General features: G+C 69.2%; 38 protein-coding genes and 1 pseudogene (2 of these 39 only partly in view). 24 read left to right on the forward strand and 15 right to left on the reverse strand.

Annotated features, from left to right (window positions below):
* The 5 genes and pseudogenes from ACSMXV_RS04675 to ACSMXV_RS04695 all read left to right on the forward strand — a co-directional run.
* Nucleotides 1-598, forward strand: a pseudogene (locus ACSMXV_RS04675) (IS1182 family transposase); it begins 822 nt to the left of the window's first position.
* Between the two features lie 811 nt (nt 599-1,409).
* Nucleotides 1,410-1,832 (forward strand): hypothetical protein, encoded by a 423-nt coding sequence (locus tag ACSMXV_RS04680; RefSeq protein WP_473176432.1) that lies wholly within the window; start codon nt 1,410-1,412, stop codon nt 1,830-1,832.
* Nucleotides 1,829-2,452: a hypothetical protein gene (locus ACSMXV_RS04685; RefSeq protein WP_473176433.1), complete on the forward strand. Its 624-nt coding sequence runs from the start codon at nt 1,829-1,831 to the stop codon at nt 2,450-2,452. The genes ACSMXV_RS04680 and ACSMXV_RS04685 overlap by 4 nt, the downstream gene beginning before the upstream one ends.
* A 3-nt stretch (nt 2,453-2,455) precedes the next feature.
* On the forward strand, nt 2,456-7,126 hold the full coding sequence (locus ACSMXV_RS04690) for a putative T7SS-secreted protein (protein ID WP_473176434.1): 4,671 nt from the start codon (nt 2,456-2,458) through the stop codon (nt 7,124-7,126).
* The gene (locus ACSMXV_RS04695) at nt 7,126-7,623 is read left to right on the forward strand and encodes a hypothetical protein (protein WP_473176435.1); all 498 of its coding nucleotides are present in this window, start codon (nt 7,126-7,128) and stop codon (nt 7,621-7,623) included. Before ACSMXV_RS04690 ends, ACSMXV_RS04695 begins: the two co-directional genes overlap by 1 nt.
* A gap of 1,235 nt (nt 7,624-8,858) precedes the next feature.
* Here ACSMXV_RS04695 and ACSMXV_RS04700 read toward each other — a convergent pair.
* On the reverse strand, nt 8,859-11,852 hold the full coding sequence (locus ACSMXV_RS04700) for a DEAD/DEAH box helicase (RefSeq protein ID WP_473176436.1): 2,994 nt from the start codon (nt 11,850-11,852) through the stop codon (nt 8,859-8,861).
* Between the two features lie 339 nt (nt 11,853-12,191).
* Here ACSMXV_RS04700 and ACSMXV_RS04705 point away from each other — a divergent pair, with 339 nt between their 5' ends.
* Complete coding sequence (locus ACSMXV_RS04705; RefSeq protein ID WP_473176437.1) at nt 12,192-14,600, forward strand: DEAD/DEAH box helicase; 2,409 nt, start codon at nt 12,192-12,194, stop codon at nt 14,598-14,600.
* A gap of 442 nt (nt 14,601-15,042) precedes the next feature.
* Here ACSMXV_RS04705 and ACSMXV_RS04710 read toward each other — a convergent pair whose 3' ends face one another.
* From ACSMXV_RS04710 to ACSMXV_RS04725, 4 genes are all read right to left on the reverse strand, one after another.
* Nucleotides 15,043-15,456, reverse strand: a complete 414-nt coding sequence (locus ACSMXV_RS04710; RefSeq protein ID WP_473176438.1) for an effector-associated constant component EACC1 — start codon at nt 15,454-15,456, stop codon at nt 15,043-15,045.
* A 149-nt stretch (nt 15,457-15,605) separates the two neighbouring features.
* The gene (locus ACSMXV_RS04715; RefSeq protein ID WP_473176439.1) at nt 15,606-16,928 is read right to left on the reverse strand and encodes a 7-cyano-7-deazaguanine synthase; all 1,323 of its coding nucleotides are present in this window, start codon (nt 16,926-16,928) and stop codon (nt 15,606-15,608) included.
* Nucleotides 16,925-17,536 (reverse strand): hypothetical protein, encoded by a 612-nt coding sequence (locus tag ACSMXV_RS04720; RefSeq protein ID WP_473176440.1) that lies wholly within the window; start codon nt 17,534-17,536, stop codon nt 16,925-16,927. The genes ACSMXV_RS04715 and ACSMXV_RS04720 overlap by 4 nt, the downstream gene beginning before the upstream one ends.
* Nucleotides 17,537-18,352: 816 nt before the next feature.
* Nucleotides 18,353-18,775: a secondary thiamine-phosphate synthase enzyme YjbQ gene (locus ACSMXV_RS04725; protein ID WP_473176441.1), complete on the reverse strand. Its 423-nt coding sequence runs from the start codon at nt 18,773-18,775 to the stop codon at nt 18,353-18,355.
* A gap of 188 nt (nt 18,776-18,963) precedes the next feature.
* Between ACSMXV_RS04725 and ACSMXV_RS04730 the strand changes: the two genes are divergently transcribed.
* Nucleotides 18,964-20,028: an NAD(P)-binding domain-containing protein gene (locus tag ACSMXV_RS04730; protein WP_473179236.1), complete on the forward strand. Its 1,065-nt coding sequence runs from the start codon at nt 18,964-18,966 to the stop codon at nt 20,026-20,028.
* 224 nt (nt 20,029-20,252) lie between these two features.
* Here ACSMXV_RS04730 and mltG read toward each other — a convergent pair whose 3' ends face one another.
* Both mltG and ACSMXV_RS04740 read right to left on the reverse strand, forming a co-directional pair.
* Nucleotides 20,253-21,098 (reverse strand): endolytic transglycosylase MltG, encoded by an 846-nt coding sequence (gene mltG, locus ACSMXV_RS04735; protein ID WP_473176442.1) that lies wholly within the window; start codon nt 21,096-21,098, stop codon nt 20,253-20,255.
* A gap of 43 nt (nt 21,099-21,141) precedes the next feature.
* Nucleotides 21,142-22,941 carry an ABC transporter ATP-binding protein gene (locus ACSMXV_RS04740; protein WP_473176443.1) on the reverse strand — a complete coding sequence of 600 codons (1,800 nt, stop codon included), beginning with the start codon at nt 22,939-22,941 and terminating at the stop codon, nt 21,142-21,144.
* 199 nt (nt 22,942-23,140) lie between these two features.
* On the opposite strand from ACSMXV_RS04740, the gene ACSMXV_RS04745 reads away from it, so the two are divergent.
* Nucleotides 23,141-23,599, forward strand: coding sequence for a MarR family winged helix-turn-helix transcriptional regulator (locus ACSMXV_RS04745; RefSeq protein WP_473176444.1), 459 nt, complete (start codon nt 23,141-23,143; stop codon nt 23,597-23,599).
* Nucleotides 23,600-23,806: 207 nt separating this feature from the next.
* Here ACSMXV_RS04745 and ACSMXV_RS04750 read toward each other — a convergent pair whose 3' ends face one another.
* A complete protein-coding gene (locus tag ACSMXV_RS04750; protein WP_473176445.1) occupies nt 23,807-25,261 on the reverse strand; it encodes a cation:dicarboxylate symporter family transporter in 1,455 nt (484 codons plus the stop codon).
* 305 nt (nt 25,262-25,566) lie between these two features.
* On the opposite strand from ACSMXV_RS04750, the gene ACSMXV_RS04755 reads away from it, so the two are divergent.
* Entirely contained in the window at nt 25,567-27,102 is a 1,536-nt protein-coding gene (locus tag ACSMXV_RS04755; protein WP_473176446.1) for an ArnT family glycosyltransferase, read from the forward strand.
* A 34-nt stretch (nt 27,103-27,136) separates the two neighbouring features.
* Here the strand turns inward: ACSMXV_RS04755 and ACSMXV_RS04760 are convergent, their stop codons facing one another.
* Complete coding sequence (locus ACSMXV_RS04760; RefSeq protein WP_473176447.1) at nt 27,137-27,880, reverse strand: hypothetical protein; 744 nt, start codon at nt 27,878-27,880, stop codon at nt 27,137-27,139.
* Nucleotides 27,881-28,089: 209 nt separating this feature from the next.
* On the opposite strand from ACSMXV_RS04760, the gene ACSMXV_RS04765 reads away from it, so the two are divergent.
* Both ACSMXV_RS04765 and ACSMXV_RS04770 read left to right on the forward strand, forming a co-directional pair.
* Complete coding sequence (locus tag ACSMXV_RS04765; RefSeq protein WP_473176448.1) at nt 28,090-29,991, forward strand: ABC transporter transmembrane domain-containing protein; 1,902 nt, start codon at nt 28,090-28,092, stop codon at nt 29,989-29,991.
* On the forward strand, nt 29,988-31,769 hold the full coding sequence (locus ACSMXV_RS04770) for an ABC transporter ATP-binding protein (RefSeq protein WP_473176449.1): 1,782 nt from the start codon (nt 29,988-29,990) through the stop codon (nt 31,767-31,769). Before ACSMXV_RS04765 ends, ACSMXV_RS04770 begins: the two co-directional genes overlap by 4 nt.
* A 106-nt stretch (nt 31,770-31,875) precedes the next feature.
* Here the strand turns inward: ACSMXV_RS04770 and ACSMXV_RS04775 are convergent, their stop codons facing one another.
* A complete protein-coding gene (locus ACSMXV_RS04775) occupies nt 31,876-32,670 on the reverse strand; it encodes a metal-dependent hydrolase (protein ID WP_181656805.1) in 795 nt (264 codons plus the stop codon).
* A gap of 145 nt (nt 32,671-32,815) precedes the next feature.
* Here ACSMXV_RS04775 and ACSMXV_RS04780 point away from each other — a divergent pair, with 145 nt between their 5' ends.
* Together ACSMXV_RS04780 and ACSMXV_RS04785 are read left to right on the forward strand one after the other, a co-directional pair.
* Complete coding sequence (locus ACSMXV_RS04780) at nt 32,816-35,329, forward strand: DEAD/DEAH box helicase (RefSeq protein ID WP_473176450.1); 2,514 nt, start codon at nt 32,816-32,818, stop codon at nt 35,327-35,329.
* A 62-nt stretch (nt 35,330-35,391) separates the two neighbouring features.
* Nucleotides 35,392-36,261 carry an acyl-CoA thioesterase gene (locus tag ACSMXV_RS04785; protein WP_473176451.1) on the forward strand — a complete coding sequence of 290 codons (870 nt, stop codon included), beginning with the start codon at nt 35,392-35,394 and terminating at the stop codon, nt 36,259-36,261.
* A 142-nt stretch (nt 36,262-36,403) separates the two neighbouring features.
* On the opposite strand, the gene ACSMXV_RS04790 is transcribed toward ACSMXV_RS04785, so the two are convergent.
* Nucleotides 36,404-37,291, reverse strand: coding sequence for a LysR family transcriptional regulator (locus tag ACSMXV_RS04790; protein WP_473176452.1), 888 nt, complete (start codon nt 37,289-37,291; stop codon nt 36,404-36,406).
* Nucleotides 37,292-37,374: 83 nt separating this feature from the next.
* On the opposite strand from ACSMXV_RS04790, the gene ACSMXV_RS04795 reads away from it, so the two are divergent.
* The 3 genes from ACSMXV_RS04795 to ACSMXV_RS04805 are packed head-to-tail and all read left to right on the forward strand — an operon-like array spanning nt 37,375 to nt 39,961.
* Complete coding sequence (locus tag ACSMXV_RS04795; RefSeq protein ID WP_473176453.1) at nt 37,375-38,577, forward strand: thiolase family protein; 1,203 nt, start codon at nt 37,375-37,377, stop codon at nt 38,575-38,577.
* Nucleotides 38,574-39,245, forward strand: a complete 672-nt coding sequence (locus tag ACSMXV_RS04800; protein ID WP_473176454.1) for a 3-oxoacid CoA-transferase subunit A — start codon at nt 38,574-38,576, stop codon at nt 39,243-39,245. Before ACSMXV_RS04795 ends, ACSMXV_RS04800 begins: the two co-directional genes overlap by 4 nt.
* Complete coding sequence (locus ACSMXV_RS04805; RefSeq protein WP_473176455.1) at nt 39,242-39,961, forward strand: 3-oxoacid CoA-transferase subunit B; 720 nt, start codon at nt 39,242-39,244, stop codon at nt 39,959-39,961. Before ACSMXV_RS04800 ends, ACSMXV_RS04805 begins: the two co-directional genes overlap by 4 nt.
* Before the next feature lie 93 nt (nt 39,962-40,054).
* On the opposite strand, the gene ACSMXV_RS04810 is transcribed toward ACSMXV_RS04805, so the two are convergent.
* Nucleotides 40,055-40,819: a sugar isomerase domain-containing protein gene (locus ACSMXV_RS04810; RefSeq protein WP_473176456.1), complete on the reverse strand. Its 765-nt coding sequence runs from the start codon at nt 40,817-40,819 to the stop codon at nt 40,055-40,057.
* A gap of 171 nt (nt 40,820-40,990) precedes the next feature.
* Between ACSMXV_RS04810 and ACSMXV_RS04815 the strand changes: the two genes are divergently transcribed.
* The 6 genes from ACSMXV_RS04815 to ACSMXV_RS04840 all read left to right on the forward strand — a co-directional run bounded on the left by ACSMXV_RS04815 (nt 40,991) and on the right by ACSMXV_RS04840 (nt 50,811).
* Entirely contained in the window at nt 40,991-41,875 is an 885-nt protein-coding gene (locus ACSMXV_RS04815; RefSeq protein WP_473176457.1) for a MurR/RpiR family transcriptional regulator, read from the forward strand.
* Between the two features lie 258 nt (nt 41,876-42,133).
* Nucleotides 42,134-46,474 (forward strand): glycoside hydrolase family 38 N-terminal domain-containing protein, encoded by a 4,341-nt coding sequence (locus tag ACSMXV_RS04820; protein ID WP_473176458.1) that lies wholly within the window; start codon nt 42,134-42,136, stop codon nt 46,472-46,474.
* The gene (locus ACSMXV_RS04825; RefSeq protein WP_473176459.1) at nt 46,471-47,142 is read left to right on the forward strand and encodes a peptidyl-prolyl cis-trans isomerase; all 672 of its coding nucleotides are present in this window, start codon (nt 46,471-46,473) and stop codon (nt 47,140-47,142) included. The genes ACSMXV_RS04820 and ACSMXV_RS04825 overlap by 4 nt, the downstream gene beginning before the upstream one ends.
* 350 nt (nt 47,143-47,492) lie before the next feature.
* Complete coding sequence (locus ACSMXV_RS04830; RefSeq protein ID WP_473176460.1) at nt 47,493-48,872, forward strand: extracellular solute-binding protein; 1,380 nt, start codon at nt 47,493-47,495, stop codon at nt 48,870-48,872.
* 2 nt (nt 48,873-48,874) lie between these two features.
* Nucleotides 48,875-49,891: a carbohydrate ABC transporter permease gene (locus ACSMXV_RS04835; protein WP_473176461.1), complete on the forward strand. Its 1,017-nt coding sequence runs from the start codon at nt 48,875-48,877 to the stop codon at nt 49,889-49,891.
* Nucleotides 49,888-50,811, forward strand: coding sequence for a carbohydrate ABC transporter permease (locus tag ACSMXV_RS04840; RefSeq protein WP_473176462.1), 924 nt, complete (start codon nt 49,888-49,890; stop codon nt 50,809-50,811). The genes ACSMXV_RS04835 and ACSMXV_RS04840 overlap by 4 nt, the downstream gene beginning before the upstream one ends.
* Before the next feature lie 39 nt (nt 50,812-50,850).
* Here ACSMXV_RS04840 and ACSMXV_RS04845 read toward each other — a convergent pair whose 3' ends face one another.
* The gene (locus tag ACSMXV_RS04845; RefSeq protein WP_473179237.1) at nt 50,851-53,091 is read right to left on the reverse strand and encodes a glycoside hydrolase family 3 N-terminal domain-containing protein; all 2,241 of its coding nucleotides are present in this window, start codon (nt 53,089-53,091) and stop codon (nt 50,851-50,853) included.
* A gap of 250 nt (nt 53,092-53,341) precedes the next feature.
* A complete protein-coding gene (locus ACSMXV_RS04850) occupies nt 53,342-54,415 on the reverse strand; it encodes an N-acetylglucosamine kinase (RefSeq protein ID WP_473176463.1) in 1,074 nt (357 codons plus the stop codon).
* Between the two features lie 8 nt (nt 54,416-54,423).
* Here ACSMXV_RS04850 and ACSMXV_RS04855 point away from each other — a divergent pair, with 8 nt between their 5' ends.
* A complete protein-coding gene (locus ACSMXV_RS04855) occupies nt 54,424-55,818 on the forward strand; it encodes a glycoside hydrolase 5 family protein (protein WP_473176464.1) in 1,395 nt (464 codons plus the stop codon).
* A 55-nt stretch (nt 55,819-55,873) separates the two neighbouring features.
* On the opposite strand, the gene ACSMXV_RS04860 is transcribed toward ACSMXV_RS04855, so the two are convergent.
* Nucleotides 55,874-57,373, reverse strand: coding sequence for a glycoside hydrolase family 3 N-terminal domain-containing protein (locus tag ACSMXV_RS04860; protein ID WP_473176465.1), 1,500 nt, complete (start codon nt 57,371-57,373; stop codon nt 55,874-55,876).
* Between the two features lie 185 nt (nt 57,374-57,558).
* Here ACSMXV_RS04860 and ACSMXV_RS04865 point away from each other — a divergent pair, with 185 nt between their 5' ends.
* Nucleotides 57,559-57,671: the 5' portion of an NAD(P)/FAD-dependent oxidoreductase gene (locus ACSMXV_RS04865; protein WP_473176466.1), read on the forward strand. 1,564 nt of this gene lie beyond the right edge of the window; 113 of the gene's 1,677 nt are visible here — the first part of the coding sequence; its start codon is at nt 57,559-57,561; its stop codon lies beyond the right edge, outside the window.

Raw genomic sequence — 57,671 nt, forward strand, 5'->3', positions numbered from 1 at the left:
CAACTTCACCGACCCCGACTCACGGATCATGAAGAACAGCGACGGCGCCTACATCCAGGCATACAACGCCCAGGCCGTCGTCAATGAGAAACACCAGGTCATCACCGCCGCCGACGTCACGACCAACCCCTCGGACGCGCTGAACTACACCCGCATGCTCGACCAGTCCGCAACCAACACCGGCCACCGTCCCAAGCAGGCCCTCGTCGACGCCGGATACTGCTCCGAAGCCAACCTCGAAGCCGCGAAGGACCGCCAACTTTCCTGCGGCACCGACACGTTCATGGCCACCGGCCGCCTTGCCCATGACGAACAGGTCCCGCCCGCACCACGCGGACGCATACCAGCGAACGCCACGCTCAAGGAACGCATGGCCCGCAAGCTGCGGACCAAGCCCAGCCGGAGGGCCTACAGCCGCCGAATAGCCATCGTCGAACCCGTCTTCGGCCAGATCATGACCTGCCAGAACGGCCGCCAGGTCCGGCTCCGCGGCGAGGACGGGGCCCGAGGAGAAGGGACGCTACTGGCCTCCTGCCACAAGCTCCGCAAGATCTTCCGACACATCGGGACCACCCGACTCACTGCGGCGATCGGCTGACCGTCCCCGGCCGTCGGCCCCTCCGGGCCAACTCCCGGGCCGCCAAAACCTCCGACCCGCCCCGGAGAGCACGGACCGGGCGCACACGACCGATCCCAGCGATCACGACCGCCCGGCCGCTCGCCCGCTACTGACCCACGCCCCTGGGCCCTGCGGAACGAGTAGACCTTCGGGATCACGGCATGGGCGAGCATCTTGCCCTCATCACCCGGTCCACCTGGGCTTGAGATCCGGGCACCACCTCGAACCGGCAGCGCAGGTCGGCGAGTTCGCTCGGACTGATGCCCATGGGCAGCCTCGCGCTTGGTGCGGCCGGACATCGGACCCCCAGTAGTGGCCAGACCAGGACTACCCGAGGAACGACAGCCGCACTTGACGGTTGGGATTATCCGTATTCGTATCCGCCAAACTCCGTTAGGGCAACCCCAACCTACCTATGTACTTGCCGCAGCTCCAGCTGAACTATCCCTGGCCATACGAGGCTTCGCTCCCGGGTCATGTCTCAACGGAGCCCCTAGCCAGGTGCCGGCGGCTGTGGCATCACCCAACTGCCCCCTTGATCCAGCGCACGATGCCCTATTGTCCGCGAAGGCAGCCTCGACGTGGCGGTCGGTAGCTGGAGGGCTTGAGGGCGCGGGGACACGAACGGCAGTTGGTTCTTCCAGGCCCGGGACGGTCGGCCCACCCGTGATCCGGCGGCGCAGCCGAGACCCGAACTCGCTGCCCCCGGGGATGACTCGGCCGAACGCTGTGTACCAGTCCAGCGTCGACGGAACCTGTTGCGGGGTGTGCGGCGTCAGCTACGGTCAGAGTGCCTGTTCGAACGGGGATGCAGGGGGCGCTTGTGCTGTCGGAGGACATCGAGGACGCAGACGGGGCGCTGGCCCAGGCACAGGCCGCCCTGGGTGAGTTCCGCAGATCTCTGGTGCTGGTGCCGATCCGGGACGGCGGGATCCTCACAGGTGACCAGGGCGGTCTGCGCTGGGTCTTCGCGTTCACGGATACGGATACGCTGACGGCGTTCGCGCAGGCGCGTGGTGAGGGCGGTCAGTGGGAGTTCCGCCGTGTCTACGGTGCTCGTCTCCTGGACGAGACCCTCGCGGAGATCAGCGTGCCCTGCGGCGTCGCCGTCGATGTCGGGAGCGAGGGAGCCTTCCTCCTGCCGCCGGTGAAGGGGATCGTGCCCGATCACGTGGCGGTGACCGGGGACTCTGACGAGGGGGCGTCGGCGTGAGTGGCTACAAGTTCGACCCAGAGTCGGCGAAGCGGGTCGAGCAAGGGTTGACCGCGGCGATCCGCGAGCTGGAGGAGACGGGCTACTTCTCGATCACTGCGCAGCAGGGACACGGCTTCCAGTTCATGATCATGTCCGGGATGGAGATGGGATCCGGCGAACTGGCGGACGTGTTCGGCCAGTTCTGCGGGCGGTGGGCCCTCGCAATTCATTCGAAGATGCAGGACGCGAACGACATCGCGGGGAAGCTGGGCCTGTCGGCGGGGCTGTACCACGAGCAGGAGGAGTACGTGCTCGGCTCGCTTAAGGAGGTCGCCGTCACCGCCGGGTCGTACAACCCGCAGCAGGGCTTGGCGGACGGGGAGAAGGCCGCCGACATGTCGTGGGGCGAGATCGGGGACCGGGTCAAGCCCACATTCGAGGCGGACCCGTCGCAGCCGGACTGGGGCGCGATGGGGGACCAGTGGAAGCAGGTCGGGGAGGACTTCACCACCTCGCCGTGGCAGGACGTGGCCGGCCCGACCTGGCAGGACCGCAGTGTCTGGCAGTGGGACGGACCACCCCCCGAGAACGACCAGCAGGGCGGCCAGGGGAATCAGAAGGACAACGGGGGGAAGTAGGCCGTGGGACTGGGGGATTTTATCAACGACGCCGCCGGCGCGGCGAAGGACGGCCTCGAGGCCGTGGGCGACGGTGTCGAATGGGCCGGCGACAAGACCGCCGACGGTCTCGACGCCGTAGGACTCGACGGCGCAGCCGAGGGGGTACGGGACGCATCCGAGTGGACAGCGGACAAGCTCGGCGCGGACGTCGCCGAACGGCAGCTCGGCGAGACCGAGGATCCGAAGGAGATCATCCACGGTGACGTGGAGAAGCTGACGGACCGGGCGGAGCATCTGCGGGACTTCTTCAAGGCGTTCGACCGGCTGGGCACTGGGATGAAGGGCCTGGACGTCCACGGCTGGGAAGGGCAGGCCGGGGACTCGTTCCGCGCGGAGTTCGAGCCGCAGCCGAAGTTCTGGCTGTCCGCCGCCGACGCCTGCGAGGAGGCCTCGAAGGCCCTCGTCCAGTACGCGTCGACCGTGCAGTGGGCCCAGGGTGAGGCCAAGGAAGCGATTGCGGCGTACAAACAGGCCAAGGAACTGGCCGACAAGGCCGTCGCGGAGTACAACGCGAAGGCGGACGAGTGGAACCGGAAGAACGAGTCCGGCCAGGACCCCGGCCCGAGGCCGGCGCCGTTCAAGGACCCGGGACGAGCCGCCATGGAGCAGGCTCAGCACATGGTGACGGAGGCCCGGCATCAGCGCGATGACGCCGCCCGCCGTGCCAAGGACACCATCATGGGCCTCGTCCGGCTCACCCCGGAGCCGCCCGGTGCGATGCAGCTGGCCGCCTCGATGGGCCGTGACATGGTCGAGGGCACAGTCCTCAACAGCATGCACCTCACCGGCGGCGCCCTCAAAGCCGTCGGCGAGACGGTCGGCCTGGTACGGATGCTCAACCCCACCGACCCGTACAACCTGACCCACCCCGGCCAGTACCTCCAGAACGTCAACGGCGTCCTTACCGGCCTTGCCTCCACCGTCGCCCACCCCGAACGCCTCGTCGGCATCATCAAGAACCAGAACTGGCGCGACCCTGCGGAAGCCCTCGGCGGCATCGCCATCGAACTCGTCGGTGGCAAAGGCGCAGGCGGCGCCGTCAAAGGCGGCTTGAAAGCCGGCTTGAAGGGCGCGGGCAAGGAAGCGATCGAACAGGGCGCGAAGGAAGCCGCCCGCAAATCCGTACGCGAGCGCCTCGACGACCTCGCCCGCGACTTGAACTGCAAGGTCCTGCGAAACGAACCCGTCGACATGGCCACCGGCCGGATGGTCCTCCTTCAGACCGATGTGTCCCTGCAGGGGACGTTCCCGCTGGAGTTCACGCGCACCTTCGAATCCGCCTACCGCAACGGTGGCTGGTTCGGCCCGGCGTGGGCGTCCACGATCGACGAACGCCTCGAGATCGATGCCGAGGGCGTCGTCCACGTCGCCGCCGACGGCGGCGTGCGCGCCTACCCCCACCCGGCACCAGGCCTCCCAGTCACCCCGGTCCAGGGCATCCCCTGGACGCTGGAGCGGCACCCCGACGGCAGCTACGAGCTCACCGACCCCGTCGCCAGGGTCACCCGCACGTTCGAAGCCCCCACTGGTGTCGCCCCCGGCGGCGACGGCATCGCGAAGCTGGCCTCCATATCCGACCGGCTCGGCAACTGGATCTCCGTCGAATGGAACCTCGGCCAACCCCACTCGATGACCCACTCCGGCGGCTACGAGGTCCTCTTCACCCTCGCCCACGGCCGCATCACCAGCCTTGCGCTGGCCACCCCCGACGGGCCGGTGCGGCTGCGCACGTACGCGTACTCCGGCCGCGGTTTCCTCACCTCTGTCGCCGACTCCGAAAACCGCGCCACCCGCTTCGAGGTGGACGAGCTGGGCCGGATCGTCACCTGGACCGACAGCAACAACCGGTCGTTCTCGTACACGTACGACGACGAAGACCGGTGTGTCCATCACGAGGGCGAGGCGGGGCATCTACGGGCCCGTTTCGAGTACGGACTGGACAGCCGTGAGCCTGGTTGCACGACCACCCGTGTCACCGATTCCTTCGGCCACACCTCCCTCTTCACCATCGATGCGAAACTCCGGATCGTCGCCGAAACGGACCGGGCCGGGCGGACCACTCGCACCGCCTACGACGACCAGCACCGGCCCGTAAGAGAGACTGACCCCGTCGGCGCAACCGTCGTCTCCGAGTACGACGATCACGGCCGTCCGGTGCGCATACGTCACGCAGACGGAACGACCTCTTCGGCGACCTACGACGCGGCTGGGAATCCGATCGAGCAGACAGCTCCGGACGGTCGCGTTACACGACACAGCTTCGACAGCTCAGGACGCCTCACCCGTGTCAAATCAGCGGATGGCGCCACGACCGCGCTGGCGTATGACGAGCGGGGGCACCTCGCGGCGGTCACCGACCCGCTTGGCCAGGTCATGCGCGTCGAGAGCAACCCCACCGGCCTGCCGGTGCGTACCACAGACTCTCTCGGCGCCTCCACCACGTACGTACGCGACGCTTTCGGACGCCCCACAGCCGTAACCGATCCTCTCGGCAACACCACGCACTTTTCCTGGACGCCCGAAGGGAAGCTTGCCCAGCGGACCAGTCCGGACGGCTCCGTCGAGATGTGGGAGTGGGACGGCGAAGGCAATCTTCTCCGCCACACCGACCCCATGGGCGGGGTGACGGAGTACGCCTACACGCACTTCGACCTTCTCGAGACCCGGGTGGACCCGGACGGCGCCCGCCACCAGTTCGCCTACGACACCGAGCTCCGGCTCCGCCAGGTCACCAACCCGCAGGGGCTGACCTGGGACTACGAGTGCGACCCAACCGGTCTCGTCACCGCCGAGACCGACTTCGACGGCCGTCGGCTCTTCTACGCCCACGACGACGCCGGCCGCCTGCGGCATCGCGCCAACGCTCTGGGCCAGTCCGTCAGCTACAAACGCGACCTCCTCGGCCGGATAACCACCAAGAACGCAGACGGGGACGAAATTCACTACACCTACGACCCCGCCGGACGACTCGTCTCCGCCGAAACGCTGGAGTCCGAGTTGGTCTTGCAACGCGACCGCATGGGCCGCCTCCGTACCGAAATGCACGAAGGTCGGATCCTCACCTACAACCGTGACGCGCTCGGGCGAATCGTGCGTAGAACCACCCCTGCCGGAGTAGTGACTGCCTACGCGTACGACGCCGTCGGCAACCGCGTGAGCGTCGATCTGGACGGGCACACCCTCGACTCACAGTTCGACGCCGCGGGCCGGGAAACCCACCGCACCGTTGACACCGCCCTGTGCTGGGCCAACACCTGGGACCCCGCCGGACGCCTCCTTGGCCAGACCGTGACGGCAGACGCTGTCACCAACGGTCCCCGCCCGGCGGACCGGGCCGGAGTGCTGCAGGAACGGACGTACGAGTACCGCCCGGACGGCTTTCTCACCGCCCTCACCGACCACCTCAACGGCGTCCGCCGCTTCCGCCTCGACGGCGCCGGCCGTGTCACCCACGTCACCGGCCAAGGCTGGACCGAAACGTACGCATACGACACCGCGGGCAACCTCACCCAGGCCGCATGGCCCGAATCCCACGGCGAATCGGCCCTCGGTACACGTGAGTTCACCGGCACCCGGATCACCAAGGCGGGGCGGTGGACGTACGTCCACGATGAGGCCGGCCGTGTCATCGAACGCCGGAAGACGCGCCTGTCCCACAAGCCGGATGTATGGCGCTACACGTGGGACGCCGAAGACCGCCTCACCACCTGCACCACCCCCGACGGCACTACCTGGGCCTACCGCTACGACCCCCTCGGACGCCGCACAGCAAAGCAACGCGTTGACGGCGACAACCAAGTCGTCGAGGAAGTCGTCTTCACCTGGGACGGCACCCAGCTCATCGAACAGACCACCACGGGTCCGGGCGTCCGCCCGGTCTCCATGACCTGGGAATACAGCGGCCTCGCGCCTGTCGCTCAAGCCGAGCGCGCCCTGACCTCAGACACGCAGCAAGCTGTCGACACCCGCTTCTTCGCCATCATCACCGACCTCGTCGGCACCCCCACCGAACTCGTCACCCCCGACGGCGACTTTGCCTGGCGCACCCGCAGGACATTGTGGGGAACCACCGCCGTTGCCCGCGACGCCACCGCCCACACCCCACTTCGCCACCCCGGCCAGTACGCTGACATCGAAACTGGTCTCCACTACAACCACCATCGCCACTACGACCCCGCCACCGCCCGTTACACCAGCCCTGACCCCCTGGGCCTCGGGCCCGCACCCAACCCAGTGGCGTGGGTGACCAATCCGCACACGTGGACCGACCCCCTCGGTCTCTTCACCTGCAAGGTGGAGAATGCACTCAAGGACTGGCAAAGCAACCGCTATCAGTTCGGTAATAACCCGTATCAGCTGGACAAGTCTGGAATGGCGCACATCCTCGAGCGCCACCACCCGGAGTACTGGGACGGCTCAGTAAAGGCCAATCAATCCTTCTTCGACCGGAAAATGACAGTCGAGGAGGTGGAACACGCCATCCACGATACCCTGAAGCAGAACAGGGAGAAACTGACCCAACCGGGCAACCCTCAGATGTTCCAAATCCAAGGAAAAGTGAATGGCGTGGACTACGTCCTCGGCATCAACCGGGGACGCGTCGGCCAGTTTTACCCAGGGACCCTCGAATAATGAGCAGCTACGCAGCCGTCAGTATCGCCTCCTACCTCGGGAACCCGAGCAAAGGCTTCACTCTCGTCACCGAGGCCACGGCGCCGCGCGACCCGGACTACATCGACGGTGCCATCGACCTGTCCGTGCACGGAGTCCCCATCCTCGACCGAGAGCTGTGGGACTACGTCGACCAACTCTGGGCGTATATCTGCAACATGGTCGAGGAGCTCCGCACGCAGGACGAGGCGTATACCTATTTTCCAGATCAGCCGATCAAACTGACCTTCAAGCGGATTGGAGGTGGACAAGTCCTCGTCTCGCTGAACTGGCCAACCGAGGGGCGTCAGGCAGCGGTTGAAGAAGACCTCTTCCTCGAGCAGCTCAAGGAGAGCGGCCGTGAATTCTTCGAGCAGATGAAGGATCTCGTCCCCAGCAACGCTGATGCATACGACGAAGCCCTGGCGCGACTGACGCCGGCTGGCCCGGGAGGTACGCGTTCCTCATCATCAGGATGAGGTGGCCTAATGCAGCCGGACTATGGCCTAGCGCGCTTGTTTGCTCAGGGCCGGGTCTGGTTCCGCCGGGCCCCGGGGAACCTATGGTCGGGCGACTTCACTTATGCGCTGGTGACCTTCCCCGGTCTGCAGAAGCAACTGGAGATCCACCTTGGCGTGTGCGTCCTCGGCAGCTCTCGGGTCGCACACGGATGCGATGTAGCCGTCATCGACCGTGCGGTCCATCCTCGGCACAGCAGGGGACTGGTCGCTTCGATCGAGGCGAAGAACGGCAGCACTTCGCCCGTTCTCGGGATCGGCGGCGCATTCCTGGGGTTGTCCACGGAACTGGGCCAGAAGCGCTGCTCTCACGGGCTGATCACGCACGAGCCAAGGGTATTCGGCGCGGCCGGAATTCGACGCTACAGTCCCGCACATGCGTCAGCCAAGGAAGCTCAGCCGCACCTGACGTTGGGATTGTCCCTGTTCGTGACCAACCTCGCGAAGACAACCCGCAGCATAGCTAGGGGTCTCCAGGCCCCAGTCCTGGTGGGCGACTCTGTACAGCGGTACGTGGGAACCGGTGATGAGGTTGTTATGTGCGGGCTGCTGTACCGACCCGAACGAGCTGCTGGCGCAGCAGAGGCAGTGCCGGCGGGCTGGCGCCTGCCGTAAGCTGCCACCCACTGTCCCTCGGTTCTACAGGCCCGGCGCACGAGGGCATCGAGGTCCTCGCTCCGCTCGCGCCCACCCTGCCCGAGGCTCGCGGCCTCGGGCGCAGAGCGCCGCCTGTTGCTGGACGGCACCCTGATCCCAACCTGGCGCTGCGCCGGCCTGGCCACGCAGGCCACCGCGACCCCGTCTACAGCGGCAAGCACCACGACCATGGCGTAAATGCCCAAGCTCTGACAGCGGCGAACTGCTCCTTCTCGGCGCCGCGCGCCCGAGATCGACCCACGACCTGATGGCGGCCCATGCCGGCGGCATCGCCCAGGACCGTCACCGACGCCGACGTGGAGACCACCGCAGACTCCGGCTCCGCCCGGCACTGTGTGCACTCCCATCAACGCCCGAAGGGCCAGGGACACAACGGCTGGGAGAAGTAGGCCAACTCCGCCCTCGCCGGCTCCGCGCCCCTGCCGAGCGCGTCTTCGCCGAACTCGGGCGCTGGCGGCGGGTGCTCGACTGTTGAGGATCAGCCCGAACCGTATTACCGCCGCGCTTCACGCCCTCCTCGTGATCACACAAAAGCGTTCTTACTCGCAAGAGGGTAGGTCGGAAACGCTCAGCACAAGCGCCGCGGTGAGGATCTGCGGTGGCTTCGTCGACATCAGCTGCTGCTGGTCGAGCAGTGCGAGACGTTTCCGAAGCCGTACATCGAGCTCGACAGCCTTGCGGTGGAGGCTCTCGGAGGACTTGGGCTTCTCGCCCCTCCGTTCCTTCTCGGAGGCCGCCGCAGCATCGAGGAGCAGCCGCTCGCTCTCCGAGGTCAGGCGCTTGGTCACCAGTGCCCGGGTCTTGATCAACTCTGCCAGGCGACGGGGCTGGACCTCGGCCAGGTATTCGGGAAGCTGGTTGGCGATGATCCAGCTGGTTGCCTTGTCTTCGGCGTCTGCGAGCCAGGGGAGTCCGCGTGCGATGTCGGTCGCTGCGCCGTTGGGCGCCGCGGCGCAGTCGAGGTACGGCGCGGGGCCGGCCGGGTGCACGGTGCCGTGGCTGTCGACGAAGGCGTAGGCGAAACGTCGGGCCACCGACTCACCGGTGGCGTCCGCGACCTCTTCGACAACCCCGACGAGGAGGTGCGGTTCTTCGAGGGTGGCCGAGACGAGGACGGTGCCCTGGTTAAGGGCGCCCCCGAAGTTCCGGATGGTTTCGTTCATGACGGCGTCGTGCAGCGGGTGGCCGGGGGCGAGCAGGTCGGCGCGGGCGCGGTCATCAGGCTGGACGTGGCTGAGGTCGAAGGTGACGCGGTCGTACTTGGTGGCAATCGGTCCGTTGCCTGCTGAGCGGATGTGCTGGGGCACGTTGGCTATCTCGTAACGCCCCTGTTCGCGCTTGACGATCCGGCCGCCGAGCCGGGTGAAGGCGTCCTTGAAAGTCGATTCGATGTAGCGCGACTGAAGACGTCGGGCGCGGGCTTCGTCCATCGCAGCGCGCAGGGCGCGAAGATCGGCATCCGAGAGGTACTCCGAAGCGAGTGCACGCTCGTCTATGAGGCCCTTGAGGCCGTCTCCGACGGTGCTGTCGATGACCTCGTACATCCTAGCCTTGACATTTGGCTGCTCACCGTACTGGATGGCATCGAGCAGCAAGTCTCGCAGCGGGGTCTCGGCGAACGCCTCCCCCAGGACATCGAAGACCTTCCCGCCGTACGTCTCGCGCATCTGGTCGAGCTTCTCCAACAGGCGCGTGAAAACCTCGCCCTCGCGGGTGTTGGAGGCGACGAGGTTCCAGAGCCGGCAGACCTCCTCCTGGCCGATGCGGTGGATGCGGCCGAAGCGCTGCTCGATGCGGTTGGGGTTCCAGGGCAGGTCGTAGTTGACCATCAGGTGTGCGGCCTGCAGGTTGAGTCCCTCGCCGGCGGCGTCGGTGGCCAGCAGGATCTGAACGTCGCGGTTCTTGGTGAACTCCTCGGTGATCTGCCGCCGCTCGGCCCGGCGTACGCCGCCGTGAATAGCCTTGACGGCATCGGGCTTGCCCAGAAGCGACCCGATCTTGCCCTGCAGATACTGGAGGGTGTCGCGGTGCTCGGTGAAGATGATGAGTTTCCGAGGCCGCCCATTGGCGTCTGTCACCAGCGCGTGGTCTCGGAGGAGGGCGGACAGCTCGGTCCACTTGCGGTCCGTACCTGCCTCTCGAACCCGCTGCGCCGTCTTCACCAACGCCCTCAGCTCGATGAGCTCGACGTTGAGCTCATCGACCGTCTGCGCCGCCGTCGCGGCATCGAGCAGTTCCTCCTCAGTCTCCTCGATCTCTTCGGCATTGAGGTCGCCATTGTCGAAGTCGGCGAGGTCGATGGTGGGCATGCTCTCGCGATAGGTACCGTTGAGGATCTCCTGCTTCTTGCGCTCCAGGCGCTCGGTACGCCGCACGAGGCTCTTGTAGATCGCCTCGGGGCTGGAGGCCAGGCGTCGCTGCAGAACGGTGAGCGCGAAACCGACAGTGTTCTTGCGTGTGCCACCGATGCGGTCGGCGCGGTTCATCCCCTCGCGGACATAGTGGGTGACGTCCTCGTAGAGGTCGTACTCGAGTGCCGTGAGTTCGTAGGGGACGGTCTCCGCAATGCGCTCGGGGAAGAGCTTCCTGCCCTCGAAGGTAAGCAGGTCTTCCTTGATCATGCGCCGCATGACCCCGCTGACGTCGACGCTCCTCTTCTGCCTGCCCTCGAACCGGTCACGGTCCAGCAGGGTGAGGAAGAGCTGGAAGTCCTCCTCCTTTCCCGAGTGCGGGGTCGCTGTCATCAGGAGCAGGTGGCGAGTGATCTCGCCGAGCATCTCGCCAAGCTGGAACCGTTTCGTCTTCTCCACCTTGCCACCGAAGTAGTGGCCACCCATGCGGTGCGCCTCGTCAACGACGATCAGGTCCCACTCCGTCTCCTGAAGCTGCGCCTTCAGGTGCTCGTTACGAGAGAGCTGGTCCATGCGAGCAATCAGAAGCGGGTTGGTCTCGAAGACGTTGAGATGGACCTGGGAGTCGATGAACTGGTTCGTGAGCAGGTCGAAGCGGAGGCCGAACTTGAAGAAGAGCTCGTCCTGCCACTGATCGACCAGGCCTCCCGGAGCCACGATGAGGCACCGCTTGACGTCATCGCGCAGCAGGAGCTCCTTGATGTAGAGCCCAGCCATGATTGTCTTTCCTGCGCCCGGATCGTCGGCGAGCAGGAAGCGCAGCGGTGTACGGGGCATAAGCTCGCCGTACACGGCGCGGATCTGGTGCGGGAGCGGCTGAACGTCACTGGTCGCCACGGCGAGCATCGGGTCGAACAGGCCGGCGAGTGAGATCCGCTGAGCCTCGGCGACCAGCTTGAAGTCACTTGCGTTCGCGTCGAAGGCGCGGCTGCCGCTGCGGGCGACGCTCAGCTTGTCCTCGTCCTTTCGGAAGACGACCCGCTGGTCGAGGCCGCCCGCGGCGGTCTTGTAGGTCAGCTCGAGTGCGTTCGTACCGTGCCACTGGGCGGCGATGACCGTGACGATCTCCGCCGGTATGAGTCCGTCGATCCGCAGACCCGGCTTGAGCTCCTCGAGCAGCACGTACAGAACCTCCTGGTTGGCAGCCTGCGAACGCTACTCGGGCGTTCCGGCGGTTTTGTGGTCCCGTCGACTTCGTCAACCCGGGGTCGCTAATCTTCGCAGAGGTCATGTGAGTCGGCGGGGGCAATGGAGCGAGAAGAACGTCAGCACCTTCGTGGTGTGGTGGAGGAAGTCAGCGGGTGGCGCAAGCTTGCGGCGAGGATCGTCGAGGAACGCGAGCCCGTCGAGGCAGCGGCGGAAGACGCGGCCAGGCAGTTCCTCGGCCGAGTGGCTTCTCTCGGGACCGGAGCCACCACCGCATGGCGCGTACTACAGGTCTCGCCGTCTGATGTCGACCTGGTGACCTCCCTGGCCTGCCGTCAGGCTCTTCCGGCGCTCACGGCGAATGCCCAGCAGGGCATCCACCAGTTGACAAACGACGCTGGCCGGGCGCTGACGGCCGTCCGGGCACTGCTCGGTGCCCGCCGGATATTTTCGGGCAAGACCCGCAAGGACGAAGCAGGGCAAGCTGCGGCATACCTGATATCCCTCCACGAGTGGGCTGCGAGCACCCCACTCGTCACCGAGTTGGAAAGCCTGGCAGCATGGAACGGGAAGGCTCTCCCCGCAATCGGGCCCTCGGCCATCCTCGATGACGCGGTCGGCTTCGCACAGCGCCTCGGCGACCGGGCCGAACTCGTCGGGCGGCATGAACTGGACGCCGCTAAGACCGCGATCAGCGCGATCGATCGAGCCCTGCAGCGCGAGAACGAGTTCAGAACGGCAGTCAATGCCGCCGGCAATGCCGTCCGGCAGGACGAGGCTCGCAAGCTGGTCGCCGAAATGCCCGTCGAACGGCTGAAGGACGCGACCAGCGGCCAACTGCGCATCGCGGCGCTGATCGATGCCGGGATCAGGAACGTGCAGCAGGTCCTCGACCAGAAGTCACGGATTCGATCGCTCCCCGGAGTCGGTGAGACGACGGGCAACCGGATGCTCGGCGCCGCGCGGACCATCTGGCAGACCACGCTGGACGAGATGCCGGTCCGGATCGACATCAAGAACCGATCCCACGCCACCACAAAGCTCCTCAAGGCGATGCGGGCTTGGGACGCGGCACGCTCGATCCACAGCGCGAGAGCCGACCTCGCTGCCGCCGACGCGGTTCGGCCACTCCTCCAAAGCCTTGATTCCAAGGCCTCCCACGTGGTTCTCGTCCCCCAGGCCCGGACCGTCGCCGAGTTGCGTACCGCGCTTGCGGCCGTCGAGCGCCGCGGTGCGCTCCTCAAGGGCGGGGACGCCGCCGCAGGCGGTGATCCTTGGGAGGATTTCATCGCCCGCCCGGCCGACTACTACGCGATGCTCGCGGAGCTCGGATTCCTGGCCGACGACGCCGAGAAGAGCCACGGCGACCTACCGACCGAAATCGTCGAGGCGGTCAGGGAACTCAAGCTCGACACCAGCCATCTGAAGGCGTCCCTTCGTGGATACCAGTCATTCGGTGCCCGCTTCGCGATCGTGCAACGGAAGGTCATCATCGGCGACGAGATGGGTCTGGGAAAGACGGTCGAGTCACTCGCCGTACTCGCCCACTTGCGCGCCAAGGGCTCCTCCCACTTCCTGGTCGTGTGCCCAGCCGCTGTCGTGACCAACTGGGTGCGCGAAGTCCAGGCCAAGTCCGATCTGCGCGCGTATCGCCTGCACGGGCCCGGTCGTGACGACGCGCTGAAGTCCTGGATCCGCAACGGTGGAGTCGCGGTCACCACCTACGACATCCTCGGTTGGCTGGAAGGCCGGATCCCCGAACGCGCCGAACTTGCGTGCCTGGTGTTCGACGAAGCGCACTACATCAAGAATCCGGACGCCCAGCGAACCCGGCGCTCCACGGCCCTGATCAAGAGCTCGGAGCGAGCGATCCTACTGACCGGCACCCCGTTGGAGAACCGGATCGAGGAATTCCGCAATCTCGTCGGCTACCTCCGGCCAGACCTGTCGATCAGTGCCTCGGAAATCGCTCCTCGCCAGTTCCGGAAGCAGGTGGCACCGGCCTACCTGCGGCGCAATCAGGAAGACGTCCTCACCGAGCTCCCGGAGCGGTTCGAAGTCGACGAGTGGCTGCCGATGTCCAGCGCCGACGAGCAGCACTACCGAGCGGCTGTCATCGAAGGCAACTTCATGGCCATGCGCCAGGCCGCGCTACGCGCCGGCGCCAAGTCCGAGAAGATGCAGCGCCTCATCGACATCGTCCAGGAGGCAGAGGACAACGAGCGCAAGGTGCTGGTCTTCTCGTACTTCCGTGACGTGCTCGATGAAGTGGCGTCGGTCCTTCCGGGAAAGGTGTTCGGGCCCCTTACCGGCTCCGTTCCCGCCGCGAAGCGACAGAGCATGGTTGATGAGTTCTCCCAAGCCCGCCACGGGGCAGTCCTCGTCGCGCAGATCGTGGCAGGCGGCGTCGGTCTGAACATTCAGTCGGCATCGGTCGTCGTGATCTGCGAGCCCCAGCTCAAGCCGACGACCGAATGGCAAGCCATCGGCCGCTCCCACAGGATGGGGCAGCTGGAGTCGGTACAAGTACATCGCCTGCTCTCCGAAGAAGGCGTCGACCCGCGCATCATTGAGATCCTGGCGAGCAAGAACCAACTCTTCGCGGAATTTGCCCGCGTCTCCGAAACCGCCGACAGCGCCCCGGAAGCATTCGATATCACGGACGCTGAGCTGGCACGGGAGATCGTGGCGGCCGAGCGCGAGCGCCTACTCACGGGCGGTTGACGGACGCGAGACACGGAGCCGACCACAGTCGGCCGATCCAAGGCGCCCCCATTTCTATGACCGCCGCCAGAGCCACACTCCTCAACTCCTACTCGGAAGGCCGCCATGAGCTGGGACGTGCTCCTCTTCCGCCTGCCCGACGGCGTCACTTCGGTGCACGAGATCCCCGCCGGCTAAACCTCGGACCCGCTCGGCCGGCGACACGCCATGAGTGATGGCGCCCGCCGCGACCGCCGCCGCGAAGGCAGCATCTACTTGCTGACGGGTGTCCACATTGCAGGCGAGCGTGATCCCCGACCACTCAGCGGTAGACGGTGCGGGGACGTAAACAGCTCTGCCAGCCTGGTGAGGTTGTTGCGCACCGCTGGCAGGTCCGGGAAGTTCTGATACTCGTCCGCTCCGATCAGCACCACACGAGTTCTGTCGGGGTTCGGCAGCCCCATCACCGATTCCCTGAAACCGACGGTGCCGACGGCTGTCCCGCGCCGGTGCCCTCTGGGGCTCCGCCGTGAGGCTCGGAGGCCAGCAGCTCTACGACTCGGCGCAAGGTTTCGTCCGACCCATCGTGCACGGTCACCGTCATGCCGTCGCGTTCGAAGGTCACGGCCCCGGGCTGCGAAGGGCGAGCTGCTCGCCAGGCGACCACGATGTTCACCAACAAGCTTGCCGCGGCAATTCCATTGCTGACGAACATGTTGATGGTCTCGCCCGCGTTCATGCGGTCAGGCGTCTCAGAGGCCCGTGCCAGTTCGGCCTCCGCGTGACGCCGGAGTTCGCGATCCTGCCTGAGCCAGTAGTACAGATCATGTGCCGCCGCGTCGTCACCCGGCGCATCGACCGTGATCTGAATCTCCACGACGTCTCCCCCTATCGCCTCTGCTGCCCAACGCTCACGGCAGAGTGGGTGCGAGTCCGTCACTCCTGCCACAGCTCTCAACCCAGAGAGAAGAATACGTCCCAACTAGCCTGCACCAGGGCGGCATTGAGTCGCCCCGACGTTACCGCCTACGCCGCGCCAGCGACCTCAGCCGCATCGGCGATCTGAAGCAGTCGGGTCAACTCCTCCCGCCCGCGCCTGATCAATTCGAAGGCCACCACCGGGTCCGTGTCCGGCGGCAGCGGCGTATCGGTGAGGAGATCCGTAAGGGTGTACCGGCCGAGCAGCCACCGCTGCAGTGCGCGCCAGTCGGTACCCCGGTCAGGTGGTAGGTCATTCGCCCATGGCAATGCCTCGTACGGGGTACTGTCGGTGCCGTTTGCCTGGAGTAGCCCGGAGCGGCGCACCAGGCACGGGAAGCAGACACCGCAGTTGGCGATGGGAGGGCCGCCACTGCGGCGCGCGGGCGGCTTTCCGCAACTCAGGGTGTACTCCAGGTCGGATGCGGTAAGGCCAGCATCGCGTCCGGCCTTGCAGACCTCGCCTTTCGTCAGCCGCGCCAAGGGGTTGACCACCCGTACCACGCTCCCGGCGTCACCCACGGCGGTTACCAGGGCGTTCAGACTGCGCAGCGTCCACGGGTGCACGGAACGGGTGGAGCAGGCGGCCGAACGCGCTGGCGTCAGGGGCGGATTGAGAGCGAGCTGGCCGTTCTCGGGGATGTGGACGGTGCCCACCCCGTGCGCGGCAGCAGCGCGGATCGCGCCCGCCGCATACAGCAGGCCGCGGGTGCGGGAAGAGGTTTCCAGCCGCAGCCCGGAGCCATCGCCCGCCGGGGTCTGGCTCATCGGTAGCAGCATCACCGGCCGAGGTCCGTCCAGTCGCTCGACGGCTTTGTAAACCCGCTGTTGGAGACGCAGGAGGCCGATCTCCCGGAACATCACGAGCAGCAGCGGCCGGGGGGCGTCGGCACGCGAGCGGGTGGCGGCCCAGCTGAGGGAATCAAGTCCGCCGGAGAACAGCGCGACTTCCGAGGCGCGCGTGTCGTCAGGGGAGACCAACGCCTCCTCGACGTGGTGACCGGTGAGAGGCCGGAAGTCCACATCCCAGAGGTCCCCAGTGAGGATCTGGAGGAGTGTGGTGAGGTGGGTACGGACTGCTGCGCTCTGCCACTGCTCGTGTTCTGTGACGGGCACGGCGAGGCTGATGCGGCGGGTCCATCGATCCTGTACGCCGGTCCGGCGGACGTATTTGTCGGCGATGAACGCGGCCCTGGCGACGCGGAACAGGTCCTCGGCCCAGTCAGGGACCGGACCGGGCAGATGGTGCCGGCCGGTGATGCGGCGCTCCTTTTCCTGGAAGGATTCCTCGCCGATCTCCGTCCAGCGGTCATCGCGAGGCCGGTCCCCGCGGGGGCCACGCCACCACAGGAAAGGGTGGGAACCGGTCACGCCGCAGCTCCCTCTTCTCCGGTGATCTCCTCTGTGATGAGCCCAAGTACCTTTCCGACTGCCCGCGGTACCAGTGACTCGGCGATCTTGGGCAGCGCAGCCGAGGGATCCTGCAGAGCGCCTGCCACAGACTGTGCGGTGTCCACGGCCTCTGCGAGATCCGTCGCTTCGGCGGACTCCTCACAGGGATTCGGCACCAGGTCCACCACCTTCTCTGCGACCCAGTCGGCGATCCTGCCTTCCGGATCCGTCGCGATGAGCACCGGCACGGCCAGCTTGATGTGCTCGGCGACAACGGACCGGAGGAACTCCGCCACCATGTCGGCGAAGAACAACTGGTAAAGGTCACACAGGATGTCCCAGGCGAAGCCGCCGCCCGCTGCACCTCCACCCATGGCGTCGTCCAACTCGGGATGTCTGTCCCGGACATCCCGTACCGCCGCGGCGACCCCTCTGCGCACCGCGGCGTCGGCGAGTGTGCCGCCGTTCCCACCGACATCCGAGACGAGACGCGCGACGAGCGCGTCCCCCGACTCCGCGCCCACTGCGGCCAGCGCCCCCAAGACCCCGGCGAGCCGTTCACCGGCCGCACAGGCCGTGTCGTACAACCCAAAAGCCGATTGATCGACACGGAGCGTCTCGTGCAGGGCACTCAGGTGGTCCGCGGCGATCTCCTCCAGCCGCTGATCCGCGTCGCGCGAGTTGTCTCGCCAGCGCGCCAGCCGCCTCGCAGCGGAACCCCACTGGTCGCCGTTCGGTCCCTTCCATCGCGTGGATGTCCCCACAGCGCCCCCAACCCGATGGTCCCTCCCCGCTCTCCCAGCCATGGCACCAGATCGAACGAGCCCCAGGTAGGGCGGGACTCGGACAGGGCTCCGTGGACCGCTCCGGCGGCCAACCAGTCGGAGTCATTACTTTCTGTGAGGACTACCCACCTGGGCGTGCAACCAGTCGTAGCTCTGAGACATAGACATCGCGCAAGTCCCGGTTCAGGGCAGGTCACGGGCTGGCAGGATTGACCCTTGCGTTGCATGTCGTATTGTTCGTGCCTGCTGTGGAGCGCCGGGCCAGCTCCACAAGACTCAGCGCAGGGTCGATCTGCTCGCCGCGGTCGGTCATGGCGGACACGGCGGTAAGGGGCCGGCTCAGCGGCCTCTGGCCGCTGAGCTGCTGGGAGCCATCTGGGAGCCAACTCGCTCCCCAAGCCCCCTCCAGACCGCCCGAGGCCACCGCACTCCAACGCCTTGACCAGATAAAACAGCAAGCCGCCCGGTCTCGATCTTGATCGAACCTCATTCGGGACGAAGAGGTCGCGGTTCAAATGCCGACCGCGCCCAGGAACATGACGCTCACGGGTTGTTCATGCACGGGCCAAGGGGCATTCGGCGCGGCCGGAATTCGACGCTACAGTCCCGTCACATGCGTCAGCCAAGGAAGCTCAGCCGCACCTGACGGTTGGGATTATCCCTGTTCGTGTCGACCAGGCACACGGACTGCCACGTGCCGAGTTCCAGGCTCCCGCCGATCACGGGAAACGTGGCGTGAGGCGGGACGAGGGCGGGCAGCACATGGTCCCGGCCATGACCGGCGCTGCCGTGCCGGTGCTGCCAGCGGTCGTCCGCGGGCAGGAGGGTGTGCAGCGCGGCCAGCAGGTCGTCGTCGCTTCCCGCGCCCGTCTCGATCACCGCGATCCCGGCGGTTGCATGCGGTACGAACACATTGAGCAGGCCGTCGCGGCCACCCGCGGCCTCCCTCAGGAAGGCCTCGCAGTCGCGGGTGAGATCGACGACGGTCTCCTGGGAGCCGGTGGCAACGTTCAGAACACGCGTGGTGAAGGCATCGGACATGCCTCCATCCTCGCCGGTTTCCCGGCATCGGCGCGCCGCCGGCGCGGTGGTTGAGGCCCCGGGCCCTTGGGAAGATCCCGGACTCCGGTGGGGTTAGTAGAAACGTGAACGACATCGAGGCGGGTGACGCGGTGCGCGAGAGGGATGCCGATGCGGCGGACCAGGGGTCCGCGAACGCGGCACAACAGGTGGACGTGGTCGTCATAGGCGCTGGTCAAGCAGGTCTGTCCAGCGCCTATCACCTGCGCCGCACCGGGTTCGAGCCGGACCGCGACTTCGTCGTCCTCGATCACTCGCCACGTCCGGGCGGCGCCTGGCAGTTCCGGTGGCCCACCCTCACCTACGGCAAGGTGCACGGGATGCATGCTCTGCCGGGTATGGAACTGACCGGCGCGGACCCCTCGCGCCCCTCGTCCGAGGTCATCGGCACGTACTTCGACACCTATGAGCGGACCTTTGATCTACAGGTGCGGCGGCCGGTGGACGTACGCGCGGTCCGCGAAGGGGAAGCCGGGCGGCTGCTGGTCGAGACCTCGGCGGGGAACTGGTCCACGCGGGCGCTGATCAACGCCACCGGAACCTGGGACCGGCCGTTCTGGCCGCGCTACCCCGGCCAGGAAACCTTCCGCGGGCGGCAGCTGCACACCGCGCAGTACAGCGGTCCGCAGGAGTTCGCCGGGCAGCGGGTGATCGTGGTCGGCGGTGGAGCGTCGGGCACGCAGCACCTCATGGAGATCGCGCCGTATGCGGCCGCGACCAGCTGGGTCACGCGCCGTCCCCCGGTCTTCCGCGACGAACCCTTCGACGAGAACATCGGAAGGGCGGCCGTCGCCCTTGTCGAGGAACGCGTCCGGATGGGGCTTCCACCACGGAGTGTCGTCTCGGTGACCGGTCTGCCCCTGAACGATGCGATCCGGCGGGCCCTCGAGGACGGCATCCTGGACCGGCTGCCGATGTTCGACCGGATCACCCCGGACGGCGTGGAGTGGGACGACGGACGCCGTGTCGATGCCGACATGATCCTCTGGGCGACCGGTTTCCGCGCCGCGATCGACCATCTGGCCCCGCTGCGGCTCCGTGCGCCGGGTGGCGGCATCCGTATGGAAGGCACCCGCGTGACCGCCGACCCGCGGCTCCACCTTGTGGGATACGGGCCTTCGGCCAGCACCATCGGCGCCAACAGGGCAGGGCGAGCCGCGGTACGGGACATCAGACAGCTGCTGGACCGGGACCGGGTCGAGGTCGCTGCCTGAAGCCTGACGGCCTGACGCTCGCGGGTGGGTTCCGGTCAGAGGGTTCCGCTCAGGGTTTCCGGTCGACGGGCCCGATCCGCTGCCCGTCCCGACCGTCGTGGGGCCGGTCGCGGTCCGGTCCCCGCCCGGTCCGCTGCCCGTCCCGACCGTCGTGGGGCCGGTCGCTGCGGTCCCGGTCCGGCCCGGATCGCGGGCCAGGGACCGGGATCCCCGAACGCCCTCGCTCAGCTGTTCTGCGCCGAGCCCTGGCCCTTCTGATGGAGTCGGTTGAACTCCTCGACATTCCTCTGCTGTTCCTCGAAGTTCGCGGTGAAGCGGGTGTCGCCCGGCTTGACCGTCACGAAGTACAGCCAGTCCCCTGCCGGCGGACTGATCGTCGCCAGCATCGCCTCCTCGCCGGGGTTGGCGATCGGCGTGGGCGGCAGCCCCATACGCATATAGGTGTTGTAGGGGCTGTCGATCTGGGTGTCCCTCTCGCTGGTCCGCAGCGTGCTGCGGTTCATCGCGTAGTTGATGGTGGAGTCCATCTGCAACGGCATGCCGCTGTTCAGCCGGTTGTAGATGACGCGGGCCACCTTGCCCATGTCTTCCTTGGTCTCGGCTTCGGCCTGGACGATGCTCGCGATGGTGATGGTCTGATAGAGGCTCATCGGGTTGCGCTGGGGTCCGGCGGCCACCTGGTCGCCGTTGAACTTCTCGTTGGCCGTTTTGACCATGTACGACAGCACGGACTCCGGGGTCGAATTGCCGCTCAGGGGATACGTGGCCGGGAAGAGGTAGCCCTCCGGATTCCCCCTTGCGTCGGGCGGAAGCTTCAGTTTGGCCTTTGGAATCGACTTCTTGGTGGTGCCGGCCGGCACGCCGAGAGCTTTGTCGATGGCGGCGTACACCTGGCTGGTGCGCCACCCCTCGGGGATCGTCAGAGACGCGGGCCGCCTGTTGCCGATGTCCGGGCGCAGCAGCGGAACCGCCACGGCGGCGGCCACCACGCAGGCTCCGGTCGCAACGAGGACGATCCGGCCCCGGCGCGTCAGTCGGGTCCTTCTCCGTCGCGGAGTGTTGATCTGCATGCGGGCACGCTAACCCCCACATAGCAACAAACCCGGCATATCTTCATCTTGTCGGCTCCAGTTGGGCGTCTCGGCGGACGAGGGCGGCGTAACGGCCGTCCTGCTCGAGCAGCTCGTCATGCGTGCCGCTCTCCGCCACGCGCCCCGAGTCGAGCACGACGATCTGGTCGGCGGACCGGATCGTGGACAGCCGGTGCGCGATGGTGATCGTGGTCCGGTTGGCCGACAGAGCGTCGATGGCCTCCTGCACGGCCTGCTCGGTACGGGTGTCCAGTGCGCTGGTGGCCTCGTCGAGGATCAGCACGGGTGGGTCTCGCAGGATGGTGCGGGCAATGGCCAGCCGCTGCTTCTCCCCGCCGGAGAAGCGGTGGCCGCGCTCGCCCACGACCGTGTCGTAACCGTCGGGCAGAGACGCGATGTGGTCGTGGATCTGGGCGGCCTTGGCCGCCGCGTACAGCTCCTCGTCCGTGGCGTCGGGCTTGGCGAACCGCAGATTCTCGGCGACCGACGCATGGAAGAGATACGTCTCCTGCGAGACGACACCGACTGCGCGCGCGAGCGTGTCGAAGTCCAGGTCGCGCACGTCGACGCCGTCGAGGGTCACCCGGCCGCCCGTGACGTCGTACAGCCTGGGGACCAGATAGCTGAGGGTGCTCTTGCCCGCACCGGTCTGGCCCACGACGGCCAGGCCCCCTCCGGCCGGGACCGTCACGTCGATGCCGTGGAGGACGGGCCCGCTCTTGTCGTCGTAGCGGAACTCGACGTTCTCGAAACGGATCTCGCCGACGACCTTGTCGAGGTGGACGGGGCTCTCCGGCTCGGTGATGTCGACCGGCAGGTCGAGGTACTCGAAGATGCGCTGGAAGAGCGCGAGCGAGGTCTGTATCTGCACGCCGGTGGAGAGCAGGCTCACCGTGGGCCGGAACATGCCCTGCTGGAGCGAGACGAAGGCGACGAGAGTACCGATCGAGACGGAGGGGCCGCCGAGCTGCGAGGCCACGCCTGCGGCCCAGTAGATGACGGCCGGCATGGCGGCCATGACGATCGTGATGACGGCCATGCGCCACCGCCCCGCCATGTTCGACTTCACCTCGAGGTCGACGAGTTGTTCGGACTCGCCGGCGAAGGACCGGGTGAGGGAGTCGGCGCGGCCCATGCTGCGGCCGAGCAGGATACCGCTGACGGAGAGCGACTCGGTCACGGTGGCGGCCATCGTGGCCATCTGCTTCTGCCGCTTGGTAGCGATCTTCTTGCGCTCGCGGCCGACTCGCCGGCTGATCCACACGAAGACCGGAAGCAGAAGCAGCGACACGACGGTGAGCCGCCAGTCCAGTGCGAGCATCGCGACTATGGACGCGACGACGCTGGTGAGGTTCGAGACCAGTGAGGTCGCCGTGGACGTGACCGTCGCCTGCATGCCGCCGATGTCGTTGGCGATGCGCGACTGGACCTCGCCGGTCCGGGTTCTGGTGAAGAAGGCGAGGGACATGCGCTGCAGCCGGCCGTAGACGGCAGTGCGCAGGTCGTGCATGACGCGCTGGCCGACCGTGGTCGAGATGAGGGTCTGCAGGACGCCGAAAACGCTGGTGACGACGGCGCTGAGGATCATGCCGAGCGCGAGCAGGCTCAGCAGGCCCGTCCGGCCCTGCGGGATCGCGGTGTCGAGGATCTCCTTCAGCAGGAAGGGTGTGGCGACCGAGACCAGCGATGAGGCGCAGACAAACAGCCCGACGACGGCGAGGCGGCCGCGGTAGGGCCGGAAGAGCCGGAGGATGCGGCGCACCTGTCGCGGCTGGTCCGGATCGGGTGTCGGGGGTGTCCAGGTGGGTTCGTCGGGATGCATGGGCTCCTACGGGTGTGAGTGTTACGGCTCCACCGACGCAGGTCGAACGGGAAGCCACTTCTGGCGGTTACGTATTGTTCTACGGCTTGTTCTACGGCTTGTTCTACGGCGTGAGCCGAGCAGGCTGACAGCAACGAAGGGAGCATAGCTCATTGTTACCTATACTCACAATGAACGAACTCCTGATATCGTTCCCGTTATGAGCACCCCCGACGCCGACGGCCTGCTCGCCGAGCAGCTTCTGCGGCTGACCCGCCGTGTGCATCGCATCCAGAAGCGCCATCTGGAGCAGTGCGGTCTGGGCATCACGCCGGCCCAGTCCCGGCTGCTGCGCACCCTCGTGCACTACAGTTCCCCGCCCCGTATGGCGGATCTGGCCGAGCGCCTGGAGGTGGTGCCGCGCGCCGTGACGACGTTGGTGGACGGCCTGGAGGCAAGCGGACAGGTGCGTCGTGTCCCGGATCCCACCAACCGGCGGGTGATACGGATCGAGCTCACCGACGACGGGCGTCAAGCGCTGCGGGAGTTGCGCAATGCCCGCCGGACCGCCGCCGAGGACATCCTGGCTCCGCTGACGGGTGAGCAGAGGGAGTTGCTCACCGGTCTGCTGTCCGCGCTGGTCGACGGGGTGCCTCACGCGGAGGCGCGCGGCTGCTGATCTCAGCGTCGCCGTCACGGCCCGGACGACCACGGTGCCGACGCCGTGCTCGCCGTGTGCGGCGTTGCCGACGCCGTGCTCGCCGTGTGCGGCGGGGCACGGCGAAGGCCCGGCACGGCGGCCGGGCCCTCGGCTGTTTCACGGGGATTGCCTCGACCCGCGTTGACGGGTCTCTCGACTGGTCTCGACGGGTCTCGACAGGGTTTCTCAACTCACCTTGGGGGCAGCCTCCTTGGCCGTGGCCTCGACCGACGGCGGCCCGGACTTCTCGGGCACAGCGGTCGCCGCGTCCTCCGCCACGACCGGCGAGGCGGCCTCAGCCACCGCATCGGCCGTCACGTCAGTCTCGTCGGCGGCCTCCGGCGCGGGCCCGACCTCACCCTCCAGCACCTTCTTGGCCCGCTCCTGGTCGAGCGCCCCTTCCCACCGGGACACGGCGAAGACGGCCACGCAGTTGCCGAGCAGGTTGGTGACGACGCGCATCGAGTCCATGATGCGGTCCACGCCCAGCAGCAGGGCGACGGCGCCGGCGGGAATCGCCCCCAGCGAGGAGGCGGTCGCGGCCAGGGCGAGGAAGGCGGAACCGGGGATGCCCGCCATGCCCTTGCTGGTGAGCATGAGCACCAGGATCACGGTGATCTGCTGGCTCAGGCTGAGGTCCACACCCACAGCCTGGGCGATGAACAGCGTGCCGATGGACAGGTACAGCGAGGCGCCGTCGAGGTTGAAGGAATACCCCGTGGGCAGCACCAGCCCCACGGCGTCATCGCGGGCACCGGCCTTGCGAAGCTTCTGCATCACACGCGGCATGACGGACTCGGTGGAGGCGGTGCCGAGCGCGAGGAGCATCTCCTCACGGATGTAGCGCAGGAACTTCCAGAGGCTGAGCCCCGTGACCATCCGGAGGGCGATGGCGAGGAGTGCGATGAAGAACGCCGCGGCCGCGTAGCACAGGATGATCAGCTTGGCGTACGTCTCGATCACGCCGAGTCCGTACTGCCCGATCAGAACGGCCATCGCGCCGAACACCGCGATCGGCGCCAGTCGCATGACGAAGCCGACGATCGCGAAGATGATCTCCTGGGCCTGCTCGATGGCGGGCAGGACCTGCGGCACCTTGGTGTGGCCGAGGTGCAGCAGCGCGGCGCCCACCAGGCAGGCCAGGATGAGCACCTGGAGCAGGGAGTTCTCGGCGAAGGCGCCGATGAAACTGGTGGGAAGCGCGTTCAGGACGAACTCGGTCGTCGAGGGCAGTGAACCGCCGCCCGTCTTCGCGTCGACCGCCGAGCTGTCGAGGGTGGACGGGTCGACGTTCATCCCCGAGCCGGGCTGGAAGACGTTGGCGGCGAGGAGCCCGATGAGCAGGGCGAGCGTGCTCGCGACCTCGAACCAGATCAGGGCCTTGAGCCCGATCCGGCCGAACGCCTTCAGGTCACCGGCCTTGGCGATGCCGACGACGACCACGCAGAACACCAGGGGCGAGATGATCGTCTTGATGAGCCGGGTGAAACCGTCGCCGAGCGGCTGGAGATCTGTGGCCACGCCGGGCCACAGCTTTCCGACGACGATTCCGAGCAGGAGTGCGCAGGCGACCTGCGCAAACAGTGAGGTACGCAAGATGCGTGCGACGCGTCGCGGTAGGGACGGTACGGACGGCGACACGGGAGCTCCTATCGATTTCTGGGATGCGGAAACTTGCTTCCGCGGCGCGTCACTATTCCGGAGCATCTGCCTCCGTAAGGAACCTCCGTGTCACATCGGTGTAAACCCTGGAAGCGCCCCTGATGTGATGCTGTGTCAGTGAAGTTCCGGCCGACGGGGGATTCACGCCTCAGTACGCCCTCTGTCCGGCACGGGCCTCGACCGGGCTCTGGTGGAGTCAGTACGCTCCAGCCGGGTGCTTCGACCCCATTGCGACACGTAATTGCGACACGTACGGCCGGGCCTGGGGGAAGGCGGAGCGTGCGATGGACGTGACCCAGCCAGAGGCGCCGGTCGACCGTGCGGCCAGGAGTGGGCCACGGGAACTGCCGCCCTTCGCCGCCGCACCCGTACTGGCCCTGGCCGCCGTATTCGCCGCGGTCCTGACATCGCTGTCCGGTCGGTACGGCTACCACCGCGATGAGTTGTACTTCCTTGCCGCAGGCGATCATCCGGCATGGGGATACGTGGACCAGCCGCCGCTGACGCCCCTGGTGGCGCGGGCGGCCCGGGCCGCTTTCGGTGACAGCCCGTCGGGGCTGCGCGTCGCCTCGACACTGGCCTTCGCCGTCACGGTGGTCGTGGTGGCGCTGGTGGCACGGGAGTTGGGCGGCGGCCGTCGAGCACAGGCCCTTGCCGCAGGTCTTGCGGCGCTGGGCGCTCAGCTGCTCGCCGTCGGCCACATGGTGTCGACGGCCACGTTCGACCTGCTCGCCTGGCTGGTCCTCTGCTGGCTGACACTGCGGTTGCTGCGTACCGGGGACGGCCGCTGGTGGCTCGCCGTCGGTGCGGCCACCGGGATCGGGCTGCAGAACAAATATCTTGTGGGGCTGCTCGTCGTGGTGCTCCTGGTGGCGATCGTCGCCGTGGGGCCGCGGCAGGTGCTGCGCGGTTGGTGGCCATGGGCGGGCGCTCTGGTCGCACTGGTCCTGGCGATGCCCACGGTGTGGTGGCAGGCCGCACACGACTGGCCGCAGCTCACCGTCGCCAGCGGGATCAGCACCGACGACGGCGCCGAGAACCGGACACTCTTCGTCCCCCAGCAACTCGTCTACATTTCCCCGCTGTTCGTGCCGGTATGGATCGCGGGATGGCTGCGGCTGTGGCGGGACCCGGCGCTGCGCTGGGCCCGTCCGATCGCGGTGGCCTATCCGCTGCTGTGCCTCGTCGTGCTGGTGATCGGCGGCAAGGCGTACTACACGATTCCGCTACTCATCGTCCTGCTCGCGGCCGGGTGCGAGCCGCTGCTCGGCTGGCTGCGGCGCGGCCGTCGCCGCGCCCGGCGGTGGCTGCTCGCGGCGGCGGTCGTACTGACGGCCGCCATCAACGCGATGGTCACCCTGCCCGTGCTGCCGCCGAGCGCCCTTGCCGTACCCATGGCGATGAACAAGGAGCAGGGCGAACAGATCGGCTGGCGCGCCCTGGCCGACGCCGTACGCGAGGGCTGGTCCGCCATCCCCGCCGGGGACCGCGCCGACGCCGTGATCTTCACGCAGAACTACGGCGAGGCGGGCGCGCTCGACCGCTACGGCCCCTCACGCGGACTCCCCCGCCCGTACTCGGGCCATATGAGCTACGCCGACTGGGGCCCGCCGCCCGACTCCGCCGACGGGCCGGTGCTGCTGGTCCGGCAGGCGGACAACCACGCCGTGGAACGACACTTCACGGGGTGCCGTCAGGTCGCGCGCGTCGACAACGGGCACGGCGTCGACAACGAGGAGCAGCATGCCGCGGTCGTGCTCTGCTCGGGCACGGTGAAACCGTGGTCGTCTTTGTGGCCGTCCCTGCGACACTACTACTGACGCCCGGCTCGGGACGGGCGGCCGGATCGCGGTTCTATGCCTTGAGCTCCGCCTTGTCGCCCATCACGACGACGGGGTGCTGTTCCGGGTCGAGCGTGCGCAGCAGGTACTTCATGCCCGACTTGGACAGGCTGACGCAGGCCGACGTACCGCTGCCGTGGTCCATGTGCAGCCAGATGCTGCCGCCCTTCGACTGGCCCTCGGGCCGCGTCGGGTCGCTGGGCGAGGTGCCTTTGACGCGGTTGTAGTCGATGGCTATGACGTAGTCGAAGTCGTGCCAGTGCGACTTGGCCCAGTAGTGCGGGGCCTGGAAGGAGGCGGACTCGGTGTAGGGGAGCTTTGCGCCGGGGTCCGGCAGGACGCCGCCGGCGTCGGTGAGCGTGAAGACGCCGACCGGGCTGCGCTTGTCGCCCTCGTGATGGTCGGTGGTCCAGCCCTTCTTGCCGTTGTGCGCGGGCCAGCTCCGGGTCCTGTCCCAGGTGGTGCCGTGCTTCGTGTAGAGAACGACGGTCGACTCCGCCGAGTCCTTGCCCTTCCCGTAAACCGCGACGACCTGGCTGGACTTCGCGGGTATCTGCGACTGCAGCCGGTCCCCCACGTGGGGGATGCGCTTGAGGCCGACGGCACGCGTGTCGGCGCGCTGCGCCTGTCCGGGGGTCGCGTCGTCCTTCTGTGCGCTCCCTCCGTCACCCGGGCTGCCGCATGACGTCAGAGACATGAGAAGAACACCGCAGGCCGCTCCCGCAACCGCCGTTCGTACCGCACCAGCTCCACGCATGCGCTCCATGGTCCCACCACCTGTCGCACTGTCGTGCCCCGCCCCAGCATCCGCGCTCGTATGCGGGCCGATTCTTTGCCCTGCGGCGAAAAACCGTTTGCCTCGCGGCACGGCCGGACGGGAACCTTTCACGGTTTGCTCCCGCCCCCCGCGGCACCCACCTTCCGTTTTTCTGAACCCTTCATCCCCTTTGCGAGCCCTGGGACGTCATGCAGATTCAAGACCTTCCGTTTTCCGACCCGGGCGTACCTGACGCGCGTTCGGGCCCCCGGTTCCTGCTGTGGCTCGGCCGGAACCAGCTCGGCGGGCAGCTGAAGTCACTGGCGTGGGGCCTGCTGCACTTCCTGTCCATCGCCGGACTTCCCTTCACCGTCGGTTACGCCGTGCAGGCCGTGGTCGACCGCTCCGGAACCCGGCTCGCCCTGGCGGGCGCGATGATCGGGGTGTGCGGCGTCGGCATCGCGCTCGGCGACACCATGCTGCACCGGACCGCGGTCACCAACTGGATCACCGCGGCCGCACGCGTACAGCAGCTGCTGGCCCGTAAGACCGCACAGTTGGGGTCCGCGCTCACCCGTCGCGTCGCCGCCGGCGAAGTCGTCGCCGTCTCCACCGGCGACGTCGAGAAGATCGGCTGGTTCGTCGAGGCACTGTCACGGTTCGCCGCGGCCGCCCTGACCGTCGTCCTGGTCTGTGTCGGCCTCGTCGTGTACCAGCCGGCGCTGGGCGTCGTCGTCGCGGTCGGCATGCCCGTGCTGGCCCTCGCCGTACTGCCGCTCCTGCCTCGTGCCACGCGCCGCGCCGACATTCAGCGCGAGAAGGCCGGGCGCGCCACCGAGCTGGCATCGGACACCGTCGCGGGTCTGCGCGTGCTGCGGGGCATCGGTGGCGAGGAGCTCTTCCTCGACCGCTACCGCCGGGCCTCGCAGGAAGTGCGTCACGCAGCCGTCCGCAACGCCCGCATGTGGTCGCTCATCTCGGCCATTCAGGTACTTCTGCCGGGGCTGCTGCTCATCGCGGTCGTCTGGTACGGCGTCGGCTTGGCCCGTGAGGGCCGTATCACCGTCGGCGAACTCGTCACCGTGTACAGCGCGGTCGGGCTACTGACCTATCCGCTGAGGCACTTCGAGGAGATCGCCATGGCGTACTCCTTCTCGCGCCCCTCCGCGAAGCGTGCGGCGCGTGTGCTGTCCCTGGAGCGGGTCATGCCGGAGGCCGGTTCGCTCGATGGCGAGGTGCCGTCCGGTGACCTGTACGACCCGGCGACCGGGCTGCTCGCGCCCGCCGGGCGGCTCACCGCCGTGGTGTGCGGCGACCCGGATGCCGCCGGCCGGCTCGCGCAGCGGCTCGGCGGGCACGCTCCGGTCGACACCTCGGAGGTGCCGTCGGTGCTGCTCGGCGGAGTGCCCCTGGACGAGCTGCCGCTGGACACCGCCCGTACGGCGGTGCTCGTCCAGGACAAGGATCCGGTGCTGCTTTCCGGCACCCTGCGCGAACTGCTCGACGTACCGGCGTCCGGAGCGGTCCGCGCCGAGGCGGCGCTCGCCGCCGCGCAGTGCGCGGATGTTCTGGACGCGCTGATCCAGGGGGCGCTGGACGCGGCCGACCCGATGGACGCCCGTATCACCGAACGGGGACGCTCCCTCTCGGGCGGGCAGCGCCAGCGGCTCGCCCTGGCCCGGTCCCTGATCACCGACCCCGAGGCCCTGGTCCTGGACGAGCCGACCTCCGCGGTGGACTCGCACACCGAGGCACGGATCGCGGACGGCATCAGCAAGCTGCGGGAGGGCCGCACCACGGTCGTCTTCACCTCGTCCCCGCTGCTCCTGGACCACGCCGACCGGGTCGTGCTGGTCCATGAGGACGAGGTCGCCGCCGTCGGTGTGCACCGGGAACTGCTCGTCAGCGAGCCCCGGTACCGGGCGGTGGTGACCCGGGAGACCGACGCCGAGGCCGCAGAACGGGAGAGGAAGGTCGCCGAGCGGGAGAGGGCGGACGGCCTGGACGCTGCCGGGCGGGCGCCTGACCACCCACAGGTGGACCAGAAGCCGGCGCGGCTGGACGCGCTGCACGAAATGGACGAACTGCAAGAGATCGAGGAGACGGCATGATCGGCCTGGCGCCACCGGCGTACGATCCGGCGGCCCCGACGACGGCGAACACCCTGCCGGTCGGTGCCCCCGCGACCGTACGCGCCTATGTGGGCGAGCTGCTGCGACGGCACCGCCGGGCCTTCGTGCTGCTCGTCACCGTCAACGCGATCGCCGTGATCGCGTCGATGGCCGGCCCGTATCTGCTCGGCTCGCTCGTCGAGAAGGTGGCAGACGAGGCCCGGGAGCTTCACCTGGAGCGCACCGCCGCGCTCTTCGCCGTCGCACTGGCCGTCAATGCGTTCTTCGTACGGCAGGTGCGGCTGCGCGGGGCGATGCTCGGCGAGCGGATGCTGGCCGATCTGCGTGAGGACTTCCTCGTACGGTCCGTCGGACTGCCGCCGGGGGTTCTCGAGCGCGCCGGCACCGGTGACCTGCTCTCGCGCATCACCACGGACATCGACCGGCTCGCGAACGCCATGCGGGAGGCCGTGCCGCAGCTGGCGATCGGCGTGGTCTGGGCCGGGCTGCTGCTCGGCGGCCTCGCCGTGACCGCGCCGCCGCTCGCCCCCGCCGTGCTGCTCGCGGTGCCGCTGCTGGTGGTCGGCTGCCGCTGGTACTTCAAGCGGGCCCCCTCCGCGTACCGCTCGGAGGCCGCCGGCTACGCCGCCGTGGCTGCGGCGCTCACCGAGACCGTCGACGCGGGCAACACCGTGGAGGCGCACCGGCTGGGCGCGCGCCGCGTGGCGATGTCGGACCAGCGGGTGAAGGAGTGGACCTCCTGGGAGCGGTACACGCTGTACCTGCGGTCGGTCCTCTTCCCCGTCGTCAGCATCACCCACGTGACGGTGCTCGCCTCGGTGCTCATGGTCGGCGGTGTCTTCGTCCTCCAGGGGTGGATCGGCGTGGGGCAGCTGACGACGGGCGCGCTCATCGCGCAGATGCTGGTCGATCCGGTGGGACTGATCCTGCGCTGGTACGACGAGCTGCAGGTGGCCCAGGTGTCGCTGGCCCGGCTCGTCGGCGTGCGCGACATCGAACCGGAGGCGGGCGATCCGTCCGTGGCGCCGAAGGGCCGCGACGTGCGCGCGGACCAGGTGAACTTCGGATACCGCCCGGGCGTCGACGTGCTGCGCGAGGTGTCGCTCGCAGTCGAACCCGGCACCCGCGTGGCCCTGGTCGGACCATCCGGCGCCGGCAAGTCCACACTCGGCCGGCTGCTCGCCGGGATCTACGGGCCACGCAAGGGCCAGGTCACGCTCGGCGGCGCTGAGCTGTCGCGGATGCCCGCGGAGGAGGTGCGCTCCCATGTGGCCCTGGTCAACCAGGAGCACCATGTGTTCGTCGGCTCGCTGAGGGACAACCTGCTTCTGGCCCGCACGGACGCGGAGGATGCGGAGCTGTGGGCAGCGCTCGGCGCGGTCGATGCGGACGACTGGGCGCGTGCGCTCGACGACGGCCTGGACACCGAGGTCGGCTCGGGCGGTGTGGCGCTCACCCCGGCGCAGGCGCAGCAGATCGCGCTCGCCCGGCTGGTGCTGGCCGATCCGCACACGCTGGTCCTCGACGAGGCCACGTCGCTCCTCGACCCGCGCGCGGCGCGCCACCTGGAGCGTTCGCTGGCCCGTGTCCTGGACGGCCGCACCGTGGTGGCCATCGCCCACCGGCTGCACACCGCGCATGACGCGGATGTGATCGCGGTGGTCGAGAACGGGCAGATCAGCGAGCTCGGCAGCCACGACGAGCTGGTGGCGGCGGATGGTGCGTACGCGGCGCTGTGGCGGTCCTGGCACGGGTAGCCATCCGGAGGCACGGTAGCCGTCCGGAGAACCGCAGCCCGACCCCCAGTGGCTTGGGGGTCGGGCTGCGGCCTCGTTCGGATGACTCGGATGACGCTGAGTGGCCTCAGATGACGTTGAGCGCGGCCGCGCAGCCCACCCCGCCGAGCACCATGAACGTCGGCATCAGGACCCTCAGCTCGACCCAGCTGCCCGCGCGGAACCGCATCGGTCCGGGCGGGCCCACCGGATACCAGCGCTTACGGCCTATCGGTATCGGCCACAGGATCGGGCAGCCGGAGACGGTCAGGGCGTCCCCGATGTCGTGCACCAGCGCGCCCAGCACGATCGGCAGTCCGAGCCACAGGTACTCCTGGCCGGGCGCGGTGAAGAGCCAGTCCGCACCGTTGCCGGGCTTGTCCAGGACTCCGGCGAGGATCCAGGCGCTGGTCGCCGCGAGCAGCCAGACCAGCACATCGGCGCTCGAGCCTCGCGTAGCCCGCCACAGCAGGCCCTCGATGGCGAGCACCAGGTGTACGAAGAGGATGACCAGGACCGCCCAGCGGCCTCCTGTGATCGCGAGGACCGAGGTGCCCGCGCCGATCAGTACCGCCCACAGCCAGGTGTGCGTGAGCGTGCGGTGCCCGCCGGAGCGGCGCGGGTCGCCCGGCTTCCTGGTCGACTTGTAGACGGCGTACGACAGCTTGTCGACGATCTCGCACAGCCACCGTGACAAGGGGCCGAAAGCCCGCGAAATGGTGGCCGCCTTGTGATCGAGGTCGGGGGCCAGCGCCGCGCCCGCGCAGATCAGCGCCCCGGCGAGCAGGACCGGCCAGGGCATCGTGTGCCCGGCGGCGGCCGCTGCTGCGCCCACCCCTAGCCAGGCCGCAGCCCCTGACAGTGAATGTGCCGGTCCCATCATGGCTGCATCCCGCCCCGTTCCTCTTGCGTGCACGGCGAGTTGTCCGCACACGCTGACGCTTTGTTGGCGCCACAGCGTAGCGTTTGCGATCTTCGTACGAGCGACCGATTCCCTCATCGGGCGGGAAGGCAGGCAAGATGGGGGCGTGACCCTTATCGATCAGCTGCCGCAGACCGCCGACCCCGACGCCCTCTACGAAGCCTTCGAGTCGTGGGCCGGGGAACGCGGCCTCACGCTCTATCCGCACCAGGAAGAGGCGCTGATCGAGGTCGTCTCGGGTGCGAACGTGATCGTGTCGACGCCGACCGGGTCCGGCAAGAGCATGATCGCAGCGGGCGCCCACTTCGCGGCTCTCGCGCGCGACGAGGTCACCTTCTACACGGCTCCGATCAAGGCGCTGGTGTCGGAGAAGTTCTTCGAGCTCTGCAAGCTCTTCGGCACGGAGAACGTGGGCATGCTGACCGGCGACGCCTCGGTCAACGCCGACGCGCCTGTGATCTGCTGCACGGCCGAGGTGCTCGCGTCCATAGCGCTGCGCGACGGCAAGCACGCGGACATCGGCCAGGTCGTGATGGACGAGTTCCACTTCTACGCGGAGGGCGACCGCGGCTGGGCCTGGCAGATCCCCATCCTCGAACTCCCCCAGGCGCAGTTCATCCTGATGTCGGCGACGCTCGGCGACGTCTCGATGTTCGAGAAGGACCTCACGCGCCGCACCGGCCGTCCGACCGCGGTCGTCCGCTCAGCGACCCGTCCCGTCCCGCTCTCGTACGAGTACCGGCTGACGCCCCTGACGGAGACGCTGACCGAGCTGCTCGAGACCAAGCAGGCTCCCGTCTACATCGTGCACTTCACACAGGCCCAGGCCGTGGAGCGGGCGCAGGCGCTGATGAGCATCAACATGTGCACGCGCGAGGAGAAGGACCAGATCGCCGAGCTGATCGGCAACTTCCGGTTCACCACCAAGTTCGGCCGGAACCTGTCCCGTTACGTACGGCATGGGATCGGTGTGCACCATGCGGGCATGCTGCCGAAGTACCGGCGCCTGGTGGAGAAGCTGGCGCAGGCGGGTCTGCTGAAGGTCATCTGCGGTACGGACACGCTCGGCGTCGGCGTGAACGTCCCCATCCGTACCGTTCTGTTCACCGCCCTCACCAAGTACGACGGCAACCGGGTACGGACGCTGCGGGCCCGGGAGTTCCACCAGATCGCCGGGCGTGCAGGGCGGGCCGGCTTCGACACCGCGGGCTTCGTCGTGGCCCAGGCGCCCGAGCACGTCATCGACAACGAGAAGGCGCTGGCCAAGGCGGGCGACGACGCGAAGAAGCGCCGCAAGGTGGTCCGCAAGAAGGCCCCCGAGGGGTTCGTCGCCTGGACGGAGAACACCTTCGACAAGCTGATCGCGTCCGAGCCTGAGCCGCTGACCTCCCGCTTCCGGGTCACGCACACGATGCTGCTGTCGGTGATCGCCCGGCCTGGCAACGCCTTCGAGGCGATGCGGCGTCTACTGGAGGACAACCACGAGCCGCGCAGGCAGCAGCTCAGGCACATCCGCCGCGCCATCGCGATCTACCGCTCGCTGCTGGACGGCGGCATCGTGGAGAAGCTCGACCAGCCCGACGCCGAGGGCCGGATCGTGCGTCTGACCGTGGATCTGCAGCAGGACTTCGCGCTCAACCAGCCCCTGTCCACCTTCGCGCTGGCGGCGTTCGAACTCCTCGACCCGGAATCCCCCTCCTACGCTCTCGACATGGTGTCCGTCGTCGAGTCGACGCTCGACGACCCGCGGCAGATCCTCGCGGCGCAGCAGAACAAGGCGCGTGGCGAGGCCGTGGCCGCGATGAAGGCGGACGGTGTCGAGTACGAGGAGCGCATGGAGCGGCTCCAGGACGTCTCGTACCCGAAGCCGCTGGAGGAGCTGCTCTTCCAGGCGTACAACACCTACCGCAAGAGCCATCCGTGGGTCGGCGACCATCCGCTGTCCCCGAAGTCCGTGATCCGCGACATGTTCGAACGGGCGCTGTCCTTCACGGAGTTCGTCTCCCTCTACGAGCTCGCGCGCACGGAGGGCATCGTGCTGCGCTACCTCGCCAGCGCCTACAAGACCCTCGACCACACCATCCCGGACGATCTGAAGTCCGAGGACCTCCAGGATCTGATCGCCTGGCTGGGCGAGATGGTCCGCCAGGTCGACTCCAGCCTCCTCGACGAGTGGGAACAGCTCGCCAACCCCGAGGAGGTCACGGCCGAGGAGGCCCAGGAGAAGGCCGACCAGGTCAAGCCGGTCACCGCCAACGCGCGTGCGTTCCGCGTGCTCGTGCGCAACGCCATGTTCCGCCGGGTCGAGCTCGCCGCCCTCGACGACGTCGAGGAACTGGGCGAGCTGGACGGGGAGTCGGGCTGGGACGCGGACGCCTGGGGCGAGGCCATGGACAAGTACTGGGACGAGTACGACGACCTCGGCACCGGTCCCGACGCTCGCGGTCCCAAGCTGCTGATGATCGAGCAGGAACCGGAGAACAGGTTGTGGCGCGTGCGCCAGGCCTTCGCCGACCCGAACGGCGACCACGACTGGGGCATCAGCGCGGAGATCGACCTTGCGGCCTCGGACGCGGAGGGCCGCGCCGTGGTCCGTGTCACGGACGTCGGCCAGCTGTAGGTCCGGTTCCAGCCCGGAGTGGCGAGTGCACCTCCGAATGTGAGCACAGGAGAGATCACCACATGACGAACCCAGCGGAGCGGCTCGTCGATCTGCTCGACCTGGAGCAGATCGAGGTCAACATATTCCGCGGCCTCAGCCCGCAGGAGTCGCTGCAGCGCGTCTTCGGCGGCCAGGTCGCCGGCCAGGCCCTGGTCGCGGCGGGCCGCACCACGGACGGCGAGCGCCCGGTGCACTCGCTGCACGCGTACTTCCTGCGCCCGGGCCGCCCCGGCGTGCCGATCGTGTACGAGGTCGAACGGGTCCGTGACGGGCGTTCCTTCACCACTCGTCGGGTCACCGCCGTGCAGCAGGGCCGCACGATCTTCAATCTGACCGCCTCCTTCCACAAGCCCGAGGAGGGAAGCTTCGAGCACCAGCTGCCGCCGGCCCGCAAGGTTCCCGACCCGGAGTCGCTGCCGCTGCTCGCCGACGAGATCCGCAGCCATCTGGGCACGCTGCCGGAGACACTGGAGCGCATGGCCAGGCGGCAGCCCTTCGACATCCGCTACGTGGACCGGCTGCGCTGGACCCCCGACGAGGTCGAGCAGGCCGAACCCCGCAGCGCCGTGTGGATGCGCGCGGTCGGCCCGCTGGGCGACGACCCGCTCGTCCACACCTGCGCGCTCACGTATGCGAGCGACATGACGCTTCTCGATGCCGTCCGTCTCCCTGTGGAGCCGCTGTGGGGTCACCGTGGTTTCGACATGGCGTCGCTGGATCACGCGATGTGGTTCCACCGCCCGTTCCGCGCGGACGACTGGCTGTTGTACGACCAGGAGTCGCCGATCGCGGTGGGCGGGCGTGGGCTGGCACGCGGCCGGATTTACGACCGCGAGGGGCGACTGGTCGTGTCCGTTGTGCAGGAGGGGTTGTTCAGGAAGCTGGGCTGACCTGGTCTTTTTTGCCGATGCCGCTCCGGCCCGGGTCACGCCTTCCGGTGCGGCGCGGGCCAGTCACAGCGAGGTTCCTCGCAAATCTGACGGGCCAGCGCGTGTGCGCAGGAATCGTAGATGAACCGAGTCGCGGCACTGCTCAGTGCCTCACGCAGGCCTCGATGAGCGCTGCGACCTGTTCCGTCGCTGCTGAATTCCGGCCTGCTCGGCGTGCCAGTCCCAGGTCGACGGTTTCGGTCTCGCTGAGCGGCAGGTAGGTCACGCCGTCGACGCGGAGACTCTGTACCGACTCCGGGACCAAGGCGACGCCGTGACCTGCGGCGACGAACACGACCAGAGTCGCGGTCTCACCGACCTCGACCAGAGCGGAGGGTTCGAAGCCGGCACGGGCGCACGCTGCGAGGACCCGGCCGTGCATGGAGGAACGTTCACGGGACGGATGGACGACGATCGGCTCGTCGGCGAGTGCCGCGAGGGGGATCTCGCGGCGGCCCGCCAGCGGATGTCCGGTGGGCAGGACGGCCACCAGGCGTTCGGACCGGAGGGTGGTGACGTCGATGGCGGCGTCCACCGGAGGGTCGGTTCGCACCAGGGCAAGGTCGTAGGTGCCTTGGAGCAGGCCTTCGACCAGTTCGGGGTTCAGCAGCTCACCGCGCAGTTCCAGGGACACGCCCGGCAGCTGCGCCCGTACCGTACGGGCGACCTGCGGCAGAACATCGTATGTGGCGGTTCCTACGAAGCCGATGGACACGCGTCCGGCCCGGCCGGTGGCGAGCAGTGCCATCTGGTCCTCCGCTCGCTCCACCTCGGCCAGGATCGACCGGGCATAAGGGACCAGATGACGGCCGGCCTCGGTGAGCTCCACCCGCCGCGTGGACCGGGTGAAGAGCGTCGTCCCGAGCTCTCGCTCCAGCTGCTTGAGCTGTTGGGAGAGGGCCGACTGGGCCACGTGCAGGCGCTGGGCGGCGCGGCCGAAGTGGCATTCCTCGACGAGAGCCAGGAAGTAGCGGACATGCCGGAGCTCCATGACCTCAGCTTATCTGGCTCCCTGATCAATCAAGCTGAACTGAATATTGGACGAGATCAATAGCGGAACCTACGTTGAGTCCCATGGTTGCCAGTTTCGTTTACACCGCAGTGAGAACGCCCTTCGGGCGGTTCGGTGGAGCGCTCGCCGAGGTCCGGCCCGACGACCTCGCCGCCGTCGCCCTCTCAGGAGCCCTGGCCAAGGCGCCGTCGCTCGACCCCGCCCTGATCGACGACGTGGTCTGGGGCAACGCCAACGGCGCGGGCGAGGACAACCGGAACGTCGGCCGGATGGCAGTCCTTCTGGCGGGTCTGCCGACGTCGGTGCCGGCCACGACCGTCAACCGGCTCTGCGGCTCCTCGCTCGACGCGGCGATCATCGGCTCGCGTGCCGTCGAGAGCGGTGACGCCGAGATCGTCCTCACCGGCGGGGTGGAGTCGATGACGCGTGCGCCGTGGGTCCTGCCGAAGCCGTCACGCGCCTTCCCCGCCGGCAACGTGACCGCCGTGTCGACCACCCTGGGGTGGCGACTGGTCAACGAGCGCATGCCCAAGGAGTGGACGGTTTCCCTGGGCGAGGCGAACGAGCAGCTGGCCGAGCGGTTCGCCATCACCCGGGAACGGCAGGACGAGTTCGCCGCCCGCTCGCACAACCTCGCGGACGATGCGTGGAACTCGGGTTTCTACGACGACCTGGTGGTTCCCGTCGTGCTGGAAGGCGAGGTCCGTCTCTCCCGCGACGAGGGCATCAGGCCCGGATCGACGCCGCAGAAGCTGGCCGGCCTCAAGCCGGCGTTCCGCCCCGACGGCGTCATCACAGCCGGCAACGCCTCGCCACTGAACGACGGTGCGTCTGCCGTGCTCATCGGCTCCGAGGAGGCGTCGTCGCGCATCGGCCTCGCGCCGCTGGCTCGCATAGCAGGCCGCGGGGTGTCGGCACTGGAGCCGCAGATGTTCGGGTTCGCGCCGGTCGAGGCGGCCGAGCGGGCCCTGCGACGAGCAGGGATCTCCTGGTCGGACGTGTCGGCAGTAGAACTCAACGAAGCCTTCGCTGTTCAGTCGTTGGCCTGCGTGGACGCCTGGAAGATCGATCCGGCCATCGTGAACACCAAGGGTGGTGCGATCGCGATCGGCCATCCGCTCGGCGCCTCCGGCGGCCGGATCCTCGGCACCCTCGCCGCGCGGCTGCACGAGTCGGGGGAGTGGTGGGGCGTGGCCGCGATCTGCATCGGTGTCGGCCAGGCCCTGGCCGTCGTCCTGGAGAACGTTACGGAGCAGGCACGATGACTGTTCAGGTGTGTACGGATGCCGATGAGGCCGTGGCCGGGGTCAGGGACGGCTCGACAGTGCTGGTCGGAGGGTTCGGCATGGCCGGCATGCCGGTCGAGTTGATCGACGCGCTCATCCGGCAGGGTGCCGGCGATCTGACCGTGGTGTCGAACAACGCCGGCAACGGCGACACCGGGCTGGCCGCTCTGCTGGCCAAGGGGCGGGTGCGCAGGATCGTGTGCTCCTTCCCCCGCCAGTCCGACTCCTGGGTCTTCGACCGGCTCTACAGCGAGGGACGGATCGAGCTCGAGGTCGTGCCACAGGGCACCCTCGCCGAACGGATGCGCGCGGCCGGCGCCGGCATCGGTGCGTTCTTCTCGCCCACGGGCGTCGGCACGCTCCTTGCCGAGGGGAAGGAGACCCGCGAGATAGAAGGCCGCACCTACGTCCTGGAGCACCCCATCAAGGGCGACGTGGCGTTGATCGGCGCCCACAGGGCCGACCGGATGGGCAACCTCGTCTACCGCAAGACCGCCCGCAACTTCGGACCGGTCATGGCCACCGCCGCGACCACGGTCGTGGCACAGGTCCGCGAAATCGTCGAGATCGGCGCGATCGATCCGGAGGCCGTCGTGACGCCGAGCATCTACGTCGACCGCATCGTGCAGGCGGGGGTGGCCGCATGAACGCGACTACCTCACTCGTGGAGAACACCGACCGGGGGCCGCTGGGCAAGGACGAGATAGCCGCCATGGTGGCTCGCGACATCCCGCACGGCTCCTACGTCAACCTGGGGATCGGCCAGCCGACGCTGGTCGCCGATCACCTCCCCGAGGGATCGGGGGTGGTGCTGCACACCGAGAACGGCATGCTCAACATGGGTCCCGCAGCCACGCCCGGTCACGTGGATCCCGATCTCACCAACGCGGGGAAGATCCCGGTCACCGAGCTACCAGGAGCGGCCTACTTCCATCACGCCGACTCCTTCGCGATGATGCGCGGCGGCCACCTCGACATCTGCGTGCTCGGCGCCTTCCAGGTCTCCGCTGCCGGCGACCTGGCCAACTGGCACACCGGCGCGCGCGACGCGATCCCTGCCGTCGGGGGTGCGATGGACCTCGCGATCGGCGCCAAGAAGGTGTTCGTCATGATGACCCTCTTCGCCAAGGACGGCTCGCCCAAACTGGTGCAGGAGTGCAGTTACCCGCTGACCGGACTGGGCTGCGTCGACCGTGTCTACACCGACCTTGCGACATTCCGTGTCGGCCCCGAGGGCGCCACCGTGCTCGAAACCTTCGGTATCACCTATGCCGACCTCGCGGCGCGCCTTGACGTACCCCTCACACCGGCGAACGGAACCAGCACTCTGCCGCCCGACGCCGGAGCCGGCCGATCTGCTTGATCGGATTTCGGCGAGCTCGAGGCGGTAGCGGGGGGGACTCGTCGGAGGCCGGCCTGCCGAGCCTGGCCCCAACAAGGCCATGTCAATGGCGGCTCAGCTCGCGGGACGGCGGATCCGTCCGGCGTACCGCTTCTCCAGGCCCAGGTTGCTCTCGAAGCCGCCGGGCACGTTGGCCGACACGTAGACCGGCGGGCGTTCCCCGGAGGCGAGGAGGAGGGAGGCCGCCTCGGCGACCGTCATCTGGACCAGCATCACGCCGGTGAGCGTGGACAGGGCGCAGACCGAGCCGCCGCCTGGGAGGTCGAGGAGAGCGTCACCGCGCGGTGCCGCGTTGTCGAGGACGACGTCGGCGAGGTCGGCGAGCTTCTTGCCGCTCGGGTGGGCTGCGGGGACGGCCCGGGTGTGGGCCAGCGACGTGATGGCCAGGACGCGGTGGCCGTGTTCCTTGGCGTGCAGGGCCATCTCCACGACCACGCTGTTGACGCCGGAGTTGGAGATGACGACGAACAGGTCCTGTGGGCTCGGCGCGGCAAGGTCGTAGATCCTGGCGGCCACCCCGGACTCTCGCTCCAGGAGGGGGTCGTCGAGGACGCTCGCCCCGTCACCGCCGTAGAGGACGAGGTCGGCGATGCTCAGCCGGTTGGTGGGCACCAACCCTCCTGCCCTGCCGGCCAGTTCGAGGACGATAGCCTGGGAGTGGCCGGTACCGAAGGCCTGGATGACGCCGTCCGACCGCACACATTCCGCGATCAGTTCGGCAGCGCGCGCGACCTCGTCGCGGGCGGACTCGGTGATGCGGTCGAGGACGGCCAGGCTCTCGCGCGCGAAACCCTTGGCGCTCAGGGACTCTGCGGTCACGCGACACTCCCTACTGGTGGACGGTTGATGGTGGATTGAACCACCTCGTACAACTCCATCAGTGAATCAATAAATCACACGCCCCCGCGGCGGGCAACGAGCGGGCTTGGCTCGCTCCCTCGGTCCTGGTATTCAAATCGCCGTGAGAACGGTGGCTGATACCTTCTTCACATGCCCCCGACGGACGTCACCACCCTGATCCGCACCGAACTGCCCCGCCTCGCGGGCTCCCTGCGGAAGGTCGGCGAGCTGATCCTGGAGGATCCGGCCGCCGTCACCCACTGCTCGGCCGCCGAGCTGGGCCGCCGCACCGGCACCTCCCAGGCCACGGTGACCCGCTTCTGCCGCGCCATCGGACTCGACTCCTACCAGCACCTGCTGATCGAGCTGGCCCAGGAGCGCGGCCGCGGCGAGGTCTCCGACTGGGGCACCGCCGAGATCGGCCCCGACATCTCCCCCGACGACAGCCTCGAACGGGTCGTCCAGGTCGTCGGCACAGCCGACCTGCGCGCGGTGCAGCAGACCATCGACCGGATCGACCTCGACGCCGTGGAACGCGCGGCCCAGGCCGTCGCCCGCGCCCGGCGCGTCGACGTCTACGGCGTCGGCGGCAGCGGCGCGGTGGCCCAGGAGACGGAGACCCGGCTCTTCCGTATCGGCTGCGCGGTCCGCGGGTGGACCGAGGTGCACGCCGCCGCCACCTCCGCGGCTCTGCTCACCCCGGCCGACGTGGCGATCGGCATCTCCCACTCCGGGGCGACCCGGGAGACCCTCGAGCCGGTCGAGCTCGCCAAGGAGCGCGGGGCCACCACCGTGGCGATCACCGCGGACCCGCGCTCGCCGCTCGCCCGGGCCGCGGACATCCGGCTCCTGTCCTCCTCGTCGGAGACCAGCTTCCGCACCGGCAGCATCGGCGCCCGGCACTCCGTGCTGGTGCTCATCGACTGCCTGTACGTCCGGGTCGCCCAGCTGTCCTACCAGCGCGCGAGCGCCTCGCTGGCGCTGACCGACCACATCGCGGGGCAGCACGCGGTGAAGTCCCGCCGCAGTCGCTGAGCTTCCGCACACGAATTTCCCGCGCAGTAAGCCGCCCCGGCGCCCGGCCAGGGCGGCTTTCGCGTGCCCCTCGGCCCTGGCCCCGAGCATGAACCACCTTCGTCGCGCATACCGTGACGAGCGGGTCATGCACAGCGGCAAAGAGCCGGGCGCGGACGGGACATGCATGGCTGAACCACCGAGGAAACATTCAGATGGTTGTTTGAACCATCCCTCTGGTGTCACCATGGGGCCCCGCCGAGCCCTCGTAGGAGACCCATGCGCGTCACCTCTGTCGAGTCGACCGAGCTCTTCGTCGGTACCGAGGAGCAGCCGCACCAGGTCGTGGTCGCCGAGATCAGCCATGTCCCCGGCCGGACGGTCCGCATCACCGTCGAGGGCCCGGGCGTCCGCGGCGTCGGGGAGATCCTCGCCACCGCGGGCGACGACGGCACGGCACGCGCCGAGATTGCCGTGACCGCCGACCTCTCCCCCGGCGAGGGCACCCACGTCACCGTCACCGCCCAGGACGCCGACGACCCGGCCCAAGAGGCCCGGCAGACCGCCGCGTTCACGGCGGCCGAACCGGGCTGGACCATGTTCATGGTCAGCCACTTCCACTACGACCCCGTGTGGTGGAACACCCAGGCCGCGTACACCGAGACCTGGGACGTCGCCGACGACCCGGCCGCCACCGGGCTGCCGGCCCGCACCTTCGACTCGCGCGGCCAGTCCGGCATGAGCCTCGTCCGCGCCCACTGCGACCTGGCACGCCGCGACCCGGCGTACACCTTCGTGCTCGCGGAGGTCGACTACCTCAAGCCGTACTGGGACGCCTTCCCGGAGGAGCGCGCGTTCCTGCGCGAGCTGATCCGCACCGGCCGCGTCGAGATCATGGGCGGCACCTACAACGAGCCCAACACCAACCTCACCGGCGCCGAGGCCACCGTACGCAACGCCCTGTACGGCGACGGCTTCCAGCGCCGGATCATGGGGGCCTCGCCGGAAACCGCCTGGCAGCTGGACGCCTTCGGGCACGATCCGCAGTTCCCGGGGCTGATGGCGGACGCGGGGGTCAGCTCCAGTTCGTGGGCGCGCGGGCCGTTCCACCAGTGGGGACCGACGCTGTCCGTGTTCGGCGAGGAGCCCAGGGACCCCCAGCGGATGCAGTTCCCGGCCGAGTTCAGCTGGATCGCGCCGTCGGGTCGCGGGCTGCTGACCGCGTACATGGTCAACCACTACGGCGCGGGCTGGGTCATCGACAACGCGCCCACGCTGCCCGAGGCGGAGGCCGCGGCGTTCAAGCTGTTCAAGGGGCTCAAGCAGGTCGCGCTCACCCGCAACGTGCTGCTCCCGGTCGGCGGGGACTACGCGCCGCCGTGCCGCTGGGTGATGGACATCCACCGCGACTGGAACGCCCGTTACGTGTGGCCGCGGTTCATCAGCGCGGTCCCCAGGGACTTCTTCGCCGCCGTGCGCGCGCAGCTGGCGGACGAAGGCCGCAAGGCCTCCCCGCAGACGCGGGACATGAACCCCGTCTACACCGGCAAGGACGTCTCCTACATCGACACCAAGCAGGCCCAGCGGTACGGCGAGACGCTGCTTGCCGACGCCGAGGCCTGGGCGACCCTGGCCTCGCTGGTCACCGGACATCCGTATCCGGACGCGGCCCTCGACAAGGCCTGGCGGCAGCTGATCTACGGCGCCCACCACGACGCCATCACCGGCTCCGAGTCCGACCAGGTCTACATCGACCTGCTCACCGGCTGGCGCGAGCTGTACGACCTCGCCGAGGCCGTCCACGCCGACGCGACCCAGGCCCTCGCCGACAGAGTGACCCCGCTGCCCGGCGGCGGCACCGACCTCGTCGTCTTCAACTCCGCCACCTGGGACCGCCGGGACGTGCTCACCCTCCACGATCCCAGGGACCTCGTCCCGCTCGACGACAGCACCGGCCTCCCACTGCCCGCTGTGCGCGAGGACGGCGGACTCCGCGTCGTCGTACCGGACGTGCCCGGCATGGGGCTCAAGACGCTTCCGGTCGCCGAGGGTTCGGTGCCCGAGTGGACCAGGGGCGAAGGCACCACCATCCGCAACGAGTTCTACGAGGTGACGGTCGATCCGGCGCGCGGCGGCGCGGTGAGCAGTCTGCTCCTGCTGACAGAGGGCGGCCGGGAGCTGCTGCGCCACGGCGACATCGGCAATGAACTGGTCGTACAGGAGGAGTACCCCAGGCACCCACGCTTCGGCGAGGGCCCCTGGCATCTCACGCCGACCGGCACCACCGCCGCCCGAAGCCGGGACGTCCGGGCCGACATCGATGTCGAGAGCTCCCCCGCGGGGTCCCGGATCACCGTCCGCGGCGACCTCGGTCTCTTCCGCTACACACAGCGGCTGACCCTGTGGAAGGGCGTCGACCGCCTGGACGTGGCCACCACCATCGACGGCTACGACGGTGCCGACCGGCTCATCCGGGTGCGCTGGCCGTCCGACGTGCGGGGCGGGCTGCCGGTGCACGAGGTCGCCGATGCCGTGATCGGGCGCGGGTTCGGGTTCGTGGAGGTGGACAGCGAGCGGTTCCCATGGACGCTGGACAACCCGGCGAACACGTGGTTCGGGCTGGGGTCGACCGCGCGGGTCGCGGTCCACGACGACGCCGGTGCGTTCCTCGGCCACCGGCCCATCGGCGTCGCCGAGCTCGTGTACGCCTCCTGGGACGATGCCGGGGAACTGGGCACCCCGCTCTCGGCCGCGCTCGTCCGCGCGGGCGTCACCGCGACCTCGACCGTCGCCGACGGCCCCCGTTACGGCGACCTCGAAGTCGACTCCAACCTCCCCGACATCCGCATCGCCGTAGGCGCCCCCGACCGCAACTCCCTGGTCGCCGAGGCGCTCGGCTGGGACCCTGCCGCCGGGCGCGAGCTGCGCCGGCAGCTGGCCGAGACCGGCGTGGCGGCCGTCTGGGTCGCGCCGCGTGCCGCACTGCGCGAGGAATGGGTGCCCGGCGCCGACCTGCGCGACCTGGAACGACTGCCGCTGCTCGTGGTCGCGGGCGACCGCCCCGAGGACGACGCGAAGGCGGTCGACGCGCTGATCGCCGACCTGGACGCGACGGCGACCCTGCGGGCCACGGCGGCGGGCGGCGGTGAGGCCCTTCCGCCGGGCGACGCCTGGGACGGGCGCAGCTTCGCCGTGCTCAACCGCGGCACGCCCGGCTGTGTGGTCACCCCCTCCGGGGACCTCTACATGTCCCTGATGCGCTCCTGCACCGGCTGGCCGTCGGGCATCTGGGTCGACCCGCCGCGCCGTACGGCCCCCGACGGCTCGGCCTTCCAACTCCAACGCTGGTCCCATACGTTCGAGTACGCCGTCGTCGCGGGCACGGGCGACTGGCGGGAGTTGCGGCTCCCGCGGGCCGGGCATGGGTTCAACCACCCGCTCACCGCGCGGATCCGGCAGTCGTCGCGGGACCAGGTCGCCGTCCTGCCGAGAAGGGCGACCCTGCTGGCGCTCGAGCCCGCGGGCGAGGTGCTCCTCGACGCACTCAAGCCGGCCGGCTCACCGCTCGCCCGGGGAAGCGGGGCACCGGCGGATCCCGGCCGCGAGGTCGTCGTACGGATGCACGAGGTGAACGGCCGTCCGGTCCAGGCACGGGTACGCGGACCGGTGATGTGGAGGGAAGGCGCACGTGCCGACGTCCTGGAGACGCCCGGGGAACCCCTCTCCCCGGACGGGGACGGCGGCCTCGGAGCCCACCTGACCGGCTTCGAGGTCGCCACCGTCCTGGCCACGCCCGACGGAGCGCAGCACTCCGGCGGTCCGGGCGCCGCCGCCCAGCAACCCGCCCAACCGGCGCAGCACTCCAGCGGCCCCGGCGTCGCCGCCCACGAGCCCGCCCAGCCCGTCCACACCCGCTACTGGCTGCACAACTCCGGCCCTGCCCCGCGCGGCAACATGCCCGTCGCGGTGTACGTGTCACCGAGGGCCCTCACCGCGTCGGACGGCCGTCCCGTCACCGCGACCGTCCGCGTGAGCTCGGAGCTGACCGACGCACCCGTGTCCGGCACCGTGCCCCTCACGGCACCCCCCGGCTGGTCCGTCGAGCCCGCCGAACTGCCCTACGCGCTGGGCCCCGGCGGCTTCACCCTCGCCGAGGTGACCGTCACGCCCCCACCCGGCGCCGCACCCGGCCGGCACTGGCTCACCGCCCACCTCGAGTACGGCGGTCAGACGTACGAGGACGTCATCGCCCTCGACGTGCCGGGTGCCGTACCCGAAGGCGAGCCGGACGGGCGTACCGGACCCACCCTTGTGTCCCGGCTCGCCGCCGAGCGCGTCACCGTGCGACGGGGGGAGCGGGGCCAGGTCCCGGTGACCGTCCGGAACACCACCCGGGGGCCCGTCAACGGCACGCTGTGGGCCGTGTCGTCCTGGGGCACCTGGGCGGGCGTGGCGCCGGGTTGCCAGGGGTTCACGGTGGGCGCCGGCGAGGAGGCCCAGTGCGTGATCGAGGTGGACGGCACGACCGTACCGCCCGGGTCGTACTGGCTGATGGCCAAGGTGGCATGGCACGGCAACGTGGCCTACACCCAGGCTGTCACGCTGGAGGTGACGCCATGAGCGGGCCCATGCCGACACACGTCCACGCGCAGGCGGACCTGCCTGGGGACACCGCCGCCCTCGTCCACGGGGAACCACTCCCCCGTGACCGCGTGGACGCGCTCCTTGCGGTCGTCCCGCCGCGCCACCGCGAGACGCGCCCCGATGCCCTCGTCCGTGCCGAACGGCAGCGGCGGCGCTGGGCGACGCAGGTCGTGGTAGCGGACGAACTGGCGCGCACGGCCTGCGCCGAACGGCAGCTGAGGGCTCCGGAGGAGGTGTCGTCGTCCCAGGTGCTCGCCGTCGCGGAGGCGGACGTCGCCGATCTGGGCAGCATCGTCGCGGCGGTGCTCTCCCACTCCCCGGCCGCACGTGTCCTGCTGGACGTGTTCGAGCGCGAGCAGGCGATCCCCGAGGCAACCGTGCGGGACTACTACGACCGCAACCGGGACCGCTTCCTCACCCAGGAGGCCCTCCGGCGCGGCGTCGACCCCTTCGACGAGCCGACGCCGGACCACGTGTTGCCGTACGAGCGGGCCCGTGAGGGCATCGAGCGCGAACTGCGGCGGGCGGCGGGCCGCCGTGCCTTCTTCGCATGGCTCGACCGCGCCCGCACCGGCGTGGTGTACGCCGCCAGGCACGAGCACCCGGGCGACCCGTCACACCCGGACCACGAGCACCGGCACTGAGCGCTCCGCGGGAATCGCGGTGACGAACCCGCGGCCCGTGGGGGCTGGTCGCGCCCACGCGGCGGAGCCGCATATCGATACAGCCCCGCGCCCCTTACAGGGGCGCAGAACCGGACCCGACTTCGCCAGGCCCGCTTAGCGACCCTTGGCCGCTGAGAGTTCAGCGCCCAGGGGCCGCTAGGCGCACACCGGCCACGGCCGGAACCTAAACGCAACATGGCACCCCATTGACCTCCTATGAATTGTGGTCCACATTTTCATCAACCGGAGTCGAAGTTGGTGAATTGAACCAGCCGGGACCGAGCGGGCGCCAGCGAGGCCCGCAGCTACCTCGTCGCAGGAGGCCAACCATGCGCGCAAGAAGACTCACCGGATCCCTGACCTGTCTCGTCGTGCTGTCGCTGACGGCCGCGGGATGCGGCCTCTCGGGCGGCTCGGGCGGCTCCGACGACGGAGAGGCCACCGCGGGCGCCTGCAAGGTGGACGCGGGCAACGTCGGGTCCGGCAAGCTCTCCGGCGACGTGAAGGGCGACATCACCTTCCAGACCACCAACTTGAAGAAGGACTTCGGGGACTTCTTCAACGGGGTGATCGACGCGTTCGAGAAGAAGTACCCCGGCACCTCCGTCAAGTGGGTCGACGACCCGGGCGACGCCAAGTTCACCGAGCGGAACGTCGCGGACGCCCAGGCGTGCTCGCTGCCCGACGTGATCAACCTGAACAAGGTCACCGCGACCGCCCTCACCAAGTCCGGCTACCTGCTCAACCTCGACGAGAAGGACCCCGACGCGGGGAAGCCCTTCGTCCCGGCCTTCTGGGACTCGAGCACCCTGAAGGACTCCTCGGGCTCCGACATCCACTCCGTGCTGCCCTGGTACACCGGCGGAATCAACCTCACGTACAACACCGAGATGCTGAAGAAGGCCGGTATCGACCCGGAGAAGCCGCCGACGACCATCTTCGGGCTGTTCGAGGACTACGAGAAGATCGCCAAGTCGGCCAAGGGCAAGTACTACGCGACGATGGCCAACCCGATCTGGCGCCTCCCGGCCGACTGGCAGCAGATGGACATCAAGGTGTACTCCGACGACGGCAAGTCCTTCGTCTTCGCCGACGATCCCAGGACCACCGAGTGGGTCGCCTGGATGAAGAGGCTGTACCAGGGCGGCGCGATGCCGAAGGACTCGCTGTCGTCCAGCGACGACCCCTCGACGCCCTACGGCAACGGCCAGGTGGCCTATGGATCGACGAACCCCAGCTTCGTGCGCTTCGTGAAGCAGAACAGCCCGTCCGTCTACGACAAGACCGGCGTCGGCCAGTACCCGTTCGACAAGCTCGGCCACACCACCGGCGCCCCGCAGTACATCGGGGTCGCCTCGACCAGCAAGAACGCCGCCACCGCGCTGGCGTTCGGCAAGTTCCTCACCAACGCTGAGAACCAGACGGCCTGGTGCAAGGACCCGAACGTCGTGATCTTCCCGACGACCACCGAGTCGCTGGACGACCCGTTCTTCACCGACGTGACCGGAGACGACCCCTTCGGCGAGGCCCGCAAGGTGGTCGCCGAGCAGCTCAAGACCGCCACCGCCGACGAGGTCGTCCTCTCCGACCCGCAGCGGAACGCGATCGTGGCCGAGGTGCAGCTGGCCATGCAGGGCAAGAAGAGTCCCGAACAAGCGGTGAAGGACGCCCAGGAGAAGGCTAACGAGCTGCTGACGCAGGGCAGCTGACCGTGGCGACACAGACCGAGAAGCCGGTGGCCGGGCCGGGTACGGTGAGCAGCGCCGTACCGGTCCCGGCCCTCGGCCGGATACGGCGTCTGGGCCGGGCGCTGCGGCCCGGCCCCGCACCGGACGCCAACGGCGCCGCGCTGTACCGCCGCTGGTGGCTGCCCTGGCTGTGGACACTCCCCGCCATCGTGTGCGCGGCGGGATTCGGCGTGTTCCCCTTCCTCAACACCCTCGTGTTGTCGTTCACCGACGCCAAACCGCTCGGCGGCGCGGCGAACTTCGTCGGGCTGTCCAACTACACCCGCATGCTCGGCGACGACGACTTCTGGCTGGCCACCCGCAACAGCCTGCTGTACGCGGTGATCGTGGTGCCGCTGATGGTGCTGCTGCCGCTCCTGCTCGCCGTGCTGGTGGAGAAGAAGCTGCCCGGCATCGGGTTCTTCCGGTCCGCCTTCTACACACCGGTGATCGCCTCGAGCGTGGTCGTCGGACTGAGCTGGCAGTGGCTGCTCAAGGACGAGGGACTGGTCAACACCTGGCTGGAGAAGGCGCATCTGATCAGAGAAGCCATCCCCTTCCTGTCAGATCCGTGGCTGATCCTGCTGTCCGCGATGGGCCTGACACTGTGGAAGGGGCTCGGCTGGTACATGATCTTCTACATCGCCGCGCTGGGAAACGTCTCGCAGGACCTTCACGAGGCTGCCGCCATGGACGGCGCGGGTCCCGTACGGCGCTTCTGGCACGTCACCGTGCCCGGCGTGCGGCAGACGATGCTGCTGGTCGGCGTGCTGACCGGCATCGGCTCGCTGAGGGTGTTCACCGAGATCTACATGCTCGGCAGCCCCACCGGCGGACCCGGCGGCCAGGCCCGCACCCTGCCCTTCTACATCCGCGACGTCGGGCTCGATCCCCTGAGCGGCAACGCCGGGTACGGCGCCGCGGTCAGCGTCGCCCTCTTCGTACTGACCTTGGGCCTCACGCTGCTGGCTCAGCGCCTCACCAGGGGGGATGAGCAATGACCACGAGCACCCCGACCGCCACGGGCACCGCTACCGCCAAAGGGACCCCGGCCGCCCCGCGGGCCGCGCGGCGGCGCTTCCGCTGGCGGGACTACGGACGCCCCCGCGAGCTCGTGGTCCGCTATCTCCTGCTGCTCTTCGTGCTGGCGATCACCGTCGGCCCGCTGCTGTGGCAGCTCCTGACCTCGCTGAAGTCGACGACGGAGGACGTCTTCGGCCCGAACGCCTCCCTCCTGCCCCAGCACCCGACGCTGCGGGCCTACCAGCAGGTCTTCGACCAGGTGCCGGTGGCGACGTACATCTGGAACAGCCTGATCGTGGTGGTGCTGTCGCTCGTCAGCCAGCTGCTGTTCTCCACCATGGCCGGCTACATGCTCTCCAAGCCGGCGTGGCGGGGCGCAAAAGGAGTCTGGCTGCTGCTGATCGCCTCGATGATGTTCCCCTTCGAAGCGATCATGGTGTCCCTCTTCCTGAGCGTCCGGGACCTGGGACTGGTCGACAGCCTGGTCGGCGTATGGCTCCCGGGCTTCGTCGGCGCCATCAACGTCCTCATCATGCGGGCCGCGTTCCTCGCCGTTCCCCGGGAGATCGAGGACTCGGCCATGCTCGACGGGGCCGGGGAATGGCAGCGCTTCCGGTATCTGTATCTGCCGAGCGCCCTGGGTTCGATGTCGGTCGTCGCCATCAACACCTTCATCGCCGCCTGGGACGACTTCCTGTGGCCGCTGATCGTGCTGCGTTCCGAGGAGAGCTTCACCCTCACCCTGGGACTCGCCCGTCTGCAGACCTCGTCGTTCGGCTACGACCAGCGGGTGGTGATGGCCGGGTCGGTGATCTCCCTGATTCCCGTGCTCGTGCTGTTCGTCATCACGCAACGGTGGTTCTACAAGGGCGTCTCGTCGGGGGCCGTGAAGTTCTGACGGGCAGCCAGCCTCCGCCCACAGCCGCTCGACCGCCGCTCACCCGTCGATCCGCAGCACGACGGGTACGGCGGTGAGAGCGGCCCGCGCCGATTCGGCGATACGGATCTCCATCGCGCCGGGCAGCACGGCGGTCACCAAGTCGGCGCCGACCTGTACGAGTTGGTCGGCGCCGAGGGAGAAGGTGATCGTGCGCCGCTCGCCCGGCGCCAGGTCGACGCTCTGGAAGGCACGCAGTTCGAGGGTGCGCGGCCACACGGGGGTCAGCAGGCGGCGGATGTAGAGCTGGGCGACGGTACGGCCGTGGCGTTGCCCCGTGTTGGTGATGTCGACCTCGACGGTGCGCTGAGCCAGGCGCGGCCGGCCGTAGGCGAAACTCGTGTACGACAGCCCGTGCCCGAAGGAGTAGAGCGGCTCGGCGCTCTCGTCGACGTACGCCCCGTACTCGATGTCCTTGTGGTTGTAGTGGACGGGGAGCTGGGCCACCGAGCGCGGGACGGAGAGGGGAAGGCGGCCGGTCGGTTCCGCGTGGCCGAGGAGGATCTGTGCGATCGCCTCGCCGCCCCAGGGGCCCGGGTACCAGGCCGTGAGCAGCGCGGCGGCCCGGTCCGCCGCCTCCGGCACGGCGTGCGGGCGGCCCTGGATCAGCACGACCACGGTGGGAGTGCCGGTGGCGGTGACGCCGTCGAGCAGGGCGTGCTGGGCCGCGCCCAGCCGCAGTCCTGCGAGGTCGGCGCCCTCGCCGCAGGTCATCTCGGAGACGGCGGTCAGCGCGGCGCCGTTGGCGCCGAATTCCGTACCGGGCGTACGGGCGCTGCTGCCGCCCAGCACCAGGACGGCCAGGTCGGAGGCGGCGGCCACGGCGACCGCCTCGGGGATGTCCGAGCGGTCGTCCCCGGTGAGGGCGCAGCCGCGGGCATGGCGGATGTCGACGTTCTCCGGGGCCAGTCGCCGCAGTCCGTCGAGCACACTGGAGCCCGTGCCGGGCCTTTGTGGGGCCGTGTAGTCGCCGAGTTGGTGGGCGGTGGTGGCGGCGTGCGGGCCCAGGACAGCGATGCGCGAGACGCCCGGGCGTATGGGCAGGACTCCGCCGTCATCATGGAGGAGGGTGACGGCGGCGCGGGCGAGGGCGGTGCTCAGGGCGCGCCCACGGTCCGGGGATGGCGGCTGTGCCGAGCGGTCCGCGCTGTAGGGGCGTTCGAAGAGCCCGAGGCGGAACTTCAGGCTCAGCACGCGGGCCACAGCGGCATCAAGGACGTCCTCGCCGACGAGACCGCGCTCGACCGCCGCCTCCAGGTGAGTGAAGCCCTCGTCCCACAGGCTGAGGTCGACGCCCGCGTTCAGCGCGAGCGCGCCTGCGGAGACCTGGTCGCCGGTGATCCGGGCCAGCCGGTCCACGGCGAGCCCGTCCGCCATGACCAGCCCCCGGAAACCCCAGCTCTCGCGCAGCAGCCCGTGCAGCAGGGCGCGGTTGCCGCAGCAGGGCATCCCGTCCACCTCGTTGTACGCGGCCATGACGGCGGCGGCTCCGGCCCGGACTCCGGCACGGGCGGCCGGGAGGTGGATCTCGTGCAGCTCCCGAAGCCCGAGTTCCGACTCGGCGGAGTTGCGGCCGCCGACCGTGGCGCCCTGGCCCGCGAAGTGCTTGAGCACGACGGGGGCCTTGTCGTCGGCGAAGAGGCCGTCCTGCGGCCCCCCTGGTTCCCCTGTTTCCCCTACTGCCCCTGCTTCCCCCTGCATTCCGCGAACGAGCGCTTCCGTGAGCCGGGCGGCCAGGTACGGGTCCTCGCCGAAGCACTCCTCTGTGCGGCCCCAGCGCGGGTCGCGGGCGATGTCCAGCGCGGAGACGAGGGCGACATGACCGCCGCGGGCGCGCAGTTCGGCGGCGGCGTGCGCGGCGGCCCGCTCGTACAGCTCGGGGTCCCAGGTGGCGCCGACGGCCGGATTGACGGGCAGGACGGTGCCGTCGAGTGCCATGTGCCCGTGTGGCACCTCCTCGACGAACAGCGCCGGGATGCCGAACCGGCTGCGCTCTATGACATGGCGCTGGACGAGGTCGGCGAGGGCCGCGCCGTCCCCCGCGCCCGGTCCGGTGGAGTGGTCGACGCCCGACCAGGCGTCAGCCCGCATCAGCCCGTAGAGGGCACCGAGTCCGGCGAAGCGCTCGGTCTCGGCGTACAGGGCCTCGGTGAGTTCGAAGCCGCCGTCGGGGGTGCGGCGGTAGGCGTCCCAGCCGTACATCCGCTGGTTGAGCTGTCCGGCCTTCTCCCGCAGGGTCATCCGGGAGAGCAGGTCGCGGACACGGGCGTCCACCGGGGCGTCGGGGTCCCGGTAGAGGGGGCGGTCGTGGTCTGCGCTGCGGCCGGGGTTCTGCTCTCCGCCGCGGTGTGTGCGGTCGGGGGTCTGCTGATCAGCCTGGGCGGCCGCGTGTTGCGGAGTCGGCATGCGGCCGGTCCCTTTCGTAGGTGTGGGTGGTTTCGTACGCGCGGGTCGTCTCGCACGCGCGGGTCGTCTCGCACGCGCGGGTCGTTCAGATGCTCAGGCGGGCGAGCGCCACAGCACCCTGCGAGCCGTCGGCAACCCAGTCCAGGGTCAGGCCGAGGGGGTGCAGACGGGCGGTGAGGGGTGCGGTCAGCGGGCCGTCCGGACCGAGCAGGCCCCCGGTGGCGACGACCCGCTCGCCCGGTCGTGGCTCCAACGCCCCTACAGTGAGGGCCAGTTGGTCGGCCGCCTCCTCGAGGATCGCCTCCGCGACGGCGTCCTTGTCCCGTGCGGCCTCGGCCACCAGAGGGGCCAGGCCGGCGAGGTGGACCGGGGGCTGCGCCATGACGGCGGGGAGCAGGTGCATGCGGTAGGCCTCGCGCTGCCCGCGGGGCCACTCGGGGGCGCCGCCTTCAGCGTCGTATGGCAGGACGTCGGCGGACAGTACGTCGCCCGGCAGCACGTCGCCCGGTAGGCCCAGCGCCCGCCCGACCGCGACGGCCAGCGCCGTCGGCCCGCCGCGCCCGTCCGCCATGCGCAGGGCCGCCCGGACCGCGGCGCGTCCGATCCAGAAGCCGCTGCCGTCGTCGCCGAGCAGCCAGCCGTCGCCGCCCGCGGTCGTCGTACACACGCGTCCGGTGATGCGGGCCGCGACCGCGCCGGTGCCGGCCACCAGCGCGAGGCCGTCGGTGGGGTGGCCGGGCGCGGAGGCGAACGCCGCCTCGATGTCGCTGCAGATCTCCAACGACGCCGCGGGAATGCCGAGCCGTCGCAGCGCGGCGGAGAGGGCGGAGTGCGCCCGTAGCCGACCCGGCTCGTCCGCGGCGGTCCGCGAGGCGCCGGCGAATCCGCCCGCCACCGCCACCACTCGGCCGCGCAGCCGTTCCGGCACGGCTTGGGCGACGGCCTCGGCGAGGTGGTCGGTGAGCTGGGGCACCGGGACGGTCAGGGCGTTGCCCGGTCCCGCAGTGCCCTCACCCCGCGGACGGCCGTCGCGTGCGGACGCCAGGACGGCGCGCGTGCGGGTGCCGCCGGCGTCCAGGCCGACAACGAGGTCCCCGTCGTCGACGTCCCCGACAGCGAAGTCCCCCACGTCGCGATCCTGGTTCAATTCACTGTTCATCAGCGACCATGGTGGTTGATACATTCGCCGGAGACAAGGCCCGACCGGTTACGGCGGTCGCGTGCCGCCGCGCCGCCGCGCACGCAGCTGCGTCCTGGCGGCGAGGTCGCGCAGGCTCCGAGGAGGACCCCATCAGCACTCCACACGCGTCCACGGCATCCACTGCGTCCACTGCGGTTCCGCCCCCGCCGCCACTCCGCTTCGGCGTCAACTACACACCGCGCCACGGCTGGTTCCACTCCTGGCACGACTTCGATCCTGCGCACGCCCGTGAGGACCTGGCACAGATAGCCGCACTCGGCCTCGACCACGTCCGGGTCTTCCACCTCTGGCCGCTCCTCCAGCCCAACCGCACCCTCATCCGCACCACCGCAGTCGACCAGCTGGTGCACCTGGTCGACCTGGCGGCCGAGGCCGGTCTCGACGTCCTCGTGGACGGCGTACAGGGCCACCTGTCCAGCTTCGACTTCTACCCGGAGTGGACCCGCAGCTGGCACCACCGCAACGTGTTCTCCGACCCCGAGGCGATCGAGGCCCAGGCGGATCTGCTGCGGGCGCTCGGCCGCGCTCTCGACGGCCGCCCCAACCTCATCGGACTCCAGCTGGGCAACGAGCTCAACAACCTGGTCGAGCACAACCCGGTGACGGCGGGGGAAGTGGACCACTACCTCGACACGCTGCTCGCCGCCGCCCGGGAGGGCCTCGGCGGAGACCACCTGGTCACGCACTCCGCCTTCGACGCCGCCTGGTACGGCGACGACCACCCGTTCACTCCCGAGGCCTCGGCCCGCAAGGGCGACCTGACCACCGTCCACCCGTGGGTGTTCTCGGGCGACTGCGCCCGCCGTTACGGCCCCCGCTCCCCGCAGGTGCTGCATCTCGCCGAGTACGGCGTGGAGCTCGCCAAGGCGTACGCCCACGACCCGGCACGTGCGGTCTGGGTCCAGGAGACCGGAGCGCCCGAGCCGCACATCCCCGCGGCCGACGCCCCGGAGTTCGCCCGCGCGACCCTGCTGAACGCGGCCGGGTGCGCGGGGCTGTGGGGCGTGACCTGGTGGTGCTCCCACGACGTGGACCGCTCCCTGGCCGACTACCCCGAACTCGAGTACACCCTGGGCCTCTTCGACTCCACCGGCCGCTCCAAGCCGATCGCGAACGCCCTCGCCGACACCGTCGCGGAACTGCGCGCCAAGCCGCGCTCGACGCCTCCCCGGAGCACCGCTCTGGTGCTGGAGTGCACGCCGGCCACGCGGTCCGTGTCCGGACCGGGAGGCGGGTTCTTCGAGGCCTGGATGCGGCTGCGTGCGGAGGGCATACGCCCGGCGGTCGTACTGGCAGAGCGGGCCGAGGACACCGCGTACCTGACGGCACGGGGTGTCGCGGACGTCGTACGAGTGTCCTGACCGCGCGTGGGGCCGCGCGTGGGGCCGCGCGTATGGCGGGGTGCCGGCGCGGGGTTCATGGTCCGGCCAGCACCTCCGCCACGGCCCGCAGGTTCACGCGGCCGCGGCCGTACGAGCAGAGGGCGTCCCCCTCCTCCGGCATTCCGGTGGACACGCGTACCGCGTCCGGCCGTCCGGCCAGCAGGGCGTCCCGCACCGTCGCCTGCCAGGGGTGCAGCCCCGCGTCGTACGTGGCCACGACCAGGGGCACGCCCTCGGCGCGGCGCAGGACGGCGGCGACGAGGCCCGCGGGGTCGGTCGGCTGTCCGGTGACCGCCGTACCGCTGGCTGTGGGGTCCACGGAACGCAGCTCGGTCAGCAGGTCCTCGCCGCCCCAGTTGAGCGCGGGGTGCGGCGGCGGGAACAGGTCGACGACATGGGCACCCCTCGCGGGCGCCGGCACGAGGCGGCTCCGTACGGCCCGGCGCGCCGCCTCCAGTCCGGCTCCGCCGTCCCACCCGTGGACGGCGACCGCCGGAGTCGCGTACCGCTCGGCCAGCCGCCGCACCCGCCCCGCGGCCTCGCATACGCGCTCCTCCGACAACTCGCCGCTGCCCAGCGCATCCAGCACCGCGTTCCGGCAGGCGAGCGTGATCTGAAGATCCGGCACGGCGACGATGACCTGGTCGGCGCCCGCGGCCAGCGCGAGCCGCGCGCCCGCGGCCTCGCCATAGCGGTCGGCGATCGCCTTCATCTCCAGGGCGTCGCTGACCAGGACGCCGTCGAAACCGAGTTCGTCACGGAGCAGGCCGCTCAGAATGCGGGGGCTCAGGGTGGCGGGGCGGTCCGGGTCCAGCGCCGGGAAGACGACGTGGGCGCTCATCAGCATGGGCACGCCCGCCGCGACAGCTGTTCGGAAGGGGGCGAGGTCGAGTTCGTCGTACGGCCGTGGGTCGACGGCCGTCTCATGGTGGCTGTCGGTGGTGGTGCCGCCGTGGCCGGGGAAGTGCTTGGCGCAGGAGGCGACGCCGCGCGCCTCGGTGGCGGCGATCCAGGCGCGCAGATGGCGAGAGACCAGCTCGGGGTCGGCGCCGAAGGAGCGGGTACGCACGATCGGGTTGTCCGGATGGTGCTGCAGGTCGGCGACAGGGGCGTAGGAGGCGGTAATGCCGAGCGAGGCCAGGTGTCCGGCCAGAGCATCGGCGCAGCGGGCGGTGAGCCGGGGGTCGTCGGCGACACCGAGCGCCCAGGAGCCGGGGACGTCGGGCGCGCCCGCGCTCACCAGGTGGCCGATACCGCCGCCCTCGTTGTCTATGCCCACCAGCAGATCGGGGCGGACCGCCCGCAGCGCATCGGTGAGTTGGCGAACCTGTTCCGCGTCGCGCACGTTGCGGGTGAACAGGATGACCCCGCCCAGCCCGCGGTCGACGAGCCGCTTCAGGGTGTCGGGGACGGTCGTGGTGCCTTCGAAGCCCGCGACCAGGCAGCGGTGGGCGGCCTCGTCCAGGTCGGCGGGAAGAGCAGGGTCGGCGGGTGCGTGGACGGAGTGGGTCACCCCGGAGATGCTCTGGCTCATTCATCCGAAAGTCAAGAACAGGATGGATCATTGATTCACCACACCCGAAGCGCGCACACCGGGGTACGCCCGCGATTCACGGCGAAGCGGGGCGATCGAACATAGGATGGGCATCACTCGTACGGGTGCACACGGGCGCCGCGGCCGTCAGGCCGCGACGACGATCAGCTCCGAGTGGGAGACGTATGGCACAGGCCGCCGACGCAAGCCGGACCATCATCCTGACCGTGGACGACGACCCTGGTGTGTCGCGTTCCGTGGCCCGCGACCTGCGACGACGCTACGGCGAGTCGTACCG

The sequence above is a fragment of the Streptomyces sp. DSM 42067 genome, from assembly GCF_055792885.1.

What these genes read in the sequence shown, in the direction of transcription:
- ACSMXV_RS04795 (WP_473176453.1), top strand. Translation starts at nt 37,375, where the DNA reads ATGGTTGCCAGTTTCGTTTACACCGCAGTGAGAACGCCCTTCGGGCGG.
- ACSMXV_RS04850 (WP_473176463.1), bottom strand. Translation starts at nt 54,415, where the DNA reads ATGAACAGTGAATTGAACCAGGATCGCGACGTGGGGGACTTCGCTGTC.
- ACSMXV_RS04770 (WP_473176449.1), top strand. Translation starts at nt 29,988, where the DNA reads ATGATCGGCCTGGCGCCACCGGCGTACGATCCGGCGGCCCCGACGACG.
- ACSMXV_RS04815 (WP_473176457.1), top strand. Translation starts at nt 40,991, where the DNA reads ATGCCCCCGACGGACGTCACCACCCTGATCCGCACCGAACTGCCCCGC.
- ACSMXV_RS04755 (WP_473176446.1), top strand. Translation starts at nt 25,567, where the DNA reads ATGGACGTGACCCAGCCAGAGGCGCCGGTCGACCGTGCGGCCAGGAGT.
- ACSMXV_RS04785 (WP_473176451.1), top strand. Translation starts at nt 35,392, where the DNA reads ATGACGAACCCAGCGGAGCGGCTCGTCGATCTGCTCGACCTGGAGCAG.
- ACSMXV_RS04830 (WP_473176460.1), top strand. Translation starts at nt 47,493, where the DNA reads ATGCGCGCAAGAAGACTCACCGGATCCCTGACCTGTCTCGTCGTGCTG.
- ACSMXV_RS04855 (WP_473176464.1), top strand. Translation starts at nt 54,424, where the DNA reads ATGGTGGTTGATACATTCGCCGGAGACAAGGCCCGACCGGTTACGGCG.
- ACSMXV_RS04695 (WP_473176435.1), top strand. Translation starts at nt 7,126, where the DNA reads ATGAGCAGCTACGCAGCCGTCAGTATCGCCTCCTACCTCGGGAACCCG.
- ACSMXV_RS04765 (WP_473176448.1), top strand. Translation starts at nt 28,090, where the DNA reads ATGCAGATTCAAGACCTTCCGTTTTCCGACCCGGGCGTACCTGACGCG.
- ACSMXV_RS04800 (WP_473176454.1), top strand. Translation starts at nt 38,574, where the DNA reads ATGACTGTTCAGGTGTGTACGGATGCCGATGAGGCCGTGGCCGGGGTC.
- ACSMXV_RS04845 (WP_473179237.1), bottom strand. Translation starts at nt 53,091, where the DNA reads ATGACCCTGCGGGAGAAGGCCGGACAGCTCAACCAGCGGATGTACGGC.
- ACSMXV_RS04860 (WP_473176465.1), bottom strand. Translation starts at nt 57,373, where the DNA reads ATGAGCCAGAGCATCTCCGGGGTGACCCACTCCGTCCACGCACCCGCC.
- ACSMXV_RS04825 (WP_473176459.1), top strand. Translation starts at nt 46,471, where the DNA reads ATGAGCGGGCCCATGCCGACACACGTCCACGCGCAGGCGGACCTGCCT.
- ACSMXV_RS04840 (WP_473176462.1), top strand. Translation starts at nt 49,888, where the DNA reads ATGACCACGAGCACCCCGACCGCCACGGGCACCGCTACCGCCAAAGGG.
- ACSMXV_RS04790 (WP_473176452.1), bottom strand. Translation starts at nt 37,291, where the DNA reads ATGGAGCTCCGGCATGTCCGCTACTTCCTGGCTCTCGTCGAGGAATGC.
- mltG (WP_473176442.1), bottom strand. Translation starts at nt 21,098, where the DNA reads ATGCAGATCAACACTCCGCGACGGAGAAGGACCCGACTGACGCGCCGG.
- ACSMXV_RS04760 (WP_473176447.1), bottom strand. Translation starts at nt 27,880, where the DNA reads ATGCGTGGAGCTGGTGCGGTACGAACGGCGGTTGCGGGAGCGGCCTGC.
- ACSMXV_RS04725 (WP_473176441.1), bottom strand. Translation starts at nt 18,775, where the DNA reads ATGTCCGATGCCTTCACCACGCGTGTTCTGAACGTTGCCACCGGCTCC.
- ACSMXV_RS04740 (WP_473176443.1), bottom strand. Translation starts at nt 22,941, where the DNA reads ATGCATCCCGACGAACCCACCTGGACACCCCCGACACCCGATCCGGAC.
- ACSMXV_RS04820 (WP_473176458.1), top strand. Translation starts at nt 42,134, where the DNA reads ATGCGCGTCACCTCTGTCGAGTCGACCGAGCTCTTCGTCGGTACCGAG.
- ACSMXV_RS04775 (WP_181656805.1), bottom strand. Translation starts at nt 32,670, where the DNA reads ATGATGGGACCGGCACATTCACTGTCAGGGGCTGCGGCCTGGCTAGGG.
- ACSMXV_RS04805 (WP_473176455.1), top strand. Translation starts at nt 39,242, where the DNA reads ATGAACGCGACTACCTCACTCGTGGAGAACACCGACCGGGGGCCGCTG.
- ACSMXV_RS04745 (WP_473176444.1), top strand. Translation starts at nt 23,141, where the DNA reads ATGAGCACCCCCGACGCCGACGGCCTGCTCGCCGAGCAGCTTCTGCGG.